Genomic DNA, 55,100 nt, shown 5'->3' with positions numbered 1-55,100 from the left:
TCAGCAGCCGGGCCAGCACATCCGTCGACCCGCCGGGGCCGAAGGGCACCACCAGGCGGATGGGGCGGTTGGGCCAGGGCGCCTGGGCCAGCGCCGGGATGGGCAGAACGGGGGCGGCGAGGAGGGCACCGCCGGTACCCAGCAGGGCACGGCGGGAAAGCGTGGCGTGATCGATGTCGGTCATGGCAGGTCCCTGTCGGATGGCGGTGCTGCCGCGCGGCGTGTGCGTTTCCGTATCGTGAACACTGCATCATGATGCGAACATCTTCGCAAGCCGGCCCCGCCGCCCCGCGGCGGCCTTTTCCGGGCCTGTGGCGCGCGCCATGCTGCGCGCAACAACCATACGGGAGAGACCGCCATGAACCGCCGCTCGCTGCTGGCCACCCTGGCCGCCACGCCGCTGCTGCCGGGCATCGCCCGCGCCCAGGGGGGCACGCAGCCCCCGGAATGGCCCACGCGTCCCGTGACCGTCGTCGTCCCCTTCGTCGCCGGCGGGCCGTCCGACATCGTCGCGCGGTCCATCGCCAACCGCATGGGCCAGACCATCGGCCAGCCCGTGGTGGCGGAAAACCGCCCGGGAGCCAATGGCGAAGTCGCGGCACGGCAGGTGGTGCGCGCGGCGCCGGACGGCCACACGCTGTTCGTCGGCTCCATCGGCGTCTTCGCCATCAACACGGCGCTGCGGCCGAATCTCGGCTACGATCCGATCCGGGAACTCACGCCCATCACGATGGCCGTCACCACGCCGAATGTCCTGGTGGTGAATGCGGAGCGTGTGCCGGTGCGGACGCTGCCGGAACTGGTGGCCTGGCTGCGCGCGAATGTGGGGCGGACGAGCTACTCGACCTCGGGCGTCGGCTCCTCCGACCATCTGACGATGGAATTGTTCAAGCAGCGCACGGGCACGGATCCCGTCCATGTGCCCTACCAGGGCGGCGCCGCGGCGGCGACCGACCTGATCGCCGGCAATGTGCAACTCTCCTTCCAGAATCTCGGCACCGTCGCCGCGCATATCCAGGGCGGGCGGCTGCGCGCGATCTGCGTGACCAGCGAGGCACGCAACCGCATCCTGCCCGATGTGCCGACGGCGGCGGAGGCCGGCCTCTCCGATTTCGTCGTCACGTCGTGGCAGGCGGTGATGGCCCCCGCGGCGATGCCGGAGGCGCTGCTGGCGCGCGTGCATGGCGCGGTGGTGGAGGCGCTGAAGCATCCCGAGAATATCCAGCGGCTGAACGCGATCGGCTTCGACGTGGTTGGCAACTCCCCTGCTGAATACAGAAGCTTCCAACAGGCGGAGATCGAACGCTGGCGCCAGGTGGTGCGCGTGGCCAGTATCCGCGCGGAGTGATCGTCAGCCGCGCATGACATGAATCAAGGATCGATGGGGAAGCCCCGCCGATAACCTCCGTGGTGGCCGCGCTTGGGGCGCGCGCCACGGAGCAGAGGCAAGGCTATGACCATGAAGATGATCGCGGCCGCGATGGCATGCGCGGTCGCTGCCACCCCCGTGATGGCGCAGGATGTACGCGGCAAGCAGGCGGGCGATATCGTGCTGGGCGCCGGGCTGATCGGCGTGCTGCCGAGCAATGGCGGCAGCACCTCCATCGGCGGCACCCCCCATGCCAGCGACACGGTGACGCCGCAGCTGGATCTCACCTATTTCCTGACGCCCAATTTTGCCGTGAACGTCATCGCCGCGACGTCGCGCCATGACGTGACCGTGCGCAACGTGCCAGGCGCCGGCACGCTCGACCTCGGCCGCGTCTGGGCACTGCCGCCGACGGTGACCTTCCAATACCACCCCCTGCCGGGCAGCCGCATCAGCCCCTATCTCGGCGTGGGCCTGAACTACACGGTGTTCTACGGCGAGGGCGGCGGCCGGTCCGCCGGCATCACCCGGGTGGATGTCGAGAATGCCTGGGGCTACGCCGTCAATGCCGGCGTGGACTACGAAGTTGCGCCGAACTGGATGGCGAATCTCGACGTGAAGCGGCTGTGGCTCAGCCCCGATGTGCGCGTCAATGGCGGCGCCGTGCGCGGGCAGGCAGACCTCGATCCCTGGATCGTCGGCGCCAGCGTGCGCTACCGATTCTGAAGGGAAACGCGCCCGGGGCGGGAACGCCCCGGGCGCTGTCGCGTCAGCGCGCCGGCATGTTCTGGCGGGCCTGGCGCAATGCCGTGGCCATCATCGCAGGCACCCACACCGTCTCCGCGCTCTCGCCGCTGCCGATCGTCAGCGGCACCAGGCCAGGCCGTGCCTGCTGGGAGAACAGGCCGTCGAGGTGCAGCACATCCATGTTGCCCATCGCATCGGTGCGCGTGACCATCACGCGGCCGCCGCCGACGACATTGCCGGGCATCGGTCCGTAATCGACCATGAAGTTCTCCCCCGCACCGGTCACGCGCGGGTAGCTCTGCGCGGATGCGGCGGAGACCATCATGGTCATGGCCGCAGCGGCGAGCAGGGTTGGCAGGACAGCCTTCATCATTCTTCTCCTTGGATGGCGGACCGTCGCATCGCGAGGGACCGGCCGTGGGACTATCCGGCAGCGCCGCATCGCGCCGCCAATGCGTTGCACGGATCGATTCCATGCACCGCGCGTATCGCCATCAGGCATGGCACCCCGCGAAGCAGCGGCGCATGGCTTCGATGAAGGCGATGAGGGAGGGCGACCAGCGGCGCCCCGCGACCGTGACCAGGGAGACTTCCCGCGCCACCGGCGCATCCTCCACCGGGCGCAGCACCAGGCCGGGCTGCACGGCGCTGAATTCGGGCAGGAAGCAGACACCCATGCCGGCCGCCGCAAGACTTTGGATCCAGTCCTCGCGCTCGCTGCAGGCCGCGCGCACCAGCGTCGCGCCGGCTTCCTGCAAGCGATCAGCCAGCTGTTCGCGATGTTCGCAGCTGAGGCGGGAGAGATAGGCCTGCCCATCCATGTCACGCATGCGGATCGAATCCCGCTGCGCGAAGGGATGCGTGGGCGCGCAGGCCACGAGGTAGCGCTCGGCGTAGAGAGGCTCGGCATCCAGCCGTTCCGCATAGGCTTCGGGCTGCGTGATGATCGCGGCCTCCAGATCCCCATCCAGCAGCAATTCGGACAGGCGCACGGGCGTCGCATCCACCAGCGACAGATCGACGCCCGGACGGTCCGCGCGGAAGCCGCGGAGCAAGCGGGCGAAGCGCGCGGGACCGACCGAGCACATGACGCCGGGCCGCAATTCCGCCGATTGCAGGCGGAGATGCAGGCTGGCCTGCTTCCGGACATGCGCGCTGCGCGCGACGATATCGGCGATCCGCGGCTGCACCAGACGGCCCAGCGCCGTCAGATGCGTCTGCCCGCGTTCACGGGCGAAGAGCGGCGCGCCGAGCTCGGCCTCCAGCTTCTGGATGCCGCGCGTCGGGCTCGGCTGCGTCACGCCGCACAGCTCCGCCGCACGGGTGAAGTTCAGCGTTTCGCAGACCGCAACGAAGTAGCGCATCTCGCGGAGTTCCATGATCCTCTGCCTCGGGTGGGGGCCTGGACCACGCTTCGCCGGCGGCGGGTGGATGGTTCCGCGCCCCCCTGCGATTGACCGCGGGGCGGATCACGGCCGATCCTGCATGCCCTTGGACGCAGAGGAGAGCCGGATGCCCCGCCAGTTGCGATTCACCTTCGTCGATGCCGGGGTGTCCGGCCGCGTGGAACTGCATGAGACGCTTGCCGCGCGCACCGTCGATGCGATCTGGGGCGCGCTGGCGACACCCGTGCGGCAGTTGTCCTTCCACGCCATGTTCGCGGGGCCGGAGATCATGATCGGCCTGCCGCCGGAGAACCAGACTTTCGACCCGCGGAGCCTGCCGCCGGAGAACCAGACGGTGATCCCGACGCCGGGCGACGTGCTGTGGTTCTACCAGGCGCCGAACATGATGAAGGGCCTGGCCGACGAGTTCTGGGAGATCGGCATGTTCTACGGCGATGGCGGACGTGTCTTCGGCCCGCTGGGCTGGACGCCGGTGACCATGTTCGGCCGGATGCTGCCGGAGGATCTGCCCGCCTTCGCCAAGGAATGCGCCGATATCCGCCTGCGCGGCGCGAAGATGCTGGAGATCAGGCGGGAGGACTGACGCGCCATCGGCGGCGGCGCGGGCTCGGCAGGGGTCGCGCCGGAATCGCCTGAAACGGCTCGCCCGGACGATGACGCTGCGACGCCGCCCTGCCATCGCCATGGCGATGGCAGGGCGGTGCGTCTCACCCCTCCAGCACCACGTTGGCGATCCGCGCCACCTCGCGCCAGCGCAGAATCTCGGCACGCAGGAAGGCCGCGAACTGCTCCGTCGTCTGGGGATCGGCGATCATCCCCGCCTCCTCGATCCGCCGCATGATGGCCGGGTCGCGCAGCACGGCGACGACATCGGCGTTGATCCGGCGCAGGATCTCGGCCGGCGTGCCGGCCGGCGCGGCAAGCCCGTTCCAGCCCACGGCCTCATGACCCGGCGCCACCGTCTCGGCGAAGGTCGGTACATCGGGCGCCCAGGAGACGCGCTGCGCGGTGCTGACGCCGATCAGCTTGAGACGCCCCGCGCGCACCTGCGGCAGCGCGGAGGCGAGGCTGTCCGTCATCAGCCGGACATTGCCCGCCACGAGATCGGTCACCGCCGGCCCGCTGCCGCGGTAATGCACCATGTTCAGCCGCACGCCGAGCCGATGCGCCAGCAATTCGGCCGCCATATGCGCGCCGGAGGCAGGGCCCGCCGTCGCGACATCCAGCGGCTGCGCCGCGGCGCGCGCGGCGGCGAGGAAGCCTGCCGGATCACTCGCGGGGAAGGACGGATGCGCCACGATGCAGAGCGGCACCATCGAGAGGTTGGTGATCGGCGCGAAGTCGCGTTCAGGATCATAGGGCAGGCGCGGCATCACCGCGGCGTTCACCGCCATCGGCCCGATCGACCCGGCGACCAGCGTGGTGCCATCCGCCGCCGCGCGCGCCACGGATTCCATCCCCGGCACGCCGGCGCCACCACCGCGATTCTCCACCACCACCCGGTGCGGCCAGCGGGCCGAGAGCGCATCGGCCACGAGGCGGGCGACGATGTCGGTGGACTGGCCCGGCGGGAAGGGAACGACGATCCGCACCGGCCGGTCCGGCCAGGCAGCTTGCGCGCGCGCGGCCATGGGCAGGGCAAGCGAAGCCCCGGCGAGGGCGAGCAATCGACGACGTCCCGGCATGAGATCCTCCCCGTTTCATATGTAGAATTACGGTTTGTTTATCCTTCCGGGGATGGGCGATGCAAGCGTCGCTTGCGGCCGCGTGACGCATGCCGGTGGGTCGCGCCGGCGATCCGGCCTGCGGGGAGAGGGTGACGGCGATGGCGGCGCCTCGATGCCGGAAGGCGGCCGGCAGGCGCCAAGGGAATGGCCGGGCGGCTACAGCCGCTCCACCACCTCCACCACCTGGTCGCCGCTGTAGAGCGGCATCCAGGGGCGGCGGATGGAGCCGACCCAGGCCTGGCCGGTGGGGCAGTGGATCTCCTCCACCACCTGGCCGTAGAGGTCGACCATCCGCCCCATCACTTGACCGGCCACCATGTCCTGCCCGGGCTCGACCAGGCAGTCCCAGAAGCCGCCCTTGGTGCATTTCACATGCACGGCGTTGCCGCCGCGGCGGATGTCGCTGGCCACCGGCGGATCGCCGGCAATCATCCCCAGCGCTCGCGCCGCGCCGTTCAGCGCGGTGGAGAAATTCGCCAGATCCTCCTCCCGCACCCGCGCGCCGCCACCGCTTTCGATGATCAGCGCGGTCTTGCCATGCGTGCGGCTGACATGGGCGAGGTAGGTGCCATCCATCCAGCCCTCCGAGGCCCCCCACTGGTAGCGGCTGCCGATCTGCGCCGCGAGCGCCTTGGAGGCGCGCTGCTGGGGGCCGTCGAACTTGTCGTCGTAGATGACGTAGAAGGCGGTGATGGTCAGCTCACCGCCGCTGTGCAGATCGAGGATCGCGTCCCCGCCATGCTCGCCCGCGATCGCCAGCAGCCGGTCCACCATCTGCTCGCCGACGCTGCCCGAGGGGCTGCCCGGGAAGATGCGGTTGAGGTTGGTGCCGTCCTGCGGCGTCAGCCGGCTATGCGCGCGCTGGCCGAGCGGGTTGGCGACCAGCAGCGCGGCGATGCTGCCCTTGAAGGTCTTGAGGTCGAGCGAGCGGATGAAGCGCGCGGCGGCAATGGGGCCCACATTCTCGCCGCCATGGATCAGGCATTGGATGAACAGCCGCGGCCCCGGCAGCGCGCCGCGCGCCAGCATCACGGGGGAGACCAGCGGTAGGATGTTGTCGTGGCCGAGTTCGATGACGCCCGTGGCGAGTTCACCGGGCGCAGCCTCCGCGGTACCGAAGCGCATCAATTCTCTCCCGGGATCAGGGTCAGGTCAGGGCGGGTCCAGCGCGCCGTGGCGGGCGCGCCGGGGCGGAGATCGGCAAGGGCGGCAGGGCCTTCGACCAGCAGCGCGCGCCCGCCAGGCAGGCGCAGCACGGCCTGGGCGCCGGTGCCGAGGAAGCTGACGACCTCCACCGTGCCGGCGACGCTGCCCGGGCCGGCGGCGGGCGCCGCATCCAGCGCGATCTTCTCCGGCCGCAGCAGCCAGGTGCCGGGGCCCGGTGCACCAAGCGCGATCCCGTCCTCGCTGTGCTGGCCATCGGTGCTGACGAAGAGGTTGGCGCGGCCGATGAAGCTGGCGACGAAGCGGGTGGCGGGGCGGTCATAGACCTCCCGCGGCGTGCCGAGCTGTTCGAGGCGGCCCTTGTTCATCACGGCGATGCGGTCGGAGATGGCCATCGCCTCCGCCTGGTCATGGGTGACGAAAAGGGTCGTGAGGCCGAGTTCGGTCTGGAGGCGCCGCAGCTCGATCCGCGTGCCCTCCCGCAGCAGGGCGTCAAGATTGGAGAAAGGCTCGTCCAGCAGGACGACGGCGGGGTTGATGACCAGCGCGCGGCCGACCGCCACGCGCTGCTGCTGGCCGCCGGAAAGCTGCTTCGGCAGCCGCTTCTCCAGGCCCTGGAGTTGCAGCAGCGCGACCATGCGCGCCACGCGCTCCGCGGCCTCGGGCTTCGGGACGCCGCGGCGTTGCAGGCCGAAGGCGATGTTCTCGGCCACCGTCAGATGCGGAAACAGCGCATAGGACTGGAACACCATGCCGGTGTCGCGCTTGTGCGGCGGCATCGTCGTGATGTCCCGCCCGCGCAGCAGGATGCGGCCCTCGCTGGGTTCGACGAAGCCCGCGACCATGCGCAAGGTCGTCGTCTTCCCGCAGCCGGAGGGGCCGAGCAGCGCGACGAGTTCGCCGGGCTTCACCGCCAGGTCCATGCGCGCCACGGCAGTGGTGCTGCCGTAGCGGCGGGCGAGGCCTTCCAGGACCAGTTCGGGGGAGACTGTTGTCACGCCGATGCACCCTGCGGCCGGCGGAGCCGGCCGAGGCCGCGAAGGCGGCCCGCGGCGCATGCCGCGAAGCCAAGGTCGCGGATGCGGCCGCCCGGCGTCTGAGGGATGCCGTGCGCAAGCACGGCACCAGATAGGACTCTCTCACTCATCGGTTTGCATAGGCCTGTTGTGCCACCATCAGGATCAGGGCGAGCAGGATCAGCATGGCGGAGACGGCGGCGACCGTCGGGTCCATCTGCATCTGCGCGGCGCCGTACAGCACCACCGTCAGCGGCGCATCGCGCGCGGAGCCGAGGAAGAGCGCCATTTCCACCTCGTCGAAGGAGAAGATGAAGGCCAGCGCTGCGGCGGCGAAGAGCCCGGGCTTCAAGGCCGGCAGCGTCACCAGGAAGAAGGCCTGCAGCGGCGGCGCGCCGAGGTTCTGCGCCGCTTCCTCCAGCGCGGGATCGACGCGCTTGAGCACCGGCAGCATCACGCGCAGCACCAGCGGCACGCCGACCAGGAGGTGGGAGATGATGAGGCGCGGCAGGCCCGGCGGCGCCACCGGATGCGCCGCGTAGAACAGCGTCAGCGCCACCGCCAGCACCAGGCCCGGCAGCACGAGGGGCGAGAGGAAGATGGCCTCCAGCAGCGCGCGGCCCGGGAAGCGGAAGCGCGTCAGGGCGACCGCCGCCGCCGTGCCGATCACCAGCGACAGCACCGCGACCGTGCCCGCCAGCCGCAGGCTGACGAAGAAGCCGTTGAGGTAGCGCACATCGCCCAGCGCCTGGCGGTACCAGCGCAGCGAAAAGCCCTGCGGCGGGAAGGCCAGGTAGCCGGTATCGCTGAAGGACGCCGCGACGATGACGAAGAGCGGCCCCAGCAGGTAGATGAAGGTCAGCACCGCCATCAGGCGGAGCACCCAGCCGAACGGGCTGCGGAGCGAGATCATCGCGCCTGCTCCTTCGCGTCACCCAGCAGCCTGCCATAGGTCAGCGCGACGCTGATGGAGATCGCCAGCAGGATGGCGGCGATGGCGGCGGCGAAGGGCCAGTCCAGCAATTCCAGCGTCTGTTCGTAGATCGTCACCGCCATGAAATGCGCCCGCGCGCCGCCGACCAGGGACGGTGTCGCGAAGGCACTGACGGACAGCGAGAAGACCAGCAGCGACCCCGCCAGGATGCCGCCCCGCGCCAGCCGGATGGTCACGAGCCAGAGCGCCACGACGGGCGAGGCGCCGAGACTCATCGCCGCATGTTCCAGATCCCGGTCGATGCCGCGGATCACCGCGTAGAGCGTCACGATCATGATCGGCAGCAGCACCTGCGCCAGCGCGATGACGACGCCCGCGAAGGTGCCGATCAGTTGGAAGTTGGACTCGACCAGCCCCGTCGATTGCAGCAGCCGGCTGGCGACTCCGTTGCGGAAGAACAGCACCATCCAGGCGAAGCTGCGCACGACGGCGCTGACCCAGAGCGGAAAGCTGGTCAGCAGCAGCAGCAGCCCCGCCCAGCGCGTCTCCGCCCGTGCCAGCAGGAAGGCCAGCGGAAAGCCCAGCACCAGCGTCACCAGCGTGACGCAGAGCCCGAGCAGCAGGCTGTTGCCCAGCACGCCGAGATAGTAGCTGTCGCCGAGGAAGCGTTCGTACTGCGCGAGCGGCGCGCCCGCCGGCATGGATTGCAGGAACAATCCCAGTTGCGGCCAGACGAAGAGCAGCGCGAAGACCAGCGCCGCCGGGGCCAGCAGCCCGGCGGCGACCAGGCCCCGCCGGGCGGAAGCGTGCACCGATCCTACCGGCTGATCTCCCGGTTGAAGCGGTCGGTCCAGGCGGCGCGGCTGGCGTTGATAACGTCCCGGTCCAGATGCGCCAGCTTGTCCGTCGGCGCCATGAAGGGCGCGACATCGGTGGGCAGTTGCGTGGCGGTGTTCACCGGCGCCCAGCCCACATCCTTGGCGATGGCGGCCTGCACCTCCGGCTCCAGATGGCCGTTCAGGATGGCGGCGGCGATATCCGCATTGCGGCTGCGCCGCGCGACGCAGCCGACCAGCAGCACATAGGGCGCGCCCTCCTCCGGCACCGCATAGGCGACGGGGATGCCCATGTTGGTGCTGCGCATGGCCGATGCGCCGTCATAGGGCATGATCCAGATGTCGCCGGAGGCGAACAGCGTCTGCACCTCCGCCGCCGAGCGGAAGATGTTGGCGCGGGGCGCGATGCGCCGCAGCGCGTCGAAGCCCGGGCCGATATTGGTCTCGCTGCCGCCATGGGCGCGGGCCAGCATCACCAGGAAATCCGTGCCGTAGCCGTTGGTGATGTGCGGGAAGGCGATGTGGCCGGCGAATTCCGGGCGGAAGAAGTCGCGGTAGCTCTTCGGCGGGTTCGGCACCTTGTCGGGGCGGTAGAGGATGCCCTCCGTCACCAGGCCCCAGGCGATCCAGTGGCCTTCGGGGTCCTTCAGGTTGGCCGGCACATTGGCGAAGTGCGGCTGGGCCGGCAAAGGCTGCGTCAGCCCATCCGCCTTGGCCTGCACATGCTGGCCGCCGCTGAACATGAAGAGGTCGATCTGCGGGGCCTGCGCCTCCGCCCGCATGCGCGCGAAGGCGTTGGCGGAGAGCAGCGGCGTCTGCGTGCCGCGCGCGCCGGTTTCCCTCTGCACGCGGTCGAAGACCATGCGCTGGAGCATGTCCTGGCTCGGCCCGCCAAAGGCCGTCGCCACCACTTCCCGCCCCGCGAATCGCTGCTGCGCGGAAGCGCCCGCCAGCGGCAGCGCCGCCGCGCCAAGACCTGCACCGAGCACTGAACGTCGCCGCATGGACCCCATCCCTCGATCGTCTAGCGGGCACTATGCGGCAGGCTTGCGCGGGGCGGCAACCCTCAGTCGCGGCGGCCGTTCAAGCTGCGGCGCGGGCGCCGACGCCCATCTCGTCGAGCACGTCAGCAACCTTGGAAAGCGCAAGGCGGATATCCGATTCCGCGATCGCTCCGATGCAGCCGAAGCGCATGGTCGGCACATCAGTCGTGTAGAAGTCGGACAGGATGACGCCCTTGTTCTTCATGGCGACGCGGAACTTGGTGAAATTCCAGTTGGGATCGACGGGCTGGAAGACGTTGACGATGATCGGCCCCTGGTGTTCGGGCGCGACATAGGGCGTGAAGCCCAGCGCCTGCAGCCCTTCGCGCATCACGTCGCGGTTCCGCATGTAGCGCGCCAGGCGCCCTTCCTGGCCGCCCTCGGCCTCATAAATGTCCATCGCCTTGCCGAAGGCGCGCAGCGCCTGCACGGCGGGGGTGAAGCGGAAGCTGCCCCAGCCGTTGCGCAGCGCATGGTCATGCACATCGACCAGGTCCATCACCCAGGACCCGGCATTGCCGCGGCATGCCTCCAGCCGCGCTACCGGCGCCACCGCGAAGCCGAAGCCGGGCATCCCCTCCAGGCATTTGTTGGAGGTGAAGACGACGACATCGCATTCCGGGCGGTCGGCGATGCGGAAGGGCAGCGCGCCGAAGCCGGAGACGGCATCGCAGATCATCCGGCGCCCGGCGGCGGCGATGACGGGGCCGAGCACATTGGGATCGTTCACGATGCCCGTGCCCGTCTCGCTCACCACCAGGGCGACATGCGCGCATTCCGGATGCTCCGCCAGCGCCGCCGCCAGGCGCTCAGGCTCCATCGGCCGGTTGTCCGGGCCATGGAGGGAGACGACGCTCCGCCCCGCCTCCCGCGCGAGGCGCGCCAGGCGGTCCGCATAGCCGCCATTCTGCACCACCAGCAGCGTGCCGCCGGGGGGCACGAAGGTGCGCAGCGCGGATTCGATAATCATGTGCCCGCAGCCCGGCAGGGGCAGGGAGACATGCTCCCCCCAGTTCCCCCCGGCGATGGCCACGATGCGCGGGCGCATGGCGGCGTATTCGTCGCGGAAATCCTCGTCCCAGGGGGCGATGTCCTCGGCCATGCAGGCGCGGACCTCGGGGCGGGTCTGGACGGGGCCGGGGATGAGCAGGAGCATGGTGACGATCCGTGGGGCGTTGATGGCCGGTTCAGCGGCGGGGCTTAGGCCCGGCGGGGGTCACACCACAAGGCTGCCGCCGCCCAGCTCCCGCCGCAGCTTGCGCAGGATGGCGTCGGCGAAATCGATATAGTCCGCGCATTCCATGGCGAAGGCGCGGGGGCCGCCGATGACCTCGGCCTCGTAATGGTCCAGCAGGTCCGGCTCCTCATTCAGGATCGCCAACCCGTTGATGGTGATGCCGGCCGCGACGGCCAGGTCCCGCACCGGGCCGGGGTCCCGCCCCTGGTTGTGGCGGCCGTCACCCGAGACATCCATGACATAGCGCGTGGCCTCCGCCGGGCAGCGCGCCAGCGTCGCCAGGCCGGCGGCCATCCCCTCCCCCAGCGCCGTCGTGCCGGGACGCGGCAGGCGCGGGGCGTTCTCGATCGCCTCCGCCAGGGCCTCCGCCCCGGCCGGGTCCGCGATGCGGGTCCAGCCGATGGCCAGGTCCTGCTGCCCGGGCCCGGACCACAGCAGCAGCGCCACCGCCGCGGCGCGCCGCGGCCCCCCGGTCGCGGCCGCCAGCACGGAGGCATCGCGGAAGGCCGCGGCGGTGCCGCCGGCCATCAGGGCGAACTCCTCGAAGCTGACGCTGGCGGAGACATCCATCGCCAGGCACAGGGCGATATCCACGTCATTCATCGGTGATTATGCCCTGATCCACGACCGCATTTGCACGCACGCGCCTCCGGTGTCAGATTGATCCCGAACCGGGAACGAGGGATCGGATGATGATCGGCAGGCGCGGCATCCTGATGGCAACCACGGGCCTGTTGGCGGCGCCCGCCGTGCACGCGCAAGGGGCCTGGCCCAGCCGCAATATCCGCATGGTCGTCCCCTACCCCCCCGGCGGCGCGACGGATGCCATGTCCCGCCTCGCCGCGCAGAAGATCGGGGAGAAGCTGGGCGTTTCCGTGGTGGTGGAAAACCGCTCCGGCGCCAATGGCCAGGTGGGCAGCCAGGCGATGCTGCAGGCGCCGGCGGATGGCTACACCATCCTCGGGTCGGCCTCGATCCACGTCATGGCCCGCCATGTCATGCGCAACGTGCCCTATGACCCCGTGGCGGATTTCGTCCCCGTGGCCCGCACCGCCCGCGGGCCGCTGGTACTGGTGATGTCGCCCTCCCGCCCGCAGCGGACGATCCCGGAGATCGTCGACGCCGCGAAGCGCAACCCCGCGCAATGGTCCTTCGCCACCTCCTCCCTCGGTGCCGCCGGCCACCTCGGCACCATCGAGTTCAACCGCGTGACGGGCGCGAATATCGAGATCGTGGGCTATCGCGGCACCGCGCCGGCGCTGACGGATGTGGCGGCGGGCAATGCCCACCTGATGTTCGACCCGGTGCTGGCCACGCTGCCGATGATCCGCGGCGGGCAGCTGCGGGGCCTGGGCATCGCGACCGCAAGCCGCACGCCGCTGGCGCCCGACCTGCCCACCATGGCGGAAGCCGGCCTGCCGGGCTTCGAATTCTACTCCTGGTACGGCGTCTGGGCCGCGCGCGCGGTGCCGGCGGAACTGGTGGCGCGGATGAATGCCGCGCTGGTGGAGGGGATGCGGGAGCCGGCGGTGGTGGAACGCCTGACCGGCCTCGGCTTCGAACCCCTGGCCGAGACGGTGGCGGAGGCCGAGCGCTTCATCGCCGCCGACGTCGCCCGTAACGCGGAGCTCCTCCGCATCGCGAATTTTCAACCCGAGTAACATTGCCGTTGTCACTCTGACGACAAAATCCCCTCCCAGGGTCATGTGAAGGCCCTCGACCCCGGGAGGATGGATTGGATGGACGGCGCCCGCATGACCCTTGATTTCGCGGGGTCGAAGATCCTGGCCGACAGTGCGGACGGGATCGGCCGGGTGGTGTTCAACCAGCCGGAGAAGCGCAACGCCATGTCGGTGGCGATGTGGGAGGGGCTGGGCCAGGCCCTGGACCACTTCGCCGCGGACCCGGAGGTTCGCGTGGTGGTCCTGGAAGGCGCGGGCGACAAGGCCTTCGTCTCCGGCGCCGATATCAGCCAGTTCGACGCCCAGCGCAGCGATGCCGAGGCGCAGCGCGCCTATGAACGCCTGACCGCCGCGGGGCGGGACAAGCTGGCCGCCTTCCCGAAGCCCGTCATCGCCAAGATCCGCGGCTTCTGCCTCGGCGGGGGGCTCGGCATCGCCATGCAGGCGGACCTCCGCATCGCGGCGGAGGATGCGAGTTTCGGCATCCCCGCGGCGAAGCTCGGCCTCGCCTACGGCTTCGGGACGGTGCAACTGCTGACGGGCCTGGTCGGCCCCGCCCATGCCCGCATGCTGCTCTACACCGGGGAGCGTGTGGATGCTTGGGAGGCCGAGCGGATCGGCCTGGTGAACGACGTGGTGCCGGTGGAACTGCTGGACGGCACGGTGGCGAAGCTGGCCGGCACGATCGCGGCGAACGCGCCCCTGACCATCCGCGCCGCCAAGCTGTCCATCGCCGCCGCGGCGCAGGATCCGGCGGCGCGGGACATGGCCGGGGTGCAGGCCGCCTTCGCCGCCTGCTTCGACAGCGCGGACTACCGGGAGGGAAGACGGGCCTTCCTGGAGAAGCGGAAGCCCCGCTTCACCGGCATCTGAACATCGTTGCCGATTCGGGCCTGGACGCCCGCCTTGGGCGCTGTCAGCGCCTCGCGCGCCATGCTAACCGGGCCGCAACGGGGAAGGCCGCAAGAGCCTGAGGCTGGGTCCGGGATAGGAGTTGCTGCGCCATCGACCACCAACAGGGCACATCGCCGGCGGTTTCGCACGGCGTGCCCGTCTCCGTCCTGCTGGACCGCCTGGCCAGGGACTGGCCGACGGATACGCTGACGCTTGGCGACCTGGCCGCGGCGCTGGGGCAGCGCGGCTTCGGCGTGCTGATCGTGATCTTCGCCCTGCCGAACCTGCTCCCTTTCTACCTCCCGGGCCTCAGCACCGCGGCGGGGCTGCCGATGATGCTGGTCGCCGCACAGCTGGCAGCCGGCCGGCCACGCCCCGCCCTGCCCGGCTTCGTGGCGCGCCGGCAGTTGCGGCGGGACACGCTGCGCCGGATCACAGCGCGGGCCATGCCCTGGCTGCTGCGCGTGGAACGCATGGTCAGGCCGCGGCCCTCCGCCCTGACCAGCGCCACGGGCGAAAGGCTGGTCGGGCTCTGGGTGATGATGCTGGGCCTGGTTGTCATCCTCCCGACGCCCCTGACCAACGGCCCCCCGGCGCTGGCCTGCCTCATCATGGCCATGGGCGTGATGGAAAACGACACCGCCACCATCACCGCCGGCGCGGTGCTCGGCCTGGTGGCCGCGGCGCTCAGCCTGACCCTCCTCGTCACCCTCGGCTGGGCCCTCCTGGCCGGCTTCAACCACCTGATCGGATCGCCATGACCCACGCCGCGACCGGCGGGCCGCCCGGTGCCGCCGCCCCCGCCCCAGCCCGGTCCCCCGCCCGATGACGACGGATGAACTGCCGGAGGCCGCCGAAAGCGCGCCGATCTCCCGCATCGTGGCGGAAGTCGCGGCCGCCTTCCCGGGGGAACGAATCAGCCTGGGGGAGATGGCGACCGCCTTCGGCGACCGGGCCTTCGGCATGCTGCTGCTGCTGCTGCTGCTGCCCGGCCTGCTGCCCGGCATGGCGAGTGTCTTCGGCACGCCGCTGCTGATCCTGGGCGTGCAGATGGGCCTCGGGCTGCGGGTGCCGAAGCTGCCGGGCATCCTGGCGCGGCAGACCATCAAGCGGTCGGACCTGCTGCGCCTCGCCTCCGCATCGTCGAAGGGCCTCGGGCGGATCGAACGCTATGTCAGGCCCCGGCCCGGCTTCTTCACCAGCCCGATCGGCGAACGGATCATCGGCTGGATCACCGCCTATGTCGCCATCATGCTGATCCTGCCGGGGCCCGGCACCAACGGGCCGCCGGCCTTCGGCAACATCGTCATGGCCCTCGGCCTGATCGAGCATGACAGCAAGGTCACGGGCTGGGGCGTGGCGCTGAGCATCGCCGGCTGCGTCTTCGCGACGGTGGTGCTGGGCGCGATGGTGTGGTTCGCCATCAAGGCGGCGGGCTGGATCTTCTGACGCACACGCCGAGATTGTGCGGACTTCCTTAACGATGCTACCAACCCCGCATGCGCCGGTGGCCCGCAAGGGCTGAAACGGGAACGCGCGAAGGCCTGCCCCCGGCGGAAGCCAGGGACGGGTCCAGGCCGCGGCTGCCCCCGCAACTGTAGGCGGAGCGCCCCTGCCACGATGCCATTGGGTCCATGGGGCCTGAGAAGGCGGTGGGGGCACCGGGGACCATTCCCCCCGGCACTCCGTGAGCCAGGAGACCGGCCGGCGCAGAGACGTCACGCGCGTGCCGGGCGGGGTGCACCGGCGCAACGGAACGACAGGCAACGGGCCCGCTTCGGCCCGCTTCCGCTCGTTTCCGCCTGCGGCGACGACGCCAACCGCTGTCACGCCCCCGGCAAGGGGGCGGGGTGGCATGTCGTCCAGTCGCTCGGAGGGACCCGATGCGAATCCATATCCACCACCTGGCCGCACCGCTGGTGCTTGGCCTGACCCTGCCTGCGCTCGCGCAGACAACAACCCCGGCCGCGACGCCGCCGGGCGCCCCGGCCACCATCGTGATGCCGGAGACGATCGTCACCGCGACCCGCATCCCCACCCCCGCGGAACGCGTGCCCGCCGCCGTCACCGTCATCACGCGGCAGGACATCGAGGAACGCGGCTACCAGACCCTCTCCGAAGCACTCGCCACCGTGCCGGGCCTGCGCCTGGTCCAGGCCGGCGGCATCGGCCAGCAGGCCAGCGCCTTCATCCGCGGCGGTGCCTCCCGCCACGTGGTGGTGCTGCTGGATGGCGTGCCGGTGAACGACCCGTCGGAGCCCAATGGCGCCTTCAACTTCGGCAACGAACTGCTGGGCGATATCGAGCGGATCGAGGTCGTGCGCGGCCCCGGTTCATCCCTGTATGGGTCGGGGGCCATCAGCGGCGTCATCAACCTCATCACCCGCCGCGCCCCCGCCAACACGCCGATCCAGGCCTTCGGGGAGGTCGCGGGTGGCACGCAGGGCACGGCGCGCGGCACGCTCGGCCTGGCCGGGACCATGCCGGGCTGGGACTACATGGTGGCGGGCCAGGGCCTCACCACCCAGGGCACCGACGCCACGCCCCGCCGCTTCACCCGCGACACGCGGGAGACGGAGGATTTCCGCGCCGCCGCCGGCAGCGCCCGCTTCGGCTGGAACCCCGCCGCGGGCACCCGGGTGGAAGGCCTGCTGCGCTGGCGGGAGAACCACGTCGACCTCGACAACGTGCCCAACGACGATCCGAACTACACCGGCAATGACCGCCGCTGGTTCGGCCAGCTGCGGGGCGAGACCGCGCTGCTGGACGGCATCTGGACCACCGGAGTCCGCGTGGCCCTCACCGAGGATCGTCGCCGCTATTTGAACCTGCCCGACGCCCGCAGTAGCGCCACCACGGACGATTTGTTCCGCGGCGAACGCCAGGTCTTCGACTGGGGCAACCGCATCCGGCTCGGCGATGTCGGCCCCTTTGCGCAATCCGCCCTCGCCTTCGGCGTGACGCATGAGCGGGAGGCGGTGGACCAGGCCTCCGGCTCCCCCAGCTTCCGCACCACCACCAACGCGACGTCGCGCTCCACCGCGCTGCATGCGGGGCTGCAGGGGCAGGTCGGCGGGCGGCTCGACTTCTCGGCCGGGCTGCGCCAGGACCTGGCGGATGATTATGACGGCTTCCTGTCCTGGCGCACCGGCGCGGTGCTGGCGGTGCCGGAGGTCAACTCCCGCCTGATCCTGGCGGCGGGGACGGCGTTCAAGGCCCCCTCGCTCTACCAGCGCTTCGGCCGCATCGGCACGACCTTCCAGGGCAACCCGGACCTGCGGCCGGAGAACTCGTTCTCCTGGGAAGTGGGGACGGAGACCGACATCGCGCTGTTCGGGCGGGAGGATGGCGGGACCTTCGGCGCCACCTATTTCGACACGCAGTACCGCAACCTCATCAACTTCAACCGCAGCTTCACCAGCCTCGAGAATATCGAGCGGGCGATGTCGCGCGGCGTGGAGCTGGGGCTGACGCTGCGGCCGGCACCCTGGCTGGATGGGCGCGTGGCCTGGACAGCGACGGAAACGCGGGACGAGGCGACGGGCGCGCCGCTCGCCCGCCGTCCGAAGAACGTCGTCGCCGTCAGCGCGCGGGTCTCGCCGACCGATCGCCTGACCATCGCGCCGGAGGTGCTGTTCACCGGCCCGTCGCCGGAAACCGCGGCCTACAGCAACAGCGGCGCCTTCATCGGCGGCGTGACCTACAACAAGGCCGGCACGGTCGCGAACCTGACCGGCAGCTACCGGGTGATGGAGGGGATCACGGCCTTCGCGGAGGGCCGCAACCTCACCAACAGCCGGTATGAGCCCGCCAACGGCTTCGGCACCTATGGCCGCAGCCTGCTGGTGGGGGCGCGCTTCGTCTTCTGATCCGGGGCGGGGTGGCGGCGCGCGCCGCCGCCCCGCCTTTCACGTCGGCTTCTTCCTCGTCCGGGGCGGCTTCGCGCGGGTGCCGCCGGTGCGGCCGGCCTCCGCCACCTCCTCCTCGCCTTCCAGCGCCGCCAGGAAGCGGCGGCACCAGATGGCGGCGGTGTTGGTCCGCACCGTGGCCGCCATGCGCGTCCAGCGGTCCAGCCTTTCATCGGCCGGCATCTCCATCGCGACGTCCAGCGCCTCCGCGATATCGTCGGGATCGAGCGGGTTCACCAGCAGCGCGCCATCCAGTTCCAGCGCGGCACCGGCGAAGCGCGACAGCACCAGCACGCCGGGGTCGCCGGGGTCCTGCGCCGCCACGAATTCCTTCGCCACGAGGTTCATGCCATCGCGCAGCGGCGTGACGATGCCGATCCGCGCCATGCGCATGAAGCCCGCCAGCGTCGGCCGCGCGACGGCCCGGGTGATGTAGCGGATCGGCGCCCAGTCGGGCTCCGCCATCTGGCCGTTGATGCGCCCCACGCTCTCATCCAGTTCCCGCCGCAGCGCGCGATACTGCGCGACATCGCCGCGGCTGACGGGCGCCACCTGCAGGAAGGTGATCTTGCCGCGATGCTTCGGGAAGCGCGTCAGCAGCGCGCCGAAGCCCGCGATGCGCTGCGGCAGGCCCTTGGTGTAGTCCAGGCGGTCGACGCCGATGGCCAGAGACCGCCCCGCCAGCGAATCCCGCAGGCGCGTGACCTCCTTCTGCGTCGCGATCCGCGCTGCAAGGTTGGCGAAGCCCGTCGCATCGATGCCGATGGGAAAGGCGCCGACGCGCAGCGCGGCCCCCGCATGGCCATGGGAGATCAGCGCGCCGCGCAGGTTCTCGGCATCGTCTTCCGTCTGCACGCCGATGGCATCGATGGCATCCATCGCCGCCAGCACGTCATGCGCATGCGGCAGGCCGGTGAAGACGGCGCGCGGCGGGAAGGGCACGTGCAGGAAGAAGCCGATGCGCTGCCGGCAGCCCAGCGCGCGCAATTCCTTCGCCAGCAGGAACAGGTGGAAGTCGTGGATCCAGATCGTGTCATCCGGCCGCAGCAGGGGCAGCAGCGCCGCGGCAAAGGCCGCGTTCACACGCTGGTAGGCGAACCAGTCCAGCCGGTCGAAGCGCGCCACGCCCAGCCGGTAGTGCAGCACCGGCCACAGCGCGGCATTGGAGAAGCCCTGATAGTAATGGCGGTAATCGTCATGGCCCAGGTCGATGCGCGCATAGGCGGTCTGGCCGACCTTCGCCTCCTGCGGCGTCGTGCCGGTCTCCGCCGCGGTCTTGCCGGACCAGCCGAACCACAGCGCATCCCGCTTCGCCAGCGCATCCTTCAGCGCCACGGCGAGCCCGCCGGCGACGGCACCGGTCTCCTTCGGGTCGGGGACCCGGTTGGCCACGATGACAAGCCTGCTCATGCGACGTCACCCGCCCCCGCCGGGATGGGTGCCGCCAGGCGGGCAAGCCAGCGGCGAAGCACCGCCGGCGTGCCGAAACTGTCCTGCAGCCGAAGGCCGAGCCCGCCCGCGGCGCGCGCCGCGGCCATGCCGGCCTCATCCGTCACATCGTCGCCGATGAAGACCGGCACGCGGCCAAGAAACGGCGCGCGGGCCAGCAGCGCCGCGACGGCCGTGCCCTTGGAGACGGCGCGCGGCATCACCTCCCACGCCATGCGGGCGGGCATCAGGGTGAAATGGTCGGGATCCTCGGCGACCAGCGCCTCCAGCAGCGCCTGCGCCATGCCGGCCGCGTCCGGGGCCTGGCGGTAATGCAGGACGAAGCCGTGCCGCTTCGCCTCGATGAAGGCCCCCGGGAAGGCATCCGCCAGCAGGCGCGCGCGGCGGAGCCAGGCGGCCGGCGGCACTGCAAGGGGCGGTCCCTCCACCGGGCCGGCGGGATCGACCCGCAGCGCGCCGCCATGGTCGCCGACCTTGGCGATCGGCACGGGCAGGTGGTCATCGAGTTGCGGGATCGGGCGGCCGGAGACGACGGCCAGCGCCCCGCCAAGCCGCGCCGACAGGCGGAGCAGCAGCGCCGGCAGGCCGGGCGGCACGTCGATCGCCTCCGGCCGCTCGGCGATATCCACCAGCGTGCCGTCGAAATCGAGGAAGAGCGCCATCGGTTCGGGCGCGGTCGGGAATGGGTCCATGGCGGTGGGGCAACCCCGCAGGACCGATCCGGTTTGCTGCGCCCCACGGGCTTGTGAGAGGGCGTCAGCCCGGCGTCAGCCCGGCGTCAGCCCGGCGTCAGGCGCCTTCCGGCAGCCTGGTCTGCCACAGCGCCAGCGCCGGCGGCAGCACGCCCACCACCAGCCAGTGCAGCAGCGCCGCCTTGCGCGTCAGCAATCCCGCATCCCAGGCCAGGACAGCGGCGAATTGCGCGACGAGCAGCCAGATGATGGCGATGGCCAGCGCGGCGCTGCCGGTGCGGATGCGGCTGGCGAAGACGTTCTTCATGGAACGGGGGCCCGTTGTCGAAGCCGGTTGCGGGATCGCGGGGCGGTCAATCGAACCGCACTTGATATACAATACACGAATAATTGAGCGCGTCCACACGAAACCGAGAGCAGCCGCCCGCTATCCCGCCGACCGACGCAGCAGCCGGGCGAGTCGCGGCTCCGCCGCCTCCCGCGCCAACGCCTCGATGGCCCGGTAATCCGCGACCAGAGCGCTGCCCGCCTCCGTCAGCGCGGCCCCGCCGCCGCGATGGCCGCCCGGGCTCGCCGCCACCACGGGGGTGCCGACCAGCCTGTTCGTCGCATCCACCAGGTCCCAGGCGCGCTTGTAGCTCATGCCGAGTGCCCGGCCGGCGGCGGAGATCGATCCCTCCCGCCCGATCGCTTCCAGCAGCGCGATCTTGCCGGGTCCGATGCGGCCCTGGGGCAGGTCGATCCGCAGGCTGAGCGCGGCCCGGGCCGGCGCGGCGCGCCTGGCGGGATGCGTGCTGTCATCCGCCGCCATCAGCCCGGCCCCGCCGGGGCGTGATCGTCGCGCGCCACCGCGCGATGGTCGAAGGTCACGGCCTTGATCAGCGCCCAGGCCGGCATGCCGGGCCGCAGCGCCAGGCGCTGCACGCTGTCCGCCGTGATGCGGGCCAGCAGCAGGCTCGGCCCCACCGAGAGGCGCGCGAAGACCTCCGCCGTGCCGGGGATGGGATCGATGCCGGCAAGCGTCGCGGGCAGGATATTGCGGGTGGACAGCCCGCGCGGTTCCTCCACCGCCAGGGCGACGTCGCGCGCGCGGATGCGGATGCGAAGCCGCGTGCCGGGGCCGCCGGGGTGCAGCGTGGTCAGCAGCGTGCCGCCTTCGAAATCCAGCCTTGCCAGCCCTTCCGCGGCCTCGGCGACCACGCAGGGCAGCAGCACCCCGGCATCGCGGCGCGCAGCGAGCGGCAGGTCCGCGCGCAGGGATAGCGCCTCCACCGTCCCGCTGGCCAGCACGCGGCCCGCTTCCAGCAGCACCAGGCTGTCGGCCAGCGCGTCCACCTCCTCCAGCGCATGGGTGACGTAAAGGATCGGGATGCCAGCGGCATCGCGCAGCCGGGCGAGGAAGGGCAGCACCTCCGCCCGCCGCGCCGCGTCCAGCGCGGCCAGGGGTTCGTCCATCAGCAGCAGCAGCGGCCGGGCCAGCAGCGCACGCCCCAGCGCCACCCGCTGCTTCTCCCCGCCCGACAGGCCGAAGGGCCGCCGGCCCAGCAGCGGCCCGATGCCGAGCAGCGCCACCACCTCCTCGAACCCCGGCCCGGTCGCCCCGCGCGGCGCGCGCTTCAGCCCGTAGCGCAGATTGCTCTCGACCGAGAGATGCGGGAACAGGCGCGCATCCTGGAAGACCACCGCGCAGCGCCGCCGTTCCGGCGGCAGGGCGATGCCTGCGGCGGTATCGAGCAGCACCTGCCCGCCCAGCGCGACGCGCCCCGCTGCCGGCCGCAGCAGGCCCGCGATGGCCGCCAGGATCGTGGATTTCCCGCAGCCGGAGGGGCCGAACAGCGCCGTCACCCCGCGCGGCGCGGCCTGGAAGGCGACATCCAGGCCGAAGCCATCCCCCCCGAAGCGGTGGCGCAGCGCGACGTCCAGCATCAGCCCCGGCCCAGCCAGCGATGCATGCGCCGAGCGATCACCTCCGCCAGCAGCAGGCCGCCGACGGCCAGGCTGAAGGAGACGAAGGCGAGGCGCGCGGCCGCCCCCTCGCCGCCCGGGGTCTGGGTGGCGCTGTAGATCGCGAGCGGCAGGGTCTGCGTCTCCCCGGGGATGTTGGAGGCGAAGGTGATGACGGCGCCGAATTCGCCGAGCCCCGCGGCGAAGGCCGTGACGGTGCCGGCCAGGATGCCGGGGGACATCAGCGGCAGCGTCACGGTCACGAAGCGATCCACCGGCCCGGCGCCGAGGGTCCGCGCCGCGGCCTCCAGCCCCGGATCCACCGCCTCCAGCCCCAGCCGCACGGCGCGCACGATCAGCGGGAAGGACATCACCGCGGTGGCCAGCGCCGCGCCTTCGGTGGTGAAGACCAGGCGGATGCCGAACCAGTCATGCAGCGGCGCGCCGATGGGGCCGCGGATGCCGAACAGCATCAGCAACCCCCAGCCCACCACGACCGGCGGCACCACCAGCGGCAGATGCACCAGCGCATCCAGCAGCATGCGCCCCGGGAAGCGCCCCCGCGCCAACAGCCAGGCCACCGCGATGGCGGGCAGGAGGGAGATGGCGACCGACCGCGCCGCGACCTCCACGCTCAGCCGGACGGCCTGCCATTCCTCCGGCGACAGGCCAGCCGTCATTGCGGGCGGGTGAAGCCGAAGCGTCGCCAGGTCGGCGCCGCTTCCTCCCCCGCCAGGAAGGCCAGCAGCGCGCGCGCCTGGGCATTGCCCTCCGCCCGGCGGGTCAGGGCGAAGGGGTAGGTGATGGCCTCGTGGCTCTCCGCCGGGAAGGTGCCCGCGACGCGGACGCCAGGGCTGGCGGCGGCATCGGTGGCATAGACGATGCCGAAGGGCACCTCCCCCCGCTCCACCAGCAGCAAAGCGGCGCGGACATTGTCGGCCCGCGCCAGGCGCGGCGTGATGGCCTGCCACTGCCCCATCCAGGCCAGCGCCGCCTGGGCGTAGCGCCCCACCGGCACATGGGCGGGATCGCCCGTGGCGATGCGCCGCCCCGGGCCAAGCAGCGCCAGCAGGTCCGTCCCCCGTGCCAGGGTCACGGCGCGCGGCGCATCCGCCGGCGTCACCAGCACCAGCGCATTGCCGATCGGGCTGCTGCGCGTCGCCTCCACCAGCAGGCGGCGTTCCTGCAGGTAGTCGGCCCAGGCCTCGTCGGCCGACATGAACAGATCCGCCGGCGCGCCCTGCTCGATCTGGCGCGCCAGGGCGGATGACGCGGCGAAGGAGAAGCGCGGCGCCGGGTTGCCCCGCGCGGCCCATAGCGCGCCGAGGTCGCGCAGCGCGTCGGTCAGGCTGGCGGCGGCGAAGACGGTGACGGGTTGCTGCGCCAGGGCCGGCGCGGCGGCCAACAGCAGGCCGGCAAGGCCGGTGATCAGGGCACGGCGGCGCATGGGGAGCCTCCTTGCGGCAGCATTTCGCTATATACGACCAGACATAGCCCTTGGCCGCAAAACCTGTCCACCAGCGCGAGCGTCACCACCGGGATCGATCAGGGAAAGGGGGGGGGGTTGGTGCGGGCGGTCGGACTCGAACCGACACTCCTCTCGGAACCGGATTTTGAGTCCGGCGCGTCTACCATTTCACCACGCCCGCGCGGCCATGACTGCCGAGGCTGCTGCCGCCGAATTAGCAGAGCCGCCCCGCCACGCCAAGCACGCCCCGCCAGGCACCCGAAGTCAGGCGCCGCCGATCAGGATGCCGACCGCCAGCACCAGCCCGCCGCCCAGCAGGATCTGGAACATCGCCCGCCCGATCGGCGTTTCCATGAACCGGTGCTGGATCCAGACGATCGCCCAGAGTTCCAGGAACACCACCACCAGCGCGATCGCCGTCGCGGTCCAGAAATGCGGGATGAGGTAGGGCAGCGCATGGCCCAGCCCGCCCAGCGTCGTCATCACGCCCGACGCCAGCCCCCGCTTCCACGGCGCGCCACGGCCCGACAGCCTGCCATCGTCATGCGCCGCCTCCGTGAAGCCCATGGAGATGCCCGCGCCGACCGAGGCCGAGAGCCCGACCAGGAAAGTCGTCCAGGGATTCTGCGTGGCAAAGGCGGTCGCGAAGATGGGCGCGAGAGTGGAGACGGACCCGTCCATCAGCCCCGCCAGGCCAGGCTGCACCCAGGTCAGCACGAATTGCCGCCTGGCGGTCGCCTCCTCCTTCTCCCCTTCCCCGCCGCCCAGCAGATCCGCCGACAGCTTCGCGGCGTCGTCGTCATGCCGCGCCTCCGCCGCCGCCAGGTCGCCCAGCAGCTTGCGCACCTCCGCATCCCCCGTGCGGGCGGCCGCCGCGCGGTAGAAGGCCAGCGCCCCCTGTTCCATCGCGCGCACCTCCTCCCGGATCCGGTCCAGGCCGAGATTCTCCACCAGCCAGATCGGCTTGCGGACGTAGAAATCCGCGATGTGCTCCCGCCGGATCGGCAGGATCAGGTCGCCGAAGCGCGTGCGGTAGAGATCGATCAGCAGGCGGCGATGCTCGTTCTCCTCCGCTGCCATCGCCTCGAACACCGCGGCGGAGGCCGGGTATTCGTCGCGCAGGCGGCTGGCATAGAGCGCGTAGATGGCCGCGTCCTCCTCCTCCGCCCCGATCGCGAGGGAGAGGATCTCCCGCGGCGACAGGCTGTCGAAGCGGCGCGTGCCGCTGGAGAAGAAGGGGAGGATGGATCGCATGGGTCTGGATCCTTGGATCGGGGAAGCCGTCGCTCCTGCGACATAGCGATCCGTGGCGACAACGCGAAGCGATGGGCAGCCATGCCCCTGGCGCCGGGCGGAACAAGGCCTCACATGGCGGGGGAGGATGAGGAGTTCCACGCATGAGTGACGACTACACACCGCCCAGGGTCTGGACCTGGGACAAGGCCAATGGCGGCCGCTTCGCCAACATCAACCGCCCGATCGCCGGCCCGACGCATGACAAGGACCTGCCGGTCGGCCAGCATCCGCTGCAGCTCTACTCCCTCGGCACGCCGAATGGCGTGAAGGTGACGGTGATGCTGGAGGAACTGCTGGCCGCCGGCCACACGGGCGCCGAATACGACGCCTGGCTTATCCGGATCGGGGAGGGCGACCAGTTCGGCAGCGGCTTCGTCGCCGTGAACCCCAATTCCAAGATCCCCGCGCTGATGGACCGCAGCGGGCCGACGCCCGTTCGCGTCTTCGAATCGGGCGCGATCCTCATGTACCTCGCGGAGAAGTTCGGCGCCTTCCTGCCGAAGGACGGTGCCGCGCGGGCCGAGTGCCTGTCCTGGCTGTTCTGGCAGATGGGCAGCGCCCCCTATCTCGGCGGCGGCTTCGGGCATTTCTACGCCTATGCGCCGACGAAGATGCAGTATCCGATCGATCGCTTCTCCATGGAGACCAAGCGGCAGCTGGATGTGCTGGATCGCCGCCTGGCGGAGTCCGAATTCATCGCCGGCGCCCACTACACCATCGCCGACATGGCCATCTTCCCCTGGTATGGCGGCCTGGCGAAGGGGTGGCTGTATGGCGCGGCGGAGTTCCTGGACGTGGCCAGCTACAAGCATGTGCAGCGCTGGGCCGACCAGCTGCTGGAACGCCCGGCGGTGCGCCGCGGCCGCATGGTGAACCGCGTGCAGGGCGAACCATCCAGCCAGCTGCATGAACGCCACGACGCCAGCGACTTCGACACGAAGACGCAGGACAAGCTGGCGCCAAAGACCTGAAAAGCCGCACGGCGGGCGTTCAGCCCGCCGTGCGCCGCGGCCGCAGCGGCACCGGGGCGTCCGCCCCGTCGGACCGGCGCTCCTCCAGCCAGCCGGACAGCGCCTGCCGGTCCATCGGGCGCGCATAGAGGAAGCCCTGCGCCCGGTCGCAGCCCAGCGACACCACCATGGCGGCCTGGTGCGCTGTCTCCACGCCCTCCGCCACCACCGTCATGCCCAACCCATGCGCCAGGGAGACGGTGGCGCGGACGATCTCCTCCGCCCTGCCATCGACACCAAGGCGCTGCACGAAGCGCTTGTCGAGCTTCACTGAATCCAGCGGCAGCCGCAGCAGCTGGGCAAGCCCCGAATGGCCCGTGCCGAAATCATCCAGCGCCAGCCTGGCCCCGCGTCCGCGCAGCGCGGCCAGCTGGTCCAGCGTGCGGTTGCTGACGCGGTCCAGCAGGACCTCCTCCGTGATCTCGACCTCCACGGCATCGAGACCCAGGCCCGCGCGCTCCACCTGGTTCGCGATATGCTCGACGATGTCGGTGCGCGCGACCTCCGCCGCCGACAGGTTGAGGGCGATGCGCGCGGTCGTCAGGCCGCTGGCCCGCAGCACCGCCAGCGCGGCCAGCGCCTGGTCCCGCACCGCTTCGCCAAGGCGGGATGCGCGCAGCGGTCCGATGGCCGGGAACAGCTCCGCCGGCGGCACGGCGCCGAGCTGCGGATGGCTCCACCGGGCCAGCGCCTCGATCGCCACGGCAGCGGGCGTGCCCTGCAGCGCGATGATCGGCTGCAGGTGGACGGTGGCGCCGGGCAGGATCTCGGCGCCCCCGAGATCGGAATCGAAGGCCCTGACGATGGCTGCCACGCGCTGCACGCGTTCCGCATCGGCGCGGCTCGCCCAGCCGATCCCGCCCCGGCTGCCCCGCTTGGCCTGGACCATCGCCTCATCCGCCAGGCGCAGCGCGGCCTCCGCCTCATCCGCATCGGCGGGCATCATGGCGGCGCCGATCGTCGCGCCCAGCCGCAGGCTGGTACCGGCATAGGGCACCGGCTTATGCAGCACGCCGCTGATGCGCCGCAGCGCCTCCACCGCCGCTGTTCGGTCCGCCAGCCCCATCAGCAGCACGGCGAATTCATCGCCGCCAAGGCGGCCGACGACATCGCTGCCCCGCACGCTGGCCCGCAGCCGCTGCCCGACTTCCCGCAGCACGGCATCGCCGGCGGCGTGCCCGGCGGAATCATTCGCCTCCTTGAAATGGTCGAGGTCGATGGTGACGACGGTCACCGGCTGGCGTTCGGCCATCGCGCGGTCCAGCGCGATGGCGATGCCGCGCCGGTTGGGCAGCCCCGTCAACTCATCCGTCAGCACCATGGCGTCAGAGCGCCGGAGGGCACGGCGAAGTTCCAGATTGGTGACAACGGCCTGCGCCAGGGTGCGGATCAGCAGGATCGCCCGGTCATCGGGCGCCTTCGGAACCTTGTCCAGGACACAGAGGGTACCCAGCGCGAAGCCATCGGAATCCACCAGCGGCACGCCAAGATAGGAACGCAGCCCCGGCTCCCCCGTCACCAGCGGATTGTCCTGGACGCGCGGATCGGTGGTGGCATCCGTCACCACCATCACGTCCTGCGGCGACAGGATCGCATGGGCGCAGAAGGCAAGGTCGCGATGCGTCTCCCGCACCGGAAGGCCGACACCCGCCTTGAACCACTGCCGGGCCTCATCCACCAGCGATACCAGCGCGATGGAATTGCCGGTCATGTCCGCGGCAAGCGTGACGATCTCATCGAAGGCCTGCTCGGCTTCCGTGTCGAGAACATCGTAGGTGCGTAGCGCCTTGAGGCGCGCGGCCTCATCGGCCGGCAGCGGTGCGGGCGGCATCGGGACTCCGTCATGCGCGGCAGGCTTGCCCGGAGCCAGGAGGGTTGGGCAAACCGCCCCCGGCATCCTGAACCGGCCGCGTTGCGGAAATCTTATCGACCGCCGGAAATCGCTTTTCGGAACGAGCCGCTTTCTTGCCGATCCGGCGCCATCCGCCACGCCGTCAGGCGAGGTAGCGCCTGAACCACGCCACCGTCCGGTCCCAGGCCAGCTTCGCCGCCGCTTCCTGGTAGCGGGGCGTGGAGTTGTTGTGGAAGCCGTGCTGCGTGCCCGGATAGAAATGCGCCTCATGCGGCACGGCATGGGCCTTCAGCGCGGCTTCGAAGGCGGGCCAGAGATTGTTGATGTTGGCGTCGTTCTCGGCGTAGTGGATCAGCAGCGGCGACTTGATGCGGGCCACCGCCTCCGCCGGCTGCGCGGCGCCATAGAAGGGCGCGCCGGCCTGCATGTCCGCCCCGAGCGTCGCCGCCAGCCAGTTCGTCGTGCTGCCGCCCCAGCAGAAGCCGGTGACGCCGAGCTTGCCGGAGGAGGCCGCATGGGCCTTCAGGAAGCGCGCGCTGTTCAGCATGTCCTGCCGCAGCTTCGCCTGGTCCAGCCCCGCCTGCAGCGCACGGCCGTCATCGTCATTGCCGGGATAGCCGCCGGCGGGGAACAGGCCATCGGGCGCGAGCGCCAGGAAACCCTCGGCCGCCGCGCGGCGCGCGACATCCTCGATATAGGGGTTGAGGCCGCGATTCTCGTGGATCACCAGCACGGTCGGGAAAGGCCCGGTGCCGGTGGGCTGCACCAGGTAGCCGCGCATCGTCCCCGAATTGCCACCGGGCGAGGGATAGGTGACGTAGTTGGCCTTGATGCGCGGATCGGTGAAGGAGATGGTCTGCGCCTGCGCGTAGCGCGGCAGCAGCGACTGCGCCATCAGCAGCCCGCCGGCGGTGACGGCCGCGGAGGCCTGCAGGAAGGACCGGCGATCCATTCGCCCATGGCAGTATTCGTCATAGAGGTCGAAGACGCGCTGGTCGATCTGGTCCTGCGTCAGCGGCACGAAGCCGTCCTGGCCATCGGGCATGGTCGTTTCCTTCCTGGGTCCCGCCGGCAGGATAGCGATGGCCCAGCCGCCTGTCCGCAGGGATTTCCGGCGACGCCGATCCGGTGTTGGATCGCCGCCAGACAAAGAAGGAAACGCCGCCATGATCCCGCGCATCACCCTGCCCGAGCCCGAGGCGATGGACGACCGGCAGCGCGCGCTGCGCGACCGGATCTTGGCGAGTGGCACCGGCAGCATGGTCGGCCCGCAGCGCGCCAACATCCACAGCCCCGAACTGGCGGAGGCCTGGTGGAAGCTCGGCGACATGCTGCGGCTGCGGACCGTGATCCCGAAGCCGCTGCTGGAACTCGCCATCATCGTCGCGGGACGCCGCTGGAACAGCCAGCTGGAGTTCCACTTCCACGGCGCCGCCGCGATCAAGGCGGGGATCGATCCCGCGGTGGTGGAGGCAATCCGCGTCGGCGCGCCGCCCGCCTTCCAGGATGACACCGCGCGGGAGGTCTATGACTACGCCCGCCAAATCCAGGTGAATGGCGCGCCGGACGATGCCAGCCACGCCGCCATCACCGCCCGCTGGGGCGAACGCGGCGTGGTGGAGCTGACCGCGATGATCGGCTTCTACACCATGGTCTGCATCGCGCTGAACGCGCATCGCATCCCGCTGCCGGAGGGCACGACGCCCCCCTTCCCCGCCGATCCCGGCTTCAGCGACATGCCGCCGGCGGCCTAGGCGTCACCGCGGCCAGGCCTGTTCGCCGAGGTCCCAGAACACGCCGGCCATGATCTCCATCCCCTCCCGCATCAGTGGCCGCAGCGCGTGTTCGTTCGGCGCGTGCTGCGAGCAGCCGGTGTAGGAATGCGGCAGGTAGACGGTCGGCAGGCCGAGCGTCACCGCGAAGGTGTCGTTGGGCAGTGATCCACCGGCATTCGGCACGATCATCGGCACCTTGCCCGTGGTGCGTTGCACCGACGCGGCGACGAGCTGCGGCCAGGGCCCGTCCGGGTCCATCCGCGTCGCCGCCCATTCAGCGCCCTGCTTCACCGCATCGACCTGCACGTCGTCGAAGCCCGCCTCGGTCAGGTGCTTCCGGATCGCGGGAATGAAGGTGGAGGGGTGGCGATCCACGGTGTAGCGGATCTGGCAGCGGGCGAAGGCTTCCGGCGGCACGGCGTTCACCGGCGCCTTGGGATGGCCGCACTCGAAGGCCAGCACCTCGAAGGTGTTCCAGCCGAAGACCTTTTCGGCGGCCGTCAGCCCGGGCTCGCCCCACCAGTGGTTGATTGCCGGCCCATCCTCACCGCCATCGACGTGGCAATGGGCGAGCGCCGCGCGCACGCTGTTCGGGATGCGCTCCGGCACCAGGTCCCGCACGAGGACCTTGCCGTCGCGGTCGATGATGCTGGCGATGGCATGGGCGAGCCGCACGCCGGGGTTGGCGAGCAGCCCGCCCCAGTTCCCGGAATGGTGCCCACCCTCCCGGTACTTCACGCGCAGGTCGAGCGCCAGCGCGCCCCGCGTGCCCAGCACCAGCGCGGGCACATCCGGCACCAGGCGCGGGCCATCGGAGGCGATGAGCACATCAGCCTTCAGCTCATCCCGATGCGCGCGCGCGAATTCGTCGATGCCCGGCGATCCCACCTCCTCGCTCATCTCCAGCAGCAGCGTGACGTTGAAGCCGAGTCTTCCGCGGGTCTTCAGCACGGCTTCCAGCGCCGCGAGGTTCGCGCTGTGCTGGCCCTTGTTGTCGACGATGCCGCGGCCATACAGCCGATCGCCGCGCCGCGTGATGGTCCAGGGCGCCAGCCCCTCATGCCATTCCTTGTCGAGGCCCTGGACCGTGTCTCCATGGCCATAGGTCAGCAAGGTCGGCAGCGCCGGGTCTTCCACCCGCCGCGCGATCATGAAGGGGCCGCCCTTGCCGGTGGGGTTCGGATGGACGGTGCAGGTGAAGCCGATCCGCTCCAGGTCCGGCGCCATCTCCTGCTCCAGGTAGCGCAGCAGATGCGGCCCGGCGCCGGGCTCCTGGCTCGCGGTCGGGCAGGCGATGCGGCGCTCCAGGATCGCCAGGAAGCTGCCATCATCGAACATCGCCCGCGCGGCGGCGATGGCGGCGTCGCGGCTCATGCGCCGGTCGCCTGCATCACGCGGCGCGTGGCGGCGCGCAGCGCGGCGATGACGCGGTTCTGGCCGCGCATCAGCTCCACCGCCGCGGACTTCGCGAGGCTCGCATCCAGCGCCGGCAGTTCGGCAGCCACGGCCAGCGCCGGCAGGGGCGGCACGGTATAGGCGGGATCATGCGCGAAGCGCGCCTCCCGCGTGTAGTTGATCGGCACGAGGATGCGGGAGAGATCATGCACCGCCGCGTTGCGCGCCGCGACCGGCGCCTTGTCCAATGCCGAGAGCGCGGCGCGCAGCCCCGTCACCGCCGCCTTCGCGGGCGAGAGGTCCGCCATGCCCTTCGAGGCACCCTCATACTGCGCGATGGTCGCATCGAATTCGTCGCATGTCGCGGACCAGTCGAAGGGCAGCACCCCGGCATTCGCAATGCGCAGCACCGACAGCAGGTAGATCTTCATGTCCACCAGCAGGATATCCTGGTCCGCGATCTCCAGCGTATCGTTCTCCGTATGCCAGGCGATGTTCGCCCCGCAGCCGGAGACGTCGTAGTAGTTCTTCTCCCGCCGCAGCGCCTCCGGCATCGTGGAGGACAGCATGAAGAAGCTGGGCAGGCCGATATTGTTGAAGGAGTAGTCGCCGGCCTGGGGCGGGCGGATGCATTTGATGTCGGCCTCCGGCACGATGTCGCGGATCGCGCCGGCGGCCAGGGCAGCGCTTTCCGTGAAGGCGCGGGTCTGGTGGTAGGACGTCGCCCAGCGGCAACCCGGGCTGTCGCAATTGATCTGCGCCAGGCAGTTCTCATCAAGGTCCTGCGCGAAGGCATCGGTGAACCAGGTGGAGCCCGCATAGCGCCCTGTCGAATGGCCGGGCCACCAGGCGATCTTCACGCTGCGCTTCAGCGATCCGCGCTTCGCCCAGAGCACGCGGGCGATCTCCAGCATCGTCGCATCGCCCGTGGCATTGTCGCCGACGCCGACTTCCCAGCTGTCGTAATGGCCGTGCAGCAGGACGAACTTCTCCGGCTCCTCGGTGCCGGGGATGGTGACGACGGGGATGGACTGGCGAAACCAGCCTTCCTCCATCACCGTGCGGATCGTGGCCTCGCCGCCCACCTCGGCCAGCGCCATCAGCGCGCGGCCATCGGGGTTGTTGACGGCGACGACGGGAATCGTCGGCTTGCGCGGCAGGTCGTGCAGATCCGGGCTGCCCCAGATGGTGGTGCAGGTGCCCCAATGGATATCGATCCCGGGGTTCACGGCGATCAGGCCGACGCCGCCCCATTCCTCGATCAGGCTGGTCAGGGCGGGGTTGCCGAAGCCCTCCATCACCACGATGCAGCCGCCGATCTTCCGGCGCACCTCCTCCACCGATCCGATGGAGCCGCCGAACAGCAGCCCGATGTCGCGGCTGTAGGACCGCAGCGCCTTCGGATTCGCCGTCAGCTTCACCAGCCGCGCCGTCCGACCTGCCGGCACCGACAGGGCGGAGGAGGGCGGCTTGGCGCGGTAGCGCACGCCATTGGCCGTGACGGAGGCATCATGCGGCACGGAGAGGCAGATCTCCGGCTGATGCACCGCCACCGGGATGCCGTGGCGGCGCAGCCGGTCGACGATGACCTCGGCCGCCTTGTTCACGTCATCGGGCTTCCAGCGATGCATGCCCGCGAAGGTCGTCACCAGGTCCCAGGGCGCATCCAGCGTGATGGCATCCAGGAACGGCTTCTCGTCGGGCGTGATCGGCATGGCGCGTGCTCCGGGCTGGACTGCGCAGGATGGCAGCACCGCAACGCGGTGCGCGCAAGCAGGCGGCATGTGCGATAGCGTGCCGGCATAGCGGTGATCCCGTGCAGCCATGAACGATTTGCAACGCGCTTTGACCATGGCAGCCTCGGGCCGGAATGTGCTGGACTGCGCGCTACGTCAGAGGATGCCGCCCATGAATCGCCGCTCCGTCCTGCTCGCCGCCACTGCGCTGACTGCCCTGCCCCGCCTGCCTGCCCTGGCACAGGGCGCACCGGGTGACGCCATCAGGCCGCTCGTCCTCATCACACGGCCGCAGGCTTCCGCACCCGCGGCGTACCAGGCGGCGGAGCTGGTGGCGCAGGAATGGCGCAAGCTCGGCCTGCAGATCGAACTGCGCCCCCTGCCCAACCAGCAGATGAGCCAGGTGGTCTGGTATGAACGCCAGCGCTGGGACGCGACCATGTGGCAGATGGTCGGCCGCCCGGAACGCGGCGACCCCGATGAGATGGTCTACAACCTCCTGCACTCCGCCAACATCGTCACCGGCTACAACTTCGTCGGCTACAGCAACCCGGAATACGACCGCCTGGCGGAAGCGCAGCGGAGCGAGATGGACCAGGCCCGCCGCCAGCAGATCGTGCGGGAGGTGCAGGAGGTGGTGAACCGCGACCAGCCCTATGCCTTCCTGGTGCATCCCGTGAACCTGCAGGCCTTCAACAAGCAGGTCTTCGTGGAGGGCAGCGCGGTGAACCAGGCGGGGCTCGGCATCCGCAACTTCTGGAACTGGATCAGCCTGCAACCCGCCGGCCGGCAGCGCGACATCATCGTCAACAGCACGGAACCGGTGAAGGCGACCAACCCCTTCTATGTCAGCGGCGCGCCCGACAGCTGGGTGACGGACCTGGTCTGGGACCGGCTGATGCGCGTCGGCCCCGATGGCCTGCCGCAGCCCTGGGCGGCGGAGACGGTGACGCAGCCCGATCCCCTCACCATCGATTGCGTCATCCGCCAGGGCATGACGCATCATGACGGCACGCCGGTGACGGTGGAGGACGTTATCTTCTCCTACGAAGCGCCGGGCATGGGCGATGAATCGCCGATGTACAAGCCCTTCGTGCAGAACATCGCCTCCGTCACCGCGGTGAATGACCGCACCGTGCGCTTCGTGCTTAAGCGCCCCGACGCCGCCTTCCGCATCGCGGTACTGGCCAAGCTCAACATCGTCTCCAAGCGCATCTGGGCGCCGGTGGTGGCGGATTACCTGAACCGGCCGCAGAACCTGGAATCCTATGTCGAGGAACGGCCGATCGGCTCCGGCCCCTATCGCTTCGTGCGGTCGCGGGTGAATGAGGAAGTGGTGCTGGAGGCGAATCCGAACCACTGGGCGCGCCCCAAGGCGGATCGCTGGATCATGCGCATCATCCTCAACACGGAAGCGACGCTCGGGGCGCTGCGCCGGGGCGAGATCAACGTGCTGGCCGATTATTTCGGCGATCCCGACCTGGTGAAGACCATGGCGCGGCAGCTGCCCGCCATGATCGCCGTGCGAGAGGAGGTCGATATCGGCTTCCAGTTCATCGGCATGAACCTCCGCCGCGCGCCCTTCAACGATGCCGCCTTCCGCCGCGCCCTCTCCGCCGCCGTGAACCGGGAGATGATGGCCGGCGCCGCCTGGAACGGACAGGCGGTTCCTTCCAATTCCATGGTCTCCCCCGCGCTCGCCGCCTGGCATGACCAGGGCATTGCGGGGCGCGTGCCGGGCGGCAATCTGGACGGCGCGCGACGGTTGTTGCAGGAAGCGGGCTACCGCATGGTCGGCAACCGGCTGCACTATCCCAGCGGCGTGCGCGAAACGACGACGCCGTATCAATGATCCCGTCTTGAAGCGCGTCCTCGGGCGGCTGGGGCACGCCGCCTTCGTCCTCTGGGCGGTGGCGTCCCTGACCTTCATCATGTTCCGGCTGATGCCGGGCGATCCCACGCTGAACTTCCTCTCGGAATCCTTCAGCGAGGAGATGCGCGCGGCGCTGCTCACCTCCTTCGGCTTGGACAAACCCTTGCCGGAGCAATACGTGCTCTATCTCGGCAGCCTGCTGCGTGGCGACCTCGGCGTGTCGTTCCTGCAGAAGAAGCCGGTGCTGGACATCCTGCTGGACGCGCTGCCGAACACGGTGGCGCTGACCGTCACGGCCCTTGTCGTCGCCTACGCCTTCGGCATCATCGCCGGCGCCTTTCTTGCGTTTGCCCGCGGGTCGGTCACCGAGGGTATTGCCATCCCCGCCGCGCTGATCACGCGCGCGGCACCGGAGTTCTGGCTCGGCATGATCCTGCTGGCCTGGCTGAGCTTCGCCTGGGGCATCTTTCCGTCGAGTGGCGCGAACGAAGCCGGGTCCGAGTTCACCTCCGAATGGGCGCGGCTGACCTCGGCCGATTTCCTCTGGCACCTGACGCTGCCCGCGCTGACGCTCGCGCTGTATCTGCAAGGGCTGCCGCTGCTGCTGATGCGGGCAACGATGCTGGAAGTGCTGAATGACGAATTCATCGTCATGGCGCGCATGAAGGGCCTGTCGCGCTGGGCGATCGTCATGCGCCACGCCGCGCGCAACGCGCTGCTGCCGGTGGCGACGGCCTTCGCGCTCGGCCTCGGCAGTTCCTTCGGCGGCAATGTGGTGATCGAGACGGTGTTCTCCTGGCCCGGGCTCGGCCGCGTGCTGGTCTCCGCCGTGCAGGGGGCGGATTATCCGCTGGCGCAGGGCGCCTTCATCCTGATCGCGGCGGTGCTGGTGACAATGAACATGGTGGCGGACCTGCTCTACGCCTGGCTCGACCCGAGGGTGTCCGTCGGTGCCCGGCGCTAAGGCGGTGTGGCGCTTCCTGCGCAGCCAGCCCTTCGCGCTGGTCGGCATCGGCATCTATGCGCTGTTCATCGTGCTCGCGATCTTCGCCGACCAGATCGCGACGCATGATCCGCGGCAGATCCTGTTCAGCGGCGCCTATCGCGTGGCGCGCTACCTGCCGCCCTCCGCCACGCATTACCTCGGCACCACGGCGGGCGGGCGGGACATCTTCTCCCAGCTGGTCCACGGCACGCGATCCGCGCTGACCGTTGGCGTCACCGCGGCCTTCTGCGTGGTGGTACTGGGGTCGCTGATGGGGCTGCTGGCGGGCTATCTCGGCGGCTGGGTGGACCGCATCATCATGCGCGTCTCCGACATCGTGCTCGGCCTGCCTTTTCTTCCGTTCATCCTGGTGATCTCCGCGCTGACCCGCCCGGGGACGACGACGCTGGTGGCCTCCGTCGCCCTCCTGCTCTGGCCTAACACCGCGCGCGTCATCCGGTCCCAGGTCCTGTCGCTGCGGGAGCGCGGCTGGGTGGAAGCCGCGCGAGTCACGGGCTGTTCGCCGATGCGCATCATCTTCGTCCATATCGCGCCGCAGGTCGCGCCGCTTGCCGCGCTTTATGGTTCCATCGCGGTCGGCTGGGCGATTCTCACCGAGGCCTCGGCCTCCTTCCTCGGCTTCGGCGATCCCGCCGCCATCTCCTGGGGCCTGATGCTGCAGGACGCCTTCGCCAACCAGGCCCTGTCGCGGGAGGCCTGGAACTGGTTCATCCCGCCCGGCCTCTGCATCGTGGCGCTGGTGCTGGCGGGGTTCCTGGTCAGCCGGGGGTCGGAGAAGTTGCTCTTTCCGAAGCTGGGGGATTGATGGCGGCGCTGCTCTCCGTCCGCGATCTCGCGGTCCACTACGCCACCGCGGCCGGCCCCGTCCGCGCCGTGGATGGCGCCAACTTCGACGTGCCGGCGGGCTCCATCGTGGGTCTGGTCGGCGAAAGCGGCTGCGGCAAATCCACGCTCGGCCGCGCGCTGATGGGTGTGATGCCGCGCAGCGCCAGCATCCCCGCGGGCTCGGCGGTGTTCGAGGGCCGGGACCTCGTCGCCCTGTCCGCGAAGGAACGGAAGGAACTGCTCTGGCGGCGCCTGTCCTTCGTGCCCCAGACCGCGATGAATGCGCTGGACCCCGTGCAGCGCGTCGGCGCGCAGTTGATGGAGGTGCTGACGGAGCGTGGCGGCTTGTCCCGCCAAGCTGCGGCCGAACGGGCGGCGGCGCTGTTCGGGCTGGTCGGGCTGGATGCCCGGCGCCTGCGGGACTGGCCGCACCAATTCTCCGGCGGCATGCGGCAGCGCGCCTCCATCGCGCTGGCGCTGGCGCTGGAGCCCGCGCTGATGATCGCGGATGAACCGGTGACGGCGCTGGACGTCATCGTGCAGCGCCAGATCCTGGACGTCATGAAGGAACTCCAGGCGCGGCTCGGCCTCGCGATGATCCTGGTGACACATGATGTCGCCGTCGTCGCCTATGCCTGCGACCGCGTGGTGGTGATGTATGCCGGGCGCGTGGTGGAATCGGGGCCGGTGCGCGCGGTGCTGGAAGCGCCGCTGCACCCCTACACGATGGGCCTGATGAACGCCTTCCCGGATCTCGATCGCGCCGGCGGCGAACTCGTCCCGATCGAGGGTTCGCCCCCGTCACTGCTCAACCCGCCCGCCGGCTGCCGCTTCGCCGCGCGCTGCCCCTTCGCCGTGGCGCGCTGCGCCGATGACCCGCCCTTGGTCGCGGAATCGCCGGACCACCACGCCGCCTGCTGGCGCGTCTCCGAAGCCACGGAACTGCGCCCGAAGGCCGCGCAGGCCGCGACCTGGGCGAGCGTGGTCGCATGAGCCACGTCATCGCAGCGAACGACCTCGTGAAGGCATTTCCCGCCTCCCGCCGCCTGTCCGACCTGCTGCGGGGCCGCCGCCCGATGGTGCGCGCCGTGAATGGCGTCACGCTCGGCGTCGGCGCGGGTCGCGCGCTCGGCATCGTGGGCGAAAGCGGTTGCGGCAAGACCACCACCGCGCGGCTGCTGCTGCGGCTGGAGGAAGCGACATCGGGCGCCGTGCTCTTCGACGGCCAGGATGTGACGGCGCTGCACGGCAAGGCGCTGCTGCCCTTCCGCGCCAGCGTGCAGCTGGTGTTCCAGAATCCCTTCGATGCGCTGAACCCCCGCTTCACCATCCGCCGCACGCTGACGGAGCCGCTGAGCAATTTCGGCATCCCCGCCGACCAGCAGGATGCGCGCATCCGCGAAGCCATGGCGCGCGTCCGCCTCGACCCCGCGGAGGCCTATCTCGACCGCCATCCGCATGAACTCTCCGGCGGGCAGTTGCAGCGCGTGGTGCTGGCCCGCGCGCTGGTCGCCCATCCCCGCGCCATCATCGCGGATGAACCGGTCTCGATGCTCGATGTCTCGGTGCGCGCCGGCGTGCTGAACGTGCTGCGCCGCGCGCGGGACGAATTGCAGCTCGCCGCCATCTACATCAGCCACGACCTCGCTTTGATCCGCTATGTCTGTGAGGATGTGGCGGTGATGTATCTCGGCCGCGTCGTGGAAAGCGGCCCGACGGCGGAGATCATCGCATCGCCCGCGCATCCCTATACCCGCGCCTTGGTCGCCGCCGTGCCGGTGCCGCGCGTGGACCAGGACCGCGGCGCGCTGCCCATCCAGGGCGGGCTGCCGGACCAGGTCAACCAGCCCAGCGGCTGCGCCTTCCACGACCGCTGCCCCCTCGCCATCCCCCGCTGCGCGGAGGAAGCGCCCCCGCTGCGCAGCATCGCGCCAGGCCGCCTTGCCGCCTGCCATCTGGTATGAGGCCCATGACCACGCCCCGCCCCTGCAACCCCGTCACGCTGGAAATCATCCGCGGTGCCATCCGCGCCGCGCAGGCGGAGATGGAGGCGCTGATCGAGCGCACCGCCATGTCCGCCTTCATCCGGGAGAAGAAGGATTTCTACACCGCCCTCTTCGATGCCGATGGCGTCATGGCGGTGGGCTCCAACGTCCCCGTCTTCGGCGACATCTGCGGCCCCGTCTTTCGCGACTTTCCCATCGAGACGATCCGGGAGGGCGACCTCTACTGGTACAATGACTGCTACGGATCGCGCGGCGCCGTGAGCCATTCGAATGACCAGGTCTTCCTCGCGCCCGTCTTCCTCGACGGAAAGCGCGTCGCCTTCGTCATGGGCTGGGCGCATTTCGCCGATATCGGCGGGCTCCGCGCCGGCTCCATCAGCCCCGATGCCACGGAAATCTTCCACGAGGGCGTCATCATCCCGCCGACGCTGCTGATCCGCGATGGCACGGTGAACCAGGCGGCGCTGTCGATCTTCTACCGCAACTCCCGCTACCCTCGCACCGCGCAGGGCGACACGCGGGCGCTGATGGCGAGCGTGGAACTCGGCGTGGCGCGGATGCAGGAGATCGCGGCGAATTTCGGCGCCGATGTGCTGGCCGATGCGCTGGCGCAGTTGCTGGCCCGCACGCGGGACACGGTGCGCGGGCGACTGATGGAGACCTTTCCCATCGGCACGCACCGCTTCACCGACCGCATCGATGGCGATGGCCATGGCAGCGGCCCGCTCAGGCTCCGCTTCGCGCTGACGCGCACGCCCGACGACCGGCTCATCCTCGATGCGTCGGAGACCGATGACCAGTCCGTCGGCCCGGTGAACTTCCTGATGAACCCCGACGTGCCGGGCATGGCGCTCGGCCTCTATTTCCTTGGCGGCGATCCCACGCAGGTCGTGAATGCGGGCGGGCCGCGATCGCTGGATGAGGTGATATTGCGGGAGGGCTCGCTCCTCTTCCCGCGTTTCCCCGCCGCGCTCGGCATGCGCGGCCTCACCATGATGCGGATGCTGGCCGCGCTGAACGGCCTCGTCTCCGTCGCGGGCGGGGAGGCGCCGGCAGCCCACGCGGCCTATGTCATCATGCTGCTGCGCGGCACCATCGGCGGAAAGCACTTCCTGATGAGCGATGGCCTCGGCGTCGGTTATGGCGCGCGCGGCTTCGCGGATGGGATCGATGGCGTCTATTTCGTGGCGCAGGAGAACTACCCGGTTGAGTTCCTGGAGACCGAATACCCCGTGCGGCTCCGCGAATACGGGCTGAACATCGACAGCGGCGGGCCGGGCCGCTTCCGCGGGGGCTGCGGGATCGTCCGGGAATATGAGGTGATGGCCGAGGAATCGATCCTCGCCGTCCGCCTCGATGGCGTGGAGAATCCGCCCTGGGGCGCGGCCGGCGGGCAATCCGGGCGGCCGGGCCGTGTGGTGCTCAACCCCGGCCTGCCGAATGAACGCGTGCTGAAGCCGCTCTCGGACGGCAACCGCGTGGTGCGCGGCGATATCCTCCGCATCGAGACCGGCGGCGGCGGTGGCCGCGGCCATCCCTTCGACCGGCCGGCGGAGGCGGTGCTGGAGGATGTGCTGGGCGGCCTGATCAGCGCCGGCTCGGCGCGTGCCGACTACGGCGTCGTCATCACCGGCCGCGCCATCGACGAAGCCGCGACCGAGGCGCTGCGCGCCAACCGCCCCGCCACGCTCGCCTTCCATCGCGGGAGCTACGCCGATGCCCTCGACTGATCCGCTCTCGGTCGCGGTCGATATCGGCGGCACCTTCACCGATGTGACCTTGCAGGATGCCGCCACGGGCCGTGCCTGGACGGCCAAGACACCCTCAACCCCGCATGATCCGTCGGAGGCCTTCCAGAACGGCGTGCGCCTCGCCCTGCAAACCGCGAGCGAGAACGCCGCGCGCATCGGCCGCGTGCTGCATGGCACGACCATCGCGACGAATCTGATCCTGGAAGGCAAGGGCGCGCGCACTGCCCTCATCACCACGGCGGGCTTCCGGCATGTGCTGGAAATCGGCCGGCAGGACATTCCCCGCCGCGCCAACCTGCACGCCTGGATCAAGCCGCGGCGCCCCGTCCCGCCATCGCGCGTCTTCGAAATCACGGAGCGCATCGCAGCCGATGGCAGCGTGCTGCTGCCGCTCGACGAAGGGAGCGTCCACCGCGCGGCGGAGGCGTGCCGGGAGGCCGGCGTCACCGCCATCGCCATCTGCCTGCTGCACGCCTTCACCACCGCCACCCATGAACGCCGCGTGGCGGAGATGCTGCGCGCGGCGTTGCCCGGCATCGCCATCACCGCCTCCGTCGATGTGCTGCCGGTCGTGCGCGAATACGAACGCTCGCTGGCCGCCATCCTCAACGCGCAGGTCATGCCCGCCGTCTCGACCTATGTCGAAAGGCTGGAACGCCGCCTGGCGGAGGACGGCATCGCCGCGCCGCTGCTGCTGATGAAGTCGAATGGCGGCGTGGCGGGGGCTTCCTCCATCCGCCGCGCGCCGGCCGTCACCGCGCTGTCCGGCCCCGCGGCGGGGGTGGTGGGCGCGCGGGCGGTCGCGGCGGCGGCGGGGATTCCGAACATCCTCACGGTCGATATCGGCGGCACCAGCGCCGATATCTGCCTGATGAAGGACGGCGCCATCGCGTTGACGCAGCGCGGTTCCGTCGGCGACTGGCCGCTGCCGCTACCGATGCTGGACATGGTGACGATCGGCGCCGGCGGCGGCTCCATCGCCCGCGTCACGCGGGACGGCGCCCTGGCCGTGGGGCCGGAGAGTGCCGGCGCGCAGCCCGGCCCCGCCTGCTACGGGCGGGGCGGGACGCTCGCCACCGTGACGGATGCGCATGTCGTGCTCGGCCACCTGCCGCCCTCGCTGCTCGGCGGCCGGATGACGCTGGATGTCGCGGCGGCGGAAGACGCCGTGCGCCAGGGCGTCGCGGAACCGCTGGGCCTGCCGCTGCATGAAGCCGCGCGAGGCATTTTAGCTGTTGTCGATTCCAACATGGTCGGCGCGCTGCGCGTTGTCTCCGTCGAACGGGGACATGATCCGCGCGACTTCACCCTCGTGCCCTTCGGCGGCGCGGGGCCGCTGCATGGCTGCGCGCTGGCGACGATGCTCGGCATCCGCCAGGTGCTGGTGCCGCCCTCCCCCGGCGTGCTCTGCGCGCAGGGGCTGCTGTTCGCCGACATGCGGGCGGAATTCAGCCGATCCGTTCTGCCCGGCCAGGCGGAGGAAGCCGCCGCCATCGACACGGCCTTTGCCGCCTTGGCGTCGGACGCCGATGCCTGGTTCGAGGAGGAAGCGATCCCGCACGCCGCGCGCGCCACCGCCCCCGTCGCGCTGATGCGCTACGCCGGCCAGGGCGCGGAACTTCCGGTGCCCTGGCGCGGCCTGTCGCACGCCGCCGCCGACTTCGCCGCCGCGCATCGCGCGCTCTACGGCTTCGACCTGCCGGAAGGGCGCGCCGAGATCGTGACGCTGCGCCTCGAAGCTGTCGGCACGCTGCCGCCGCCCGCCGCGCAATCCTTGCCGCCCGGCACCGGCGCCACACCCATCGGCACCCATCTCGTACACCTGCCCGCGGGCACCGCGGACGCCGCGCTCTACGACCGCGCGAGCCTCGGCGCCGGCGACCGCATCGCCGGCCCCGCCATCCTCACCCAGCTCGATGCCACCACCCTGCTGCCGCCCGGCTGGACGGCGGAGGCACTGCCCAGCGGCGCCCTGCTGCTGCGCCGGGATTGAAAACCATGATGCACCTCGCCGCCTTCATGTTCACGCCGGGCAGCCATTCCGCGGGCTGGCGGCACCCGGAAGCCGTGCCGGAATGCGACATGGATTTTCGCCAGTACGCCCACATCGCGCAGGTGGCGGAGAGCGGGAAGCTGGACGCGATCTTCTTCCAGGACACGGTGGCGGTGAATGGCAGCGCGTCGCTGGACGGTGCCGGGCCCTATCGCCCGCGCCAGGGCCGCACGGCCTATCTGGAGCCCACCACGCTGCTCTCCGCGCTGGCCGTCATCACCCAGCGCATCGGGCTGATCGCAACAGCCACCACCACCTACAACGAGCCCTACAACCTCGCCCGCCGCTTCGCCTCCATCGACCACATCAGCAATGGCCGCGCGGGGTGGAACCTCGTCACCTCCCAGATCGAGGATGAGGCCGGCAATTTCGGCGCCGACCATCACATGGCCCATGCCGAGCGCTATGAGCGGGCGGAGGAGTTCTTCGACGTCATGGCCGCGCTGTGGGACAGCTTCGGCGATGGCGCGCTGATCCGGGACAAGGACAGCGGCATCTATGTGGACACCGCCAAGGTCCATCTGCAGAACCACCGCGGCAAGCATTTCGCGGTGCGCGGGCCGCTCAACATCGCGCGCTGCCCGCAGGGGCGGCCCATCATCACCCAGGCCGGGTCCTCCGGCCCCGGCATGGACCTCGCGGCCCGCACCGCGGATCTGGTCTTCACCGCGCAGTCGGACCTCGGGGAGGCGCAGGCCTTCTACGCGGACCTCAAGGCCCGCGCGGCGAAGCACGGGCGGAACCCCGACCACATCAAGATCATGCCGGGGCTGATGACCATCATCGGCGCGACGGAGGAGGAGGCCGAGGCCCGCTACCGCGAATTGCAGGGGCTGCTGGCGGATGAGAATTCGATGCGCCTGCTGGCCCGGCTTTGCGGGGACCTCGACATCTTCGCGTATCCGCCGGATGCGCCGCTGCCGCCCTTGCCGCTTTCCAACGCCGCCCAGGCCCGGCAGAAGCATTTAGTGGAGAAGGCGAAGCGGGAGAACCTCTCCATCATCCAGGTGGCCCGCTACCTGGCGACGTCGCTCGGCCATCACCTGCTGGTCGGCACGCCGGCCCGGATCGCGGACACGATGGAGAACTGGGTGAAGGGGGGCGCCTGCGACGGCTTCACCCTGCTCTCCCCCTACTACCCCGCGCCGCTGGAGCGCTTCGTGGGGCAGGTGGTGCCGGAATTGCAGCGGCGCGGCCTGTTCCGGACCGACTATGCCGGCACCACGCTGCGGGACCATCTGGGCCTGCCGATCCCGCCGAATCGCTACGAGGTGAAATAGCGGCGGCCGGCCAAGCCCCTGTTTTCCCTGGGCCGGGCGTCCCCTGCCCGGCCTCTGCCTCCGGCCGATGCTGGACAAGCCCGCCGGATCGCGCCAAACCGCGCCCAAACCCCTGACATCCCCCTTGGCGCCCCCTGGCCGCCCCCCCGGAGCACGCCCCATGACCTCCCCCGTGTTCGACCGCATCGCCGACATCATCGCGGAGAACAGCGAGGTCGCCCGCGACTCCATCACGCCGGAGGCGCATGTCATCAACGACCTCGGCATCGACAGCCTGGACTTCCTCGACATCGTCTTCGCCATCGACAAGGCCTTCGGCATCAAGGTGCCGGTGGAAGCCTGGACGCAGGAAGTGAACGCCGGCACCGCGCCGGCCGAGCAGTATTTCGTGATGGGCAACCTGGCGCTGCGGATCGAGGAACTGGTGGCGGCGAAGGCGGCCAAGGGCTGAACCCGGCGGCCTGCCCGCGGACCTGAAACCATGCGCCTCGAATACTTCCAGATGGTGGACCGGGTGGTGTCGCTCGGCCCCGATTCCATCGTGGTGGAAAGCCACGTCCCGGATGCGAGCCCCGTCTTCGAGGGCCACTTCCCCGGCTACCCCATCGTGCCCGGCGTGCTGCTGGTGGAAACCATGGCCCAGGCCGGCGGCTGGCTCATTCTGTCGCTGGAGGGGATGCAGCGCATGCCCTTCCTCTCCACCGTGCGGGAGGCCAAGTTCCGCGGCTTCGTCGGCCCCGGCGCGCCCCTGGTGGTGGAGGCGAAGCGCACGCATGACGGATCGGGCTTCGCGGTGGCCGAGGCGCGCATCCTGTCCGGCGGCAAGCGGATCGCGGATGCCGAGATCACCTACCGCATCATGCCCTTCCCCGCCGAGGCGCTGCGCGAGGCGATGACCGCCACGGCGAAGCGGATCGGCCTGCCAGGGCATAGCTGAAGGTGGGGCACAGCTGAGATGACGAATCCCTCCCCCATCTGGGTCACCGGCGTCGGCCTGGTGTCCGCGGCCGGAGAGGGCCGGGACGCGCATCGCGCCGCCATGCTGGCCGGCGCGGCGCCCGCGCTGGACGACGCGACCTACGCCCCCTTCGCCATCCATCCCGGCCCGGCGCTGGAACTTGACCGGCAGATCCCCAAGAAGGGCGACCAGCGGCAGATGGAGCCCTGGCAGCGCCTCGGCACCTATGCCGCCGGGCTGGCGCTGGACGATGCCGGCGCGCGCGGCTTGGTGGCGGAGATGGACCTGATCGTCGCCGCCGGCGGCGGCGAGCGTGACATGGCCCTCGATGAGAGCGTGGTCGCGGCGCTGGGCCACCTGCCCCCGGCCGAGGCCGCAACGAAGCTGAACGAGATGCTGGCCAGCGGCCTGCGGCCCACGCTGTTCCTGGCGCAGTTGTCCAACCTGCTGGCGGGCAACATCTCCATCGTCCATGGCGTGACGGGTGCCTCCCGCACCTTCATGGGGGAGGAACAGGCCGGCGCCGATGCGGTGCGCGTCGCCGCCGCCCGGCTGGCGGAAGGCCGCGGCCAGGCGGCGCTGGTGGGCGGCGCCTTCGTGGCCGCGCGCTGGGACCTGATGATCCTCTACCACGCCGGCGGGCTGATGCGCCGGGCGCCGGGCTGGGCGCCGGTCTTCGACCGAGGCGCGGCGCCGGGCGCCATTCCCGGTACGCTCGGCGCCTTCCTGGTGCTGGAGACGGCGGAAGCCGCCCGGGTGCGGGGCGCGCGGGGCCTGGCGCGCATCCGGGGCGTCGCCTGCGAACAGGCGCGGCGGGATGGCGCCGATGGCAGCGCGGCCGCGGCGGCGCGGGCCTTCGCGCGGCTCGATTTGCCGGCGGGGCGGCTTGCCGTGATCTCCGGCGCCACGGGCGTGGCGGGGCCGGTGCAGGCGGAGCGGGACTTCCTGGCCGGGCTCGGCCGGCCCGTCGCGCTGCGGGCGGCAGGCAATCGCCTCGGCTGGGGCGCGGAGGCGACCTTCCCGGGCAGCGTCGCGCTGGCCGCCCTCGCGCTGGCCGATGGCGTGCTGCCGGCCGCCATGGGTGATGGCGAGGCCGCCTTCGACGGCCCCCTCACCGACATCCTGGTCACGGGCTTCGCGGGTTGGCGGGGCGAGGCGCTTGCCCATCTCCAGGCGATCCCGGCGGAGGATCAGCCATGAACACCACGGACCACCGCGGCCGCCCCATCGTCGCCGTCACCGGCATCGGCCTGGTCACGCCGCTGGGCTTCGGCGTGGAGGCCAACTGGGCCGCGCTGCTGGCGGGCCGGTCCGGCATCCGCCGCATCACCCGCTTCCCGACCGACCATTTGCGCACCACCATCGCCGGCACCGTGGACCTGCCGGAGGAAGCGGGTGGCGAGGTGCTGACCTCCTCCGACCGCGTGCGGCTGATGGCGCAGCGGGCGGCGGAGGAAGCCCTGGCGCAATCCGGCCTGCCCTCCCCCTTCCCCGGCCCGCTGATGCTCGGCATGCCGCCGGTCGAGTTGGAATGGCCCGGCCGCTTCCGCCTGGCCGCCGAGACGGGGGAGGACGCGCCGAGCTACAAGGCGCTGACGGAAGCCGCCGCCGGGCGGGACGACCTCTACCGCACCACCGCCTTCGCGGGCATCGGCGAACAATTGGCCGCGCGCTTCGGCACGCGCGGCGCGCCCATCGCCATCTCCACCGCCTGCGCCACCGGCGCCTCCGCCATCCAACTGGGCGTCGAGGCGATCCAGCGCGGGGAGACGGAGGCCGCAATCGCCATCGGCGCGGATGGCACGGTGCAGCCGGAGGCGCTGATCCGCTTCTCCCTGCTCTCCGCGCTGTCCACGCGCAACGAGGACCCGACCGGCGCATCCCGCCCCTTCGAGAAATCCCGCGGTGGCTTCGTGATGAGCGAGGGCGCGGCCTGCCTGGTGCTGGAAAGCCTGGCGCATGCGACGGCGCGCGGCGCCACCATCCTGGGCGTGCTGCGGGGCTGCGGGGAGAAGTCGGACAGCTTCCACCGCACGCGGTCCAACCCCGATGGCGGCGCGGTGATCCGCGCCATGCGCAACGCGATCGAGGATGCGGGCCTCACGCCCGCCGACATCTCCTACGTCAACGCGCATGGCACGGGGACGCCGGAGAACGACAAGATGGAGACCTTCGGCATGCGCGCCGTCTTCGGCAATGACGCGCCGCCGATCTCCTCCAACAAGTCGATGATCGGGCATACGCTGTCCGCTTCCGGCGCCATCGAGGCGGCGTTCAGCCTGCTCGCGATCCGCGACCAGATGCTGCCGCCGACCATCAACCACGTGGAGCCCGACCCGGCCATCACGCTCGACGTGGTGCCGAATGTCGCGCGGCCCGCGAAGGTGGTGAACGTGCTCTCCAACAGCTTCGGCTTCGGCGGGCAGAATGTGTGTCTCGTGCTGAGTGGGGCCCCTGCCTGATGCGTGCGCTGCGGCTGCATGGCGACCGTGACCTCCGGATCGAGGATATCGATCCGCCACCGCCGCCCGGCGAGGGCGAGGTGCGGATCCGGCTGCGCGCCATCTCACTCAACCACATCGATGTCTGGGGCTGGCGCGGCATGGCCTTCGCGCAGCGCAAGCTGCCGCTGGCGGTGGGTGCCGAAGCCTCCGGCGAGGTGATCGCCATCGGCCCCGGCGTGACGGGCTGGAAGGCCGGCGATCGCGTCGTGCCCTATGGCGCGCGCACCTGCGGCACCTGCGCCGCATGCCGCGAAGGCCGCGACAACCATTGCGAGAACGTCCAGGGCGTGGCCGGTTTCCACGTGGACGGCTTCGCGCGGGAGGAGGCGAATGTCCCCGCCCGCCTGCTGGTCCGCGTGCCCGATGGCGTGTCCTTCGAGGATGCGGCCTGCGCCACCGTCACCTTCGGCACGGTCGAGCACATGCTGTTCGACAATGCGAAGCTGAAGCCGGGCGAGACCATCCTGGTGCAGGCCGCGGGATCGGGCATCGGGTCGGTCGCCATCCGGGTCGCCAAGGCACTCGGCTGCACCGTCATCGCCACCGCCGGCGATGACGAGAAATGTGCCAAGGCGCTGGCACTCGGCGCCGATCATGCCGTGAACTACACGGAGAAGAATTTTTCGACGGTTGCACGGCGCGTGACCGGCAAGCGTGGCGTCGACGTGGTGTTCGAGCATGTGGGCGCGACGACCTGGGCGGGGTCGCTGCTGAGCCTCCGCATGGGTGGCAGGCTCGTCACCTGCGGCAGCACCTCCGGCGTCTCGGCCGAGACCAACCTGATGATGATCTTCCAGCGGCAGATCCACATCTTCGGCAGTTTCGGCTGTGCCATCCGCAACGTGTCGGACGGCCTGGCCAAGATGGCGCAGGGCATCCTGCCGGTGCTGGACACCGTCGTGCCGCTGGAGCGCTTCACCGAAGGGCTGGAACGGCTGGAATCCCGCCGGGTCTTCGGGAAGATCGTCGTCACGCTGTGAGTAGTGCCCTTCGCCGTCTGGGCGATGAGGCGCTGGCCGCGCTGATCCGCGGCGGCTTCGCGGTGGTGAAGGCGCTGGGGCCTGACCGCGCGGGGGCGATCGGCGCCGTGGCGGCACGGATTCTCGGCCCGCTGACATCGGCGAACCGGATCGCGCGGGAGAATATCGACGCTGCCTTCCCGGAGAAGAGCGCCGCCGAACGCGCGGCGATCCTGCGGGAGAGCTGGGAAAATCTCGGCCGGACGGCGAGCGAATACGTCCATCTCGGCGACCTCTGGGACTTCGACATCGAGAACCCCGGCGCGGGGCGGATCGAATTGCCGCCCGACAGCATCGAGCGTTTCGTCAGGCTGCGCGACGATGGCAAGCCCGCGATCTTCTTCGCGGCCCACCTCGCCAACTGGGAACTGCCGGCTGTCGCGGCGCAGCGCAACGGCCTGGCCTCCGCCGCGCTTTATCGCCGGCCCAACAACGAGGCGATCGCGCGGGACATCCTGGCGATGCGGGAAGGCGTGATGGGCACGCTGATCGCCGCCGGCCATTCGGCGCCGATCCGCATGATGGAGGCACTCGATGAGGGCCTGCACCTCGGCATGCTGATCGACCAGCGCTTCGGGCGCGGGCCGAAGGTGGAGTTCCTGGGCCGCACCGCCGCCGCCAACCCGCTGCTGGCCAGGCTGGCCCGCCGCTTCGACTGCCCGGTGCATGGCGCGCGGGCGATCCGGCTCCCGGGCGGGCGGTTCCGGCTGGAGCTGACGGAGGCGATCGTGCTGCCGCGGGATGCCAAGGGCCAGGTGGATATCCAGGCGGCGACGCAGTTGATGAACGACATCGTCGCGGGGTGGATCCGGGAGCATCCGGGGCAGTGGCTGTGGCAGCACCGGCGCTGGCGGGACTGAGGCTGCCACAATTTTTAGGACTACTGCGGATTTAGCCGATTATGCCGATTAGGTGCGTTTAGCACCGTTTTCGCGGGGGCTCCGGCGGCGGGGCAATTCCAGATGCGCGGGGTTTGCGCCCCACGTCATGCGTGAGCGGCATGGCGGCGGGCGCGGGTCGGGTGGTGGCGGATGGAACGTAGCGCGAACGGGGTCGTGAGCGCTAGGGAAATCGGGGGAGTTCGGGGAGTGCCGGGCTGTCACGAGCAGGTTGCTCGGTGCGCCCGACTAGGCCCCTGTTGCGACGGGGTAGCTCGGATCTTTCAGCCCCCGGGCGGTGCGGCCTCACCCCACGGGCCGGCGCAGCCTTCATTCGGTCAGCAGCACCGGCAGGCCGCGCGCGCGCCGGGCGGCGATGAAGGTAGCGCGCACTTCAGGTGCGACCTGGGTGCCCGACAGACGCAGGCGCTGCAGGACGGTGAGGCTGGCGAGCGGCTCCAGATCGGCGACCCGGGTGCCCGACAGGTCTAGGCTCTGCAGGGCGGTGAAGCTGGCGAGCGGCGCGAGATCGGCGACCCGGGTGAATGCCAGATCCAGGTTCTGCAGGGCGGTAAGGCTAGCAAGCGGCGCCAGGTCGGCGACCAGGGTGAATGACAGGTTCAGGCTCCGCAACGCAGTGAGACGGGCGAGTGGCGCAAGATCGGCAACCCCGGTTTCCCATACGCTCAGGCTCTGCAGTGCTGTGAGGTGGGCGAGTGTCGCCAGATCGGTGACCTTAGTCCTCGACAGGTCCAAGCTCTGCAAGGCGGTAAGGCTGGCAAGCGGCGCCAGATTTGAAACCCCAGTGCCCGCCAGGTCCAGGCTCTGCAGGGCAGTAAGCCGAACGAGCGGCGCCAGATCGGCGACCCGGGTGCTGTTTAGGTCCAGGTGCTGCAGGGCTGTGAGCCGCACGAGCGGCGCCAAATGTGCAACTCCAGTGCTCGCTAGGCCCAGGCTCTGCAGGGCGGTGAGGCTGGCAAGTGGCGCCAGATCTGCAACCTGGCTGCCCGACAGTTCCAGGCTCTGCAGGGCTGTGAGCTGTTCGAGCGGCGCCAGATCTGCCGCCTGGCTGCCCGATAGGTTCAGGCTCTGCAGGGCTGTGAGCTGTTCGAGCGGCGCCAGATCTGCAACCCCAATGCCCGGTACGTCCAGGCTCTGCAGCGCCGTAAGCCGGGCGAGCGGCGCCAGGTCAACGAAGTCCCTTCGGTATACGAAGCGCGCGTAGGTGATGCGCGGGGCGACCCGGGTCCACGGACCATCAGCGCGCGCAAAGCTCTCAGGTTAGAAGGCAGCGGTCGCCTCGATAACAAGGCCACCCCGGCGCAGCGGATCGTCGCTTACCGGCAGGCCAAGCCGCGCCAGTTCGGCGAGGTCCTGGGCCTCCAGTTCCGGTGGCGACGGGCTCGGCGACGGACGGGCAGGCGAGGCGTCCCGTAGGCGCCGCGCTGATTCCTGCAGGGCATCGCCCAGATCACGCGTCAGCCGCACCGTCGTCCCGACCCATTCCGTGAGGTAGTCCACCAGCCATCGGCCTAGGGGTTCCGCGGCGTTGGCGCCGGCGCTCAATCCACGGCCGGCGGCTTCGATCAGATCGGGGGTCCGGCGGAAGGCAGCCGAAACGCTGTCGAACCAGCGCGCGACTGTGCTCCGCTGCCGCAATTGGGACCGAGCGGCCAGGGCCAGGTTCTCGCTGTCGCGCAGGCTCCGGCGCAGCAGATCGCCCGGCTCCGTCGCGGAAACGCCACGCCTATCGAGTTGCTCGACACCCTGGCGCAGGCGGCCCACCACCTGATCGGTCTGGGCTTCGACACCGCCAAGCCTCGCCGTGGCCGTGGGCACCGCAACATCATCGGGCCGCACCACATCCTCGACGACCAGCCCGGCTTGCGCCCGGTATTCGTCGAGGGCGGTCGTCACGGCAGCCAGCAACCCGTTCACCTGCTGATCGAGCATCATGCCGCGGGTGAAGCGGGGCTGCTCGTCCTCCTCGGGCGTGGTGGCGGCGGCTTCGCCCTCGATGCCGAAATGCTCCCGCCGAAGCTTTGGCAGGACGTTGCGAGCCAACTCCAGCTGCGGGCGGCAATTCTCCGCCGTGCCTTCCGGCAAGGCGGTCAGCGCCGTGCAGAGATCGTGGAGCGCAGCCTTCGGGAAATCCGGCGGGATGACGTTCAACTTGGCCAGCGTCGCGATTACCGCACGGGCCGCCTCCGCGACCTGGCGCAGCTCGCGGCTCAGCGTTTCGTCCGGCGGTCCGTAGGAGAGCGGCATCGGAGGTTCCGGACGATGTGACCATGCCGCGATCCGAATCCGGCGGCGCGACCTGTGGCTTGCTTGCCGCAGAGGCCTATACGATGCCCCTGGCGCTTGCCACGATCAATGGCGCCGCGCGCCCTCCCGCCGAAACCGCCCGCAACTCCTGAAAATCGACGCTGAGTGCCGAAGGCGTCCCATAAAGGGAGGTCCAGGAGCCTCAGGCTCCTGGTAGGGGGTGCAGGGGGGCAAAGCCCCCCTGCGGTGCTACAGCGCCCCGCCCTTGCGGCCGGCCATGGCGCCCAGGCGAAGGCGCAGCGCGTTCAATTTGATAAAACCCTGGGCGTCGAACTGGTCGTAGGCGCCCTGGTCGTCCTCGAAGGTCACGTGCTTCATGGAGTACAGGCTGTTCGGCGACTTGCGGCCGCTGACAATGGTGTTGCCCTTGTAGAGCTTGAGGCGGACCGTGCCCGTCACGCTCTTCTGGCTCTCATCGATCAGCGCCTGCAGCATCCGGCGTTCCGGGCTGAACCAGAAGCCGTTGTAGATGATCTCCGCGTAGCGCGGCATCAGGCTGTCCTTGAGGTGGCAGGCCTCGCGGTCCAGCGTGATCGACTCCATCGCGCGGTGCGCGACATAGAGGATGGTGCCGCCGGGGGTCTCGTAACAGCCGCGGGACTTCATGCCGACGAAGCGGTTCTCGACCAGGTCGAGCCGGCCGATCCCGTTCTCCTTGCCCAGCGCGTTCAGCTTCGTCAGCAGCGTCGCGGGCGACAGGCGTTCGCCATTGATGCCGACGGCGTCGCCATGCTCGAACTCGATGGTGATTTCCGTCACCTTGTCCGGCGCGTCGGTCGGGCTGATCGTGCGCTGCCAGACCATTTCGTCAGCTGCGTCCCAGGGCTCCTCCAGGATTTTCCCCTCGCTGGAGGAATGGAGGAGGTTGGCATCGACGCTGAAGGGCGCCTCGCCGCGCTTGTCCTTGGCGATGGGGATCTGGTGCTGTTCGGCGAAGGCGATCAGCGCGGTGCGGCTGGTCAGGTCCCATTCGCGCCAGGGGGCGATGACCTTCACGTCGGGCTTCAGCGCGTAGTAGCCGATCTCGAAGCGGACCTGGTCGTTGCCCTTGCCGGTGGCGCCATGGGCGACGGCGTCGGCGCCGACCATTTCCGCGATCTCGATCTGGCGCTGCGCGATCAGGGGGCGGGCGATGGAGGTGCCCAGCAGGTACATCCCCTCATACAGCGCATTCGCGCGGAACATCGGGAAGACGAAGTCCTTCACGAAGGTCTCGCGCAGGTCGTCGATGAAGATGTTCTCGGGCTTGATGCCCAGCAGCAGGGCCTTGTCCCGGGCCGGGCCCAGTTCCTCGCCCTGGCCGAGATCGGCGGTGAAGGTCACCACCTCGCACTGGTAGGTGGTCTGGAGCCACTTCAGGATCACGCTGGTGTCGAGCCCGCCGGAATAGGCGAGCACGACCTTCTTCACGTCCTTCACACGCATCGGGAGTCCCCTGGCAGGCCGGGAAGGCCCCGAAGGGGGCGCCCGGAAAGGGGGCGGAAGATGCCGTCCCGGGGGCGTTACGGCAAGGGCGGGGGATGATGGTCCAGGGGGCTCTGCCCCCTGGCGGATGCGGTACGGGGAAGGCGGCGCCTTCCCCGGGCTCACCCTTGCCGCCGCCGCCCCCCTTCCGGCAGTCTCCCGGCGCAACAATCCGGCCCCTCCATGCTCCGCCTCCTCCTCCTGCTGCTCGCCCTGGCGGCGCCGCTGCGGGCGGAGACGGTGCCCTTGCTGGACCTGGCCGGGGTGCCGGGGCTGGGTCGCAACGGCCAGGCGGAACTCTCCCGCACCCTGGCGCGCAACCTGCCCCGCGCCTTCGCCATCGGCCCGGGCGGTGCCTTTGCCAGCCGCAGCGGCAATGCGGCGCCGGAGACCCTGGCCCAGGCGGCACTGGACGCCTGCCAGGCGCATACGCCGGGCCAATCACTGTGCCAGTTGTGGCTGCGGGACCTGGAGATCGTCTTCCCCGGCCGCGAATGGGCGCCGGCCCCTCCCCCGGCCGATTCCGGCTGGCGCGACGCGATGCGGGAGACGGTGCCCGATGCCCGCTTCCTGTGGTGGGGGCCGGACCGGGCGCAAGGCGTGGTGCTCTGGGCGCATGGGCGCGGCCCGTCCGGGGAGGACAGCCGCGGGCGGCAGCCCCAGGCCTGGCTGCGGCACCTGAACCATGCCGGCTTCGATGTCTGGCGCTTCGACCGCGACCCGGCGGCGGATTTCACGAACCGCGCGGCGGGGTGGATGCGGTCGGACCTGGCGGCGCTGCGGGCGCGGGGCTACCGGCGCGTGGTGGTGGCGGGGCAGTCCCGCGGCGGCTGGAACGCGCTGCAGGCGCTGGACACGCCGGGGCTGGCGGAGGTGACGATCGCCATCGCCCCGGCGGCCCTCGCCTCGATGGATGAGGCCGGGCAGGCGCGGCAGATGGCGGCGCTGCGGGGCGTGGTGGCGGGCGCGCGGCCCGGGGGCCAGGGGCGCGTCGCGGTGGCGAATTTCCGGGACGACCCCTTCGATGGGCTGCCGGAGGAACGGGCGGCGGCGCTGCGGGCGCTGGCGCCGGCCGCTGGGGCCTTCCTGCTGATCGACCGGCCGGAGGGGCTGGCGGGCCACGCGGCGGGCGCCAGCAACGCCTTCGCGCTGCGCTTCGGCCCCTGCCTGCTGCGCTTCGTGGTTGAGGAATCACCGCCCAATTCGTGCTGAGGGCGTTGCCAGCCTGGCGCGCCGCATGGTGCCATCGTGGCCTGGACCGCGGAGCCGCCCGATGCGCCTGATCCCCCTTCTGCTCGGCGTGATGCTGGGCCTGCCGCTCTCCGCGCTGGCGCAGGACCGACCCGGCATCCTGGAGTTGCCGGCCTTTCCCGGGCTGAGCGAGCGCGCGAAGGCGGAGGCCGCGCGGATGCTGACCCGCAACCTGCCCCGCGCCTTCGCCCTGGCACCGACCGGACAATTCGCCTGGCAATCCGGCGGCGCGGAGGGGGAGGCGGAGCAGCGCGCCCTGGAAGCCTGCGGCCGCGGCGGCGCGACCTGCCGGATCATCGCGCGGGACCTGGCGGTGGTGGCGCCGGAACGCGCCTCCGCCCCCGCGCCGGCGCCATCCGGCCTGGCGATCAGTTCGATGAACCATGAGACGGTGCCGGACCCGCGCTTCCTCTGGTGGGGGCCGCAGCGGGCGGCGGGGGTGCTGGTCTATGCCCATGGGCGGGCGCCGCGGGGGGGCGACAGCCGGGGTGGGCAGCCGCAGTCCTGGACGCGGCATTTCAACAATGCGGGCTTCGATGTCTGGCGCTTCGACCGGCACCCCAATGTGGATGAAGCGCAGCGCGCGGCCGGCTGGCTGAAGGCGGACCTCCAGGAATTGCGGCGCCGCGGCTACCGGATGGTGGTGCTGGCGGGGCAGTCCCGCGGCGGCTGGAACACGCTGATGGCGCTGGACACGCCGGGGCTGGCGGAGGCGCATATCGCCATCGCCCCCGCCGCCCATGGCTTCGAGGGCGGGCCGAGCCATGGACGGCAGTTGGACGATCTGCGGCAGATCGTCGCCGCGGCGGCGGGGGCGCCGCGGGCGCGCCTCGCGGTGGCGAATTTCCGCGACGACCCCTTCGACGCGCAGCCGGACGCGCGGGCGGTACTGTTCAACGAACTCGGCGCGCGGGCGGCGGGCTTCATCTTCCTCGATCGGCCGGAAGGGCTGCCGGGGCATGGGGCGGGCGCCTCCAACGCCTTCGCGGATCGCTACGGCGCCTGCCTGCTGCGGCTGGCCACCGCCAACCCGCCGCCCCGGAACTGCTGAGAAAGCGCTGGACTCGCCGGGGACGATCTGGCTTCATCGTTCACGGCATGTTGAATACGATCTACCGTATCGTGATCGCCTGTGCCCTTTTCGGCCCGCCCGCCGCGAAGGCGCAAACCATCGCCGCGAAGGCGCAAACCATCGCCGCGAGGGCGGACCAGCCCGCCCTGCTGGACCCCGCCGGGGTGCCGCATCTGTCGGAGGCCGGGCGGGTGGACTACCAGCGATTTCTCCTCCAGGCCGTGCCGCGCGCCTTCGCGCTCTCCGAGGACG

Annotated in this window: 54 protein-coding genes, 1 tRNA gene and 1 riboswitch (2 of these 56 only partly in view); of the genes, 28 read left to right on the top strand and 27 right to left on the bottom strand. The window is 70.6% G+C overall.

Annotated features, from left to right (window positions below):
- Positions 1–184 carry the start of a Bug family tripartite tricarboxylate transporter substrate binding protein gene (locus BM041_RS03795; RefSeq protein WP_092955661.1) on the bottom strand. Its footprint begins 821 nt before the window's first position, so 184 of the gene's 1,005 nt are visible here — the first part of the coding sequence; it begins with the start codon at positions 182–184; its stop codon lies beyond the left edge, outside the window.
- A 174-nt stretch (positions 185–358) separates the two neighbouring features.
- Between BM041_RS03795 and BM041_RS03790 the strand changes: the two genes are divergently transcribed.
- Positions 359–1,348: a Bug family tripartite tricarboxylate transporter substrate binding protein gene (locus tag BM041_RS03790; RefSeq protein WP_092955658.1), complete on the top strand. Its 990-nt coding sequence runs from the start codon at positions 359–361 to the stop codon at positions 1,346–1,348.
- A 111-nt stretch (positions 1,349–1,459) separates the two neighbouring features.
- Positions 1,460–2,095, top strand: a complete 636-nt coding sequence (locus tag BM041_RS03785; protein ID WP_245761911.1) for an OmpW/AlkL family protein — start codon at positions 1,460–1,462, stop codon at positions 2,093–2,095.
- 43 nt (positions 2,096–2,138) lie between these two features.
- Here the strand turns inward: BM041_RS03785 and BM041_RS03780 are convergent, their stop codons facing one another.
- Together BM041_RS03780 and BM041_RS03775 are read right to left on the bottom strand one after the other, a co-directional pair.
- A complete protein-coding gene (locus BM041_RS03780; RefSeq protein ID WP_092955652.1) occupies positions 2,139–2,489 on the bottom strand; it encodes a hypothetical protein in 351 nt (116 codons plus the stop codon).
- 121 nt (positions 2,490–2,610) lie between these two features.
- Positions 2,611–3,495 carry a LysR family transcriptional regulator gene (locus BM041_RS03775; RefSeq protein ID WP_092955649.1) on the bottom strand — a complete coding sequence of 295 codons (885 nt, stop codon included), beginning with the start codon at positions 3,493–3,495 and terminating at the stop codon, positions 2,611–2,613.
- Between the two features lie 133 nt (positions 3,496–3,628).
- Here BM041_RS03775 and BM041_RS03770 point away from each other — a divergent pair, with 133 nt between their 5' ends.
- A complete protein-coding gene (locus BM041_RS03770) occupies positions 3,629–4,105 on the top strand; it encodes a DUF3830 family protein (protein WP_092955646.1) in 477 nt (158 codons plus the stop codon).
- Positions 4,106–4,229: 124 nt separating this feature from the next.
- On the opposite strand, the gene BM041_RS03765 is transcribed toward BM041_RS03770, so the two are convergent.
- Entirely contained in the window at positions 4,230–5,153 is a 924-nt protein-coding gene (locus tag BM041_RS03765; protein WP_245761910.1) for a Bug family tripartite tricarboxylate transporter substrate binding protein, read from the bottom strand.
- A gap of 106 nt (positions 5,154–5,259) precedes the next feature.
- Here BM041_RS03765 and BM041_RS30415 point away from each other — a divergent pair, with 106 nt between their 5' ends.
- Positions 5,260–5,448, top strand: coding sequence for a hypothetical protein (locus BM041_RS30415; RefSeq protein ID WP_175533709.1), 189 nt, complete (start codon positions 5,260–5,262; stop codon positions 5,446–5,448).
- Here BM041_RS30415 and BM041_RS03760 read toward each other — a convergent pair.
- The 7 genes from BM041_RS03760 to BM041_RS03730 all read right to left on the bottom strand — a co-directional run bounded on the left by BM041_RS03760 (position 5,406) and on the right by BM041_RS03730 (position 12,082).
- A complete protein-coding gene (locus BM041_RS03760; RefSeq protein ID WP_092955640.1) occupies positions 5,406–6,374 on the bottom strand; it encodes a succinylglutamate desuccinylase/aspartoacylase family protein in 969 nt (322 codons plus the stop codon). The two genes, BM041_RS30415 and BM041_RS03760, sit on opposite strands and share 43 nt — an antisense overlap.
- A complete protein-coding gene (locus tag BM041_RS03755; protein WP_217648602.1) occupies positions 6,374–7,411 on the bottom strand; it encodes an ABC transporter ATP-binding protein in 1,038 nt (345 codons plus the stop codon). Before BM041_RS03755 ends, BM041_RS03760 begins: the two co-directional genes overlap by 1 nt.
- A 145-nt stretch (positions 7,412–7,556) precedes the next feature.
- Positions 7,557–8,342 (bottom strand): ABC transporter permease, encoded by a 786-nt coding sequence (locus BM041_RS03750; protein WP_092955637.1) that lies wholly within the window; start codon positions 8,340–8,342, stop codon positions 7,557–7,559.
- Positions 8,339–9,175 carry an ABC transporter permease gene (locus BM041_RS03745; protein WP_092955634.1) on the bottom strand — a complete coding sequence of 279 codons (837 nt, stop codon included), beginning with the start codon at positions 9,173–9,175 and terminating at the stop codon, positions 8,339–8,341. Before BM041_RS03745 ends, BM041_RS03750 begins: the two co-directional genes overlap by 4 nt.
- Before the next feature lie 5 nt (positions 9,176–9,180).
- Positions 9,181–10,203, bottom strand: a complete 1,023-nt coding sequence (locus BM041_RS03740) for an extracellular solute-binding protein (RefSeq protein ID WP_175533707.1) — start codon at positions 10,201–10,203, stop codon at positions 9,181–9,183.
- Positions 10,204–10,282: 79 nt separating this feature from the next.
- A complete protein-coding gene (locus BM041_RS03735; RefSeq protein ID WP_092955628.1) occupies positions 10,283–11,398 on the bottom strand; it encodes a 2-aminoethylphosphonate--pyruvate transaminase in 1,116 nt (371 codons plus the stop codon).
- A 60-nt stretch (positions 11,399–11,458) separates the two neighbouring features.
- Complete coding sequence (locus BM041_RS03730; RefSeq protein WP_092955625.1) at positions 11,459–12,082, bottom strand: DUF1194 domain-containing protein; 624 nt, start codon at positions 12,080–12,082, stop codon at positions 11,459–11,461.
- Positions 12,083–12,168: 86 nt separating this feature from the next.
- Here BM041_RS03730 and BM041_RS03725 point away from each other — a divergent pair, with 86 nt between their 5' ends.
- From BM041_RS03725 to BM041_RS03705, 5 genes are all read left to right on the top strand, one after another.
- Positions 12,169–13,140, top strand: a complete 972-nt coding sequence (locus BM041_RS03725) for a Bug family tripartite tricarboxylate transporter substrate binding protein (RefSeq protein ID WP_092955622.1) — start codon at positions 12,169–12,171, stop codon at positions 13,138–13,140.
- A 93-nt stretch (positions 13,141–13,233) separates the two neighbouring features.
- Positions 13,234–14,034 (top strand): enoyl-CoA hydratase, encoded by an 801-nt coding sequence (locus BM041_RS03720; RefSeq protein ID WP_092957443.1) that lies wholly within the window; start codon positions 13,234–13,236, stop codon positions 14,032–14,034.
- Between the two features lie 173 nt (positions 14,035–14,207).
- Positions 14,208–14,816, top strand: coding sequence for an exopolysaccharide biosynthesis protein (locus tag BM041_RS03715; protein ID WP_175533706.1), 609 nt, complete (start codon positions 14,208–14,210; stop codon positions 14,814–14,816).
- Positions 14,817–14,880: 64 nt separating this feature from the next.
- On the top strand, positions 14,881–15,504 hold the full coding sequence (locus tag BM041_RS03710) for an exopolysaccharide biosynthesis protein (RefSeq protein WP_092955616.1): 624 nt from the start codon (positions 14,881–14,883) through the stop codon (positions 15,502–15,504).
- A 39-nt stretch (positions 15,505–15,543) separates the two neighbouring features.
- A riboswitch (cobalamin riboswitch) is annotated at positions 15,544–15,777 on the top strand.
- A 161-nt stretch (positions 15,778–15,938) separates the two neighbouring features.
- Entirely contained in the window at positions 15,939–17,924 is a 1,986-nt protein-coding gene (locus BM041_RS03705; protein WP_092955613.1) for a TonB-dependent receptor plug domain-containing protein, read from the top strand.
- A 39-nt stretch (positions 17,925–17,963) separates the two neighbouring features.
- Here the strand turns inward: BM041_RS03705 and BM041_RS03700 are convergent, their stop codons facing one another.
- The 9 genes from BM041_RS03700 to mbfA all read right to left on the bottom strand — a co-directional run bounded on the left by BM041_RS03700 (position 17,964) and on the right by mbfA (position 24,770).
- Positions 17,964–19,373 carry an alpha,alpha-trehalose-phosphate synthase (UDP-forming) gene (locus tag BM041_RS03700; RefSeq protein ID WP_092955610.1) on the bottom strand — a complete coding sequence of 470 codons (1,410 nt, stop codon included), beginning with the start codon at positions 19,371–19,373 and terminating at the stop codon, positions 17,964–17,966.
- Positions 19,370–20,104, bottom strand: coding sequence for a trehalose-phosphatase (gene otsB / locus BM041_RS03695; protein ID WP_092955607.1), 735 nt, complete (start codon positions 20,102–20,104; stop codon positions 19,370–19,372). Before otsB ends, BM041_RS03700 begins: the two co-directional genes overlap by 4 nt.
- 97 nt (positions 20,105–20,201) lie before the next feature.
- Complete coding sequence (locus BM041_RS03690) at positions 20,202–20,411, bottom strand: hypothetical protein (protein WP_092955604.1); 210 nt, start codon at positions 20,409–20,411, stop codon at positions 20,202–20,204.
- Positions 20,412–20,531: 120 nt separating this feature from the next.
- On the bottom strand, positions 20,532–20,915 hold the full coding sequence (locus BM041_RS03685; RefSeq protein WP_092955601.1) for a winged helix-turn-helix domain-containing protein: 384 nt from the start codon (positions 20,913–20,915) through the stop codon (positions 20,532–20,534).
- Entirely contained in the window at positions 20,915–22,030 is a 1,116-nt protein-coding gene (gene modC, locus BM041_RS03680; protein ID WP_092955597.1) for a molybdenum ABC transporter ATP-binding protein, read from the bottom strand. The genes BM041_RS03685 and modC overlap by 1 nt, the downstream gene beginning before the upstream one ends.
- A complete protein-coding gene (gene modB / locus BM041_RS03675; RefSeq protein ID WP_092955594.1) occupies positions 22,030–22,728 on the bottom strand; it encodes a molybdate ABC transporter permease subunit in 699 nt (232 codons plus the stop codon). Before modB ends, modC begins: the two co-directional genes overlap by 1 nt.
- On the bottom strand, positions 22,725–23,495 hold the full coding sequence (gene modA, locus BM041_RS03670; RefSeq protein ID WP_092955592.1) for a molybdate ABC transporter substrate-binding protein: 771 nt from the start codon (positions 23,493–23,495) through the stop codon (positions 22,725–22,727). The genes modB and modA overlap by 4 nt, the downstream gene beginning before the upstream one ends.
- A 118-nt stretch (positions 23,496–23,613) precedes the next feature.
- Positions 23,614–23,697: transfer RNA gene (locus BM041_RS03665), tRNA-Leu, on the bottom strand.
- Positions 23,698–23,780: 83 nt separating this feature from the next.
- Positions 23,781–24,770, bottom strand: a complete 990-nt coding sequence (gene mbfA, locus BM041_RS03660) for an iron exporter MbfA (protein ID WP_175533705.1) — start codon at positions 24,768–24,770, stop codon at positions 23,781–23,783.
- Positions 24,771–24,913: 143 nt separating this feature from the next.
- Here mbfA and yghU point away from each other — a divergent pair, with 143 nt between their 5' ends.
- Positions 24,914–25,783: a glutathione-dependent disulfide-bond oxidoreductase gene (yghU, locus tag BM041_RS03655; protein ID WP_092955590.1), complete on the top strand. Its 870-nt coding sequence runs from the start codon at positions 24,914–24,916 to the stop codon at positions 25,781–25,783.
- Positions 25,784–25,802: 19 nt separating this feature from the next.
- Here yghU and BM041_RS03650 read toward each other — a convergent pair whose 3' ends face one another.
- On the bottom strand, positions 25,803–27,653 hold the full coding sequence (locus BM041_RS03650) for a putative bifunctional diguanylate cyclase/phosphodiesterase (RefSeq protein WP_175533704.1): 1,851 nt from the start codon (positions 27,651–27,653) through the stop codon (positions 25,803–25,805).
- Positions 27,654–27,816: 163 nt separating this feature from the next.
- Positions 27,817–28,719 (bottom strand): dienelactone hydrolase family protein, encoded by a 903-nt coding sequence (locus BM041_RS03645; RefSeq protein WP_092955584.1) that lies wholly within the window; start codon positions 28,717–28,719, stop codon positions 27,817–27,819.
- Between the two features lie 121 nt (positions 28,720–28,840).
- Between BM041_RS03645 and BM041_RS03640 the strand changes: the two genes are divergently transcribed.
- Positions 28,841–29,428, top strand: a complete 588-nt coding sequence (locus tag BM041_RS03640; protein ID WP_092955581.1) for a carboxymuconolactone decarboxylase family protein — start codon at positions 28,841–28,843, stop codon at positions 29,426–29,428.
- A gap of 3 nt (positions 29,429–29,431) precedes the next feature.
- Here the strand turns inward: BM041_RS03640 and BM041_RS03635 are convergent, their stop codons facing one another.
- Positions 29,432–30,823 carry a M20 family metallopeptidase gene (locus BM041_RS03635; protein WP_092955579.1) on the bottom strand — a complete coding sequence of 464 codons (1,392 nt, stop codon included), beginning with the start codon at positions 30,821–30,823 and terminating at the stop codon, positions 29,432–29,434.
- Positions 30,820–32,559 (bottom strand): M28 family metallopeptidase, encoded by a 1,740-nt coding sequence (locus tag BM041_RS03630; protein WP_092955576.1) that lies wholly within the window; start codon positions 32,557–32,559, stop codon positions 30,820–30,822. Before BM041_RS03630 ends, BM041_RS03635 begins: the two co-directional genes overlap by 4 nt.
- Positions 32,560–32,752: 193 nt before the next feature.
- Here BM041_RS03630 and BM041_RS03625 point away from each other — a divergent pair, with 193 nt between their 5' ends.
- The 14 genes from BM041_RS03625 (at position 32,753) to BM041_RS03560 (ending at position 48,715) form a co-directional block, all read left to right on the top strand.
- Positions 32,753–34,432, top strand: a complete 1,680-nt coding sequence (locus BM041_RS03625; RefSeq protein ID WP_092955573.1) for an ABC transporter substrate-binding protein — start codon at positions 32,753–32,755, stop codon at positions 34,430–34,432.
- A 7-nt stretch (positions 34,433–34,439) separates the two neighbouring features.
- Positions 34,440–35,417, top strand: a complete 978-nt coding sequence (locus BM041_RS03620) for an ABC transporter permease (RefSeq protein WP_092955570.1) — start codon at positions 34,440–34,442, stop codon at positions 35,415–35,417.
- Positions 35,404–36,264, top strand: a complete 861-nt coding sequence (locus BM041_RS03615; protein WP_092955567.1) for an ABC transporter permease — start codon at positions 35,404–35,406, stop codon at positions 36,262–36,264. Before BM041_RS03620 ends, BM041_RS03615 begins: the two co-directional genes overlap by 14 nt.
- Positions 36,264–37,277 carry an ABC transporter ATP-binding protein gene (locus BM041_RS03610; RefSeq protein ID WP_092955565.1) on the top strand — a complete coding sequence of 338 codons (1,014 nt, stop codon included), beginning with the start codon at positions 36,264–36,266 and terminating at the stop codon, positions 37,275–37,277. The genes BM041_RS03615 and BM041_RS03610 overlap by 1 nt, the downstream gene beginning before the upstream one ends.
- Complete coding sequence (locus BM041_RS03605; RefSeq protein WP_092955562.1) at positions 37,274–38,248, top strand: ABC transporter ATP-binding protein; 975 nt, start codon at positions 37,274–37,276, stop codon at positions 38,246–38,248. The genes BM041_RS03610 and BM041_RS03605 overlap by 4 nt, the downstream gene beginning before the upstream one ends.
- 5 nt (positions 38,249–38,253) lie before the next feature.
- On the top strand, positions 38,254–40,020 hold the full coding sequence (locus BM041_RS03600) for a hydantoinase B/oxoprolinase family protein (RefSeq protein ID WP_217648601.1): 1,767 nt from the start codon (positions 38,254–38,256) through the stop codon (positions 40,018–40,020).
- A complete protein-coding gene (locus BM041_RS03595) occupies positions 40,007–42,034 on the top strand; it encodes a hydantoinase/oxoprolinase family protein (protein ID WP_092955556.1) in 2,028 nt (675 codons plus the stop codon). Before BM041_RS03600 ends, BM041_RS03595 begins: the two co-directional genes overlap by 14 nt.
- Positions 42,035–42,039: 5 nt before the next feature.
- Positions 42,040–43,374 carry an LLM class flavin-dependent oxidoreductase gene (locus BM041_RS03590; protein WP_092955553.1) on the top strand — a complete coding sequence of 445 codons (1,335 nt, stop codon included), beginning with the start codon at positions 42,040–42,042 and terminating at the stop codon, positions 43,372–43,374.
- A 160-nt stretch (positions 43,375–43,534) separates the two neighbouring features.
- The gene (locus tag BM041_RS03585) at positions 43,535–43,825 is read left to right on the top strand and encodes an acyl carrier protein (protein ID WP_092955551.1); all 291 of its coding nucleotides are present in this window, start codon (positions 43,535–43,537) and stop codon (positions 43,823–43,825) included.
- A gap of 30 nt (positions 43,826–43,855) precedes the next feature.
- Positions 43,856–44,311 carry a 3-hydroxyacyl-ACP dehydratase FabZ family protein gene (locus BM041_RS03580; RefSeq protein ID WP_092955549.1) on the top strand — a complete coding sequence of 152 codons (456 nt, stop codon included), beginning with the start codon at positions 43,856–43,858 and terminating at the stop codon, positions 44,309–44,311.
- An 18-nt stretch (positions 44,312–44,329) separates the two neighbouring features.
- On the top strand, positions 44,330–45,532 hold the full coding sequence (locus BM041_RS03575) for a beta-ketoacyl-ACP synthase (RefSeq protein ID WP_092955546.1): 1,203 nt from the start codon (positions 44,330–44,332) through the stop codon (positions 45,530–45,532).
- A complete protein-coding gene (locus BM041_RS03570; RefSeq protein WP_092955543.1) occupies positions 45,529–46,794 on the top strand; it encodes a beta-ketoacyl-ACP synthase in 1,266 nt (421 codons plus the stop codon). Before BM041_RS03575 ends, BM041_RS03570 begins: the two co-directional genes overlap by 4 nt.
- Positions 46,794–47,816 (top strand): zinc-binding dehydrogenase, encoded by a 1,023-nt coding sequence (locus BM041_RS03565; protein ID WP_092955540.1) that lies wholly within the window; start codon positions 46,794–46,796, stop codon positions 47,814–47,816. The genes BM041_RS03570 and BM041_RS03565 overlap by 1 nt, the downstream gene beginning before the upstream one ends.
- On the top strand, positions 47,813–48,715 hold the full coding sequence (locus BM041_RS03560; RefSeq protein WP_245761909.1) for a lipid A biosynthesis lauroyl acyltransferase: 903 nt from the start codon (positions 47,813–47,815) through the stop codon (positions 48,713–48,715). The genes BM041_RS03565 and BM041_RS03560 overlap by 4 nt, the downstream gene beginning before the upstream one ends.
- Before the next feature lie 348 nt (positions 48,716–49,063).
- Here BM041_RS03560 and BM041_RS03555 read toward each other — a convergent pair whose 3' ends face one another.
- The 3 genes from BM041_RS03555 to BM041_RS03545 all read right to left on the bottom strand — a co-directional run bounded on the left by BM041_RS03555 (position 49,064) and on the right by BM041_RS03545 (position 52,486).
- Positions 49,064–49,753: a leucine-rich repeat domain-containing protein gene (locus tag BM041_RS03555; RefSeq protein WP_456303955.1), complete on the bottom strand. Its 690-nt coding sequence runs from the start codon at positions 49,751–49,753 to the stop codon at positions 49,064–49,066.
- Between the two features lie 261 nt (positions 49,754–50,014).
- Positions 50,015–51,001: a hypothetical protein gene (locus BM041_RS03550; protein ID WP_092955535.1), complete on the bottom strand. Its 987-nt coding sequence runs from the start codon at positions 50,999–51,001 to the stop codon at positions 50,015–50,017.
- A 249-nt stretch (positions 51,002–51,250) separates the two neighbouring features.
- A complete protein-coding gene (locus tag BM041_RS03545) occupies positions 51,251–52,486 on the bottom strand; it encodes an argininosuccinate synthase (protein ID WP_092955532.1) in 1,236 nt (411 codons plus the stop codon).
- A 222-nt stretch (positions 52,487–52,708) separates the two neighbouring features.
- On the opposite strand from BM041_RS03545, the gene BM041_RS03540 reads away from it, so the two are divergent.
- The 3 genes from BM041_RS03540 to BM041_RS03530 form a co-directional block, all read left to right on the top strand.
- Complete coding sequence (locus tag BM041_RS03540) at positions 52,709–53,737, top strand: alpha/beta fold hydrolase (protein WP_092955529.1); 1,029 nt, start codon at positions 52,709–52,711, stop codon at positions 53,735–53,737.
- Positions 53,738–53,798: 61 nt separating this feature from the next.
- Positions 53,799–54,827 carry an alpha/beta fold hydrolase gene (locus tag BM041_RS03535; protein WP_092955526.1) on the top strand — a complete coding sequence of 343 codons (1,029 nt, stop codon included), beginning with the start codon at positions 53,799–53,801 and terminating at the stop codon, positions 54,825–54,827.
- A 47-nt stretch (positions 54,828–54,874) separates the two neighbouring features.
- Positions 54,875–55,100, top strand: the beginning of a protein-coding gene (locus BM041_RS03530; protein WP_092955523.1) for an alpha/beta fold hydrolase. The gene runs 851 nt beyond the window's last position; 226 of the gene's 1,077 nt are visible here — the first part of the coding sequence; the start codon lies at positions 54,875–54,877; its stop codon lies off the right edge, out of view.

The organism is Falsiroseomonas stagni DSM 19981, from assembly GCF_900114315.1.
Taxonomy (GTDB): domain Bacteria; phylum Pseudomonadota; class Alphaproteobacteria; order Acetobacterales; family Acetobacteraceae; genus Falsiroseomonas; species Falsiroseomonas stagni.
Note: the sequence above shows the minus strand (reverse complement) of the source record. Positions and strands in the feature narration are given on the sequence as shown.

Bases quoted from the DNA above. Each gene is read 5' to 3' on its own strand.
- BM041_RS03610 (WP_092955565.1), top strand. From the start codon at position 36,264: ATGGCGGCGCTGCTCTCCGTCCGCGATCTCGCGGTCCACTACGCCACC.
- BM041_RS03640 (WP_092955581.1), top strand. From the start codon at position 28,841: ATGATCCCGCGCATCACCCTGCCCGAGCCCGAGGCGATGGACGACCGG.
- BM041_RS30415 (WP_175533709.1), top strand. From the start codon at position 5,260: ATGGGCGATGCAAGCGTCGCTTGCGGCCGCGTGACGCATGCCGGTGGG.
- BM041_RS03785 (WP_245761911.1), top strand. From the start codon at position 1,460: ATGAAGATGATCGCGGCCGCGATGGCATGCGCGGTCGCTGCCACCCCC.
- BM041_RS03545 (WP_092955532.1), bottom strand. From the start codon at position 52,486: ATGCGTGTGAAGGACGTGAAGAAGGTCGTGCTCGCCTATTCCGGCGGG.
- BM041_RS03705 (WP_092955613.1), top strand. From the start codon at position 15,939: ATGCGAATCCATATCCACCACCTGGCCGCACCGCTGGTGCTTGGCCTG.
- BM041_RS03570 (WP_092955543.1), top strand. From the start codon at position 45,529: ATGAACACCACGGACCACCGCGGCCGCCCCATCGTCGCCGTCACCGGC.
- BM041_RS03730 (WP_092955625.1), bottom strand. From the start codon at position 12,082: ATGAATGACGTGGATATCGCCCTGTGCCTGGCGATGGATGTCTCCGCC.
- BM041_RS03595 (WP_092955556.1), top strand. From the start codon at position 40,007: ATGCCCTCGACTGATCCGCTCTCGGTCGCGGTCGATATCGGCGGCACC.
- modB (WP_092955594.1), bottom strand. From the start codon at position 22,728: ATGACGGCTGGCCTGTCGCCGGAGGAATGGCAGGCCGTCCGGCTGAGC.
- BM041_RS03775 (WP_092955649.1), bottom strand. From the start codon at position 3,495: ATGGAACTCCGCGAGATGCGCTACTTCGTTGCGGTCTGCGAAACGCTG.
- BM041_RS03580 (WP_092955549.1), top strand. From the start codon at position 43,856: ATGCGCCTCGAATACTTCCAGATGGTGGACCGGGTGGTGTCGCTCGGC.
- BM041_RS03740 (WP_175533707.1), bottom strand. From the start codon at position 10,203: ATGCGGCGACGTTCAGTGCTCGGTGCAGGTCTTGGCGCGGCGGCGCTG.
- BM041_RS03605 (WP_092955562.1), top strand. From the start codon at position 37,274: ATGAGCCACGTCATCGCAGCGAACGACCTCGTGAAGGCATTTCCCGCC.
- BM041_RS03590 (WP_092955553.1), top strand. From the start codon at position 42,040: ATGATGCACCTCGCCGCCTTCATGTTCACGCCGGGCAGCCATTCCGCG.
- modC (WP_092955597.1), bottom strand. From the start codon at position 22,030: ATGCTGGACGTCGCGCTGCGCCACCGCTTCGGGGGGGATGGCTTCGGC.
- BM041_RS03575 (WP_092955546.1), top strand. From the start codon at position 44,330: ATGACGAATCCCTCCCCCATCTGGGTCACCGGCGTCGGCCTGGTGTCC.
- modA (WP_092955592.1), bottom strand. From the start codon at position 23,495: ATGCGCCGCCGTGCCCTGATCACCGGCCTTGCCGGCCTGCTGTTGGCC.
- BM041_RS03720 (WP_092957443.1), top strand. From the start codon at position 13,234: ATGACCCTTGATTTCGCGGGGTCGAAGATCCTGGCCGACAGTGCGGAC.
- BM041_RS03790 (WP_092955658.1), top strand. From the start codon at position 359: ATGAACCGCCGCTCGCTGCTGGCCACCCTGGCCGCCACGCCGCTGCTG.
- BM041_RS03770 (WP_092955646.1), top strand. From the start codon at position 3,629: ATGCCCCGCCAGTTGCGATTCACCTTCGTCGATGCCGGGGTGTCCGGC.
- BM041_RS03780 (WP_092955652.1), bottom strand. From the start codon at position 2,489: ATGATGAAGGCTGTCCTGCCAACCCTGCTCGCCGCTGCGGCCATGACC.
- BM041_RS03700 (WP_092955610.1), bottom strand. From the start codon at position 19,373: ATGAGCAGGCTTGTCATCGTGGCCAACCGGGTCCCCGACCCGAAGGAG.
- BM041_RS03725 (WP_092955622.1), top strand. From the start codon at position 12,169: ATGATGATCGGCAGGCGCGGCATCCTGATGGCAACCACGGGCCTGTTG.
- BM041_RS03650 (WP_175533704.1), bottom strand. From the start codon at position 27,653: ATGCCGCCCGCACCGCTGCCGGCCGATGAGGCCGCGCGCCTCAAGGCG.
- BM041_RS03535 (WP_092955526.1), top strand. From the start codon at position 53,799: ATGCGCCTGATCCCCCTTCTGCTCGGCGTGATGCTGGGCCTGCCGCTC.
- BM041_RS03540 (WP_092955529.1), top strand. From the start codon at position 52,709: ATGCTCCGCCTCCTCCTCCTGCTGCTCGCCCTGGCGGCGCCGCTGCGG.
- BM041_RS03750 (WP_092955637.1), bottom strand. From the start codon at position 8,342: ATGATCTCGCTCCGCAGCCCGTTCGGCTGGGTGCTCCGCCTGATGGCG.
- yghU (WP_092955590.1), top strand. From the start codon at position 24,914: ATGAGTGACGACTACACACCGCCCAGGGTCTGGACCTGGGACAAGGCC.
- BM041_RS03685 (WP_092955601.1), bottom strand. From the start codon at position 20,915: ATGGCGGCGGATGACAGCACGCATCCCGCCAGGCGCGCCGCGCCGGCC.
- BM041_RS03585 (WP_092955551.1), top strand. From the start codon at position 43,535: ATGACCTCCCCCGTGTTCGACCGCATCGCCGACATCATCGCGGAGAAC.
- BM041_RS03550 (WP_092955535.1), bottom strand. From the start codon at position 51,001: ATGCCGCTCTCCTACGGACCGCCGGACGAAACGCTGAGCCGCGAGCTG.
- otsB (WP_092955607.1), bottom strand. From the start codon at position 20,104: ATGGACCCATTCCCGACCGCGCCCGAACCGATGGCGCTCTTCCTCGAT.
- BM041_RS03690 (WP_092955604.1), bottom strand. From the start codon at position 20,411: ATGAAGAACGTCTTCGCCAGCCGCATCCGCACCGGCAGCGCCGCGCTG.
- BM041_RS03645 (WP_092955584.1), bottom strand. From the start codon at position 28,719: ATGCCCGATGGCCAGGACGGCTTCGTGCCGCTGACGCAGGACCAGATC.
- BM041_RS03565 (WP_092955540.1), top strand. From the start codon at position 46,794: ATGCGTGCGCTGCGGCTGCATGGCGACCGTGACCTCCGGATCGAGGAT.
- BM041_RS03765 (WP_245761910.1), bottom strand. From the start codon at position 5,153: ATGGCCGCGCGCGCGCAAGCTGCCTGGCCGGACCGGCCGGTGCGGATC.
- BM041_RS03600 (WP_217648601.1), top strand. From the start codon at position 38,254: ATGACCACGCCCCGCCCCTGCAACCCCGTCACGCTGGAAATCATCCGC.
- mbfA (WP_175533705.1), bottom strand. From the start codon at position 24,770: ATGCGATCCATCCTCCCCTTCTTCTCCAGCGGCACGCGCCGCTTCGAC.
- BM041_RS03625 (WP_092955573.1), top strand. From the start codon at position 32,753: ATGAATCGCCGCTCCGTCCTGCTCGCCGCCACTGCGCTGACTGCCCTG.
- BM041_RS03635 (WP_092955579.1), bottom strand. From the start codon at position 30,823: ATGAGCCGCGACGCCGCCATCGCCGCCGCGCGGGCGATGTTCGATGAT.
- BM041_RS03710 (WP_092955616.1), top strand. From the start codon at position 14,881: ATGACGACGGATGAACTGCCGGAGGCCGCCGAAAGCGCGCCGATCTCC.
- BM041_RS03630 (WP_092955576.1), bottom strand. From the start codon at position 32,559: ATGCCGATCACGCCCGACGAGAAGCCGTTCCTGGATGCCATCACGCTG.
- BM041_RS03760 (WP_092955640.1), bottom strand. From the start codon at position 6,374: ATGCGCTTCGGTACCGCGGAGGCTGCGCCCGGTGAACTCGCCACGGGC.
- BM041_RS03735 (WP_092955628.1), bottom strand. From the start codon at position 11,398: ATGCTCCTGCTCATCCCCGGCCCCGTCCAGACCCGCCCCGAGGTCCGC.